Consider the following 43,766-nt stretch of genomic DNA (forward strand, 5'->3'; position numbering starts at 1 on the left):
AAACATCACCGGATCTTTTGTGAAGAAGCGTTTTACCGCAGCGAGGATTACGCTCGGTTATGGCGCGATCTGGCCCGGGGCGAACCGATCAGCGGCACGTTCCTGCGCTTGAACAAGAGCGGCAGGGAGATCTGGCTCGAAGCCAGTTACATGCCGGTGTATGGCGCCGACAAGCAAGTCAAAAGTGTGATCAAGGTGGCGGCGGACATCACCGCCCGGGTCAACAAGGAACACGAAGAAGAAAGCATGCTGGCCGCGATCAGCCGTTCCATGGCGGTGATCGAGTTCACTCCCGAAGGCAATGTCATCAGTGCCAACGACAACTTTCTACGCACCATGCAGTACTCGCTGAACGAAATCGTCGGGCATCATCACAGCCTGTTCTGCCATCGCGCCGAATCCGAATCAGCGCAATACAAGGCATTCTGGGCCTCGCTCAATCGCGGCGAATATCACTCCCATCGTTTCGAACGCAAGAACAAGTCCGGGCAGATGGTTTATCTCGAAGCCTCGTACAACCCGCTGTTCGACGCCAAGGGCCGCTTGTACAAAGTGGTCAAGTTCGCCAGCGACATCACCCATCAGATGACCACTTTGCAGAACGCTGCCGAATCCGCCCACAGCACTTCGGTGCAAAACGACGCCTGCGCGCAAAAGGGCTCGCAAGTCGTGCAACAAACCGTGCAGATCATTCAGGACATTTCCCGCGACTTAAACGAAGCCGCCGTCAGTATCGATGCGGTGAGTAAACAATCGGACATCATCGGCACCATCGTGCAGACCATTCGCGGCATTGCCGACCAGACCAACTTGCTGGCACTGAATGCGGCGATTGAAGCGGCGCGGGCCGGCGAACATGGGCGTGGTTTTGCGGTGGTCGCGGATGAGGTGCGCAGCCTGGCGGCGCGGACCAGTCAGGCGACACTTGAGATCGTCGATGTGGTGCGCAAGAACCATGATTTGTCGTTGAGTGCGGTGTCGAGCATGCAGTCGAGTTTGAGCCGTACCGGGCTTGGCGTGGAACTGGCGAACGAGGCGGGGGCGGTGATTCAGGAAATTCAGCAGGGATCGCGGCATGTGGTGGATGCGATAAGTCAGTTCAATGAAACCCTGCAACTGAACTGAAAACGCAGCCAAACCTGTAGGAGTGAGCCTGCTCGCGATAGCGGTATATCAGTGACATCTTCGGTGACTGACTAGCCGCAATCGCGAGCAGGCTCACTCCTACAAGGGATTTTTCATTTAGACCCGAGATCAGAGTGCGGCAAGAAACTTGTCCGCCTGCTTGTCGCTGTCCTTCACATCGTTGTCTTTTTCCGCCTGCGCCAACTTCATCTTGTCCTGCAAACGCTCGGCGATCTCTTTGCCGATGGCCAGTTGTTTCTCCGGCGGCATGGCTTTGATGTCGTCTTCGGTGATGCCCATGCTCTGGAGGATACTGTCGCGCAGGCGCTGTTCCGGCGACTTGCTCATGTAGTCCTTGAACTCGTCGGTGGCCGAAGTGCCGGTGGTCTTGGTGGCATCGGAGGTATCGGTAGATTGCAGGCCGACACGGGTCTTGGCGAAAGCCTCGTCGACGTTGTCGCTGATGCGCGTCGCTTCGCTGACTTGCTGCGTGGCGATCTGGGTGGCCGACGCCTGCACGGTGGAGGCGGTCTGCGCGGATTGCAGTTGGCTCTGATTCTGCAGGGTTTGCAGCATGGCGCCGTGCAGGCCGCTCTGCAGACCGGCGGCCGCGGTGGCCGTTGCGTCGTCATTGACCTGTTTGGGCAGGTGGATGATTAAAGGTTGTTTGGCATTGACCAACATGATGACTGAACCTGTGGGTAATTGCTGACGGCGGTTATGGAGCAATTACCGTGCCTCGCGGATAAGTCCTTATATTTCAATTGCTTGTTGTCTTTGCTCAGAGTTGGAGCGGTCATCTCTTGCCGTTGCGCGGCAGGCGATGACCGCTGCGTCGTCAGCGATGGGCAATGTTCTCCAGCGCCAGATTGCGCGTGCGCGGGCCGAACCAGCCGATGGTCAGCATCACGATAAACATGCTGCTGGCAATGAACGCCAACACGCCCGGCGTGCCGAAGCTGTCGAGGAAAAAGCCAATCAACAGACTGCTGAATACCGTCGACAAGCGACTGAACGAATAGCAGAAACCTACCGCGCGGGCGCGAATATTGGTCGGGAACAGTTCGCTCTGGTACGAGTGATAGCTGAAGCTCAGCCAGGCGTTGCAGAAGGTGATCATCACCCCGCAGAAGATTAGCCCGAACGCGCTGGTCTGCAGGGCGAACAAGGTACCGAAGGTCATCGCGCCGAGGGCCGAACCGACGATCTGCCATTTGTTCTCGAAGCGGTTGGCGAACTTCACGAACAGCAGCGGCCCAAGCGGGTAGGCGAGGGTGATGATGAAGGCGTACATCAAACTGTGGGTGACGCTGACGCCCTGGCCGGACAGCAACGCCGGCAACCAGTTACCGAAACCGAAGAAACCGATGGCCTGGAAGATGTGGAAGACGATCAGCATCAATGCGCGACGGCGATAGGGTGGCTGCCAGATGTCGGCGAAGCGGCCCTTGCCTTCGACGTCGACCGAAACGGCTTCAGGAGCATCCAGCGCTTTACCGTGATCCTTCGCGCATCGCGCTTCGATGCCATCGAGAATCCGGTTGGCCTCGTCGAACCGACCATGCTGAGCCAACCAGCGCGGCGACTCCGGCAGACGTTTGCGCAGCCACCAGATAAACAACGCAAACACCGCGCTGGCCAACACCACCCAACGCCAGCCGGACACGCCGAACGGCGCTTGCGGCACTAGCCACCACGACATCAACGCCACCGCCGGCACTGAGAGAAACTGCACGAAAAACGCGAAGGCAAACGCCGAACTGCGCATGCGTTTGGGCACCAGTTCCGAGAGGTAAGCGTCGATGGTCACCAGTTCGATGCCCAAGCCGATGCCGACCAGAAAGCGCATGCAGATGATGCCCAGCGCCGAACTCTGAACGCCCATCAACACGGTGGCGACCGTGTACCAGATCAGTGCGAAGGTGAAGATCGCGCGGCGGCCGAAACGGTCTGCCAACGGGCTGAGCAGACTGGCGCCGAGGAACAGCCCAAGAAAAGTCGCCGAGGCAAACGCCGCTTGATCGGAGAAGCCGAACACGCCCTGAACGCCGGTAGCAAAGATGCCGTCGCGGATCAGGCCTGGGCTGATGTAGGCGGTCTGAAACAAGTCGTAAAGTTCGAAGAAGCCGCCAATCGACAGCAGCGCCACCAAGCGCCATATCGTTGAGACCGCAGGGAGACGGTCGATGCGGGCGGACACCTGAGCGGCGCGTATCGGGTCGATGCCGTCGCTTTGCGCGGCGGCGGAGGCATGTGCAGTCATGGGCAGGTCCATTTTTTATTGATGGAAAAGCTTAGCCTGCTATCGGAGTTTACGGATTGTGAATATCGGCGGTTTATCCGGATAAACCGCTGATTTCTCGCAATATCTGCTTACCAATTAACGATTTATGCCGCAGCTGCCGAATCGGGCAGCGCCGAGGCCGGCAGCCCGAAAATCCGGTCAAACAGCCAGTTGAAGGCGAACGTGTAGCACGGGATGAAAATGATCAGCGCCAGATCCAGCAGAAACGCCTGCACCAGACTGATATTCATCCACCAGGCAATCAACGGAATCAGAAACACGATCAACGTCAGTTGAAACCCGATGGCGTGAGCGATGCGGCGTTTGACCGTGCGAGTGCGTGACACCTGACGGCTTTCCCAGCGCTCGAACAGCGAGGTGTAAATGAAGTTCCAGGTCACGGCGATGGTGGTGATGATCACCGCCAATGGCCCGGTGCTGCCTGGCGAGGTGCCGGATAACAGTGCCAGGCCCAGAGCCGAGAAGGTCATGCCGATCACTTCGTAGAGCGACACGTAGACCAGTTTGCGTTTGACGCCTTGCATGGGGAATTGCCTCTTTCTTGCCGTTTGTTGGCCAGCGGGACTGGCGAAGGCGACGAAAGATAGCTTCAATAGGGGTGACAGAAAAAGTCAGCTACTTTCAGTTTTATTGATAGGTATGTGAAGTGAATTTCAACAGCGACAGCATTGAGCTGTTTCTCGCCGTCATTGAGCGCGGTTCGTTTTCGGCGGCTGCGCGAGCCTTGGGCAAAGTCCCCTCGGCCGTGAGCATGGGTATCGGCAATCTTGAGGCTGAGCTCGGTTATCTGCTGTTCGACCGCAGCCATCGTGAGCCACAACCGACGGCAATGGCGCTGACGCTTGTACCCCATGCGCGGTTGATCGCCGAGCAGCTCAAACAGTTGCAAGTGCACGCGGTGGAGCTGTCGCTGGGGCTGGAAAGCAAGCTGTCGATCGGCGTGGTCGCGGACATCGACCGCCGTCGTTTGCTGGCGGCGATCAAGGTGATCGCCGCGCGGCATCCGCTGCTCGATATCGAAGTGCTGACGGCGCCGCAGGATGACGTGCTGGCGATGCTGCACAGTGGTCGGGTCAGTGTGTGCCTGGCGTTCGCCGGGTTGAGCATGAATGTGCTTGAGCGTTTTCAGTTCGTCGGCAGCGAACGCATGATTGCCACGCTGGCAGCGGACAGTCCGCTGTTGCAGGGGCAGGACGTGTTCCTTGAAGACCTGGTGCAGGTGCGGCAGATCATCGTCGCCAGCCGTGATCTGCCGATCAGTGAGACGCGACCGTTGGTGGCGCAATCATATTGGCGCACCGACAGCCTGGAGACGGCGATGGAAATGGTCGAGGCGGGATTGGGCTGGGGCAACTTTCCGTTGTCGGTGGTGCAGTCGCGGATCGAGTCCGGGCGGCTGAAGCGCCTGAACTTCCGCAACATCGAAAACGGTCTGGTAATGCCGGTGCATGCGGTGTGGCTTAAGAGCCAGCCGCTACAGAAAGGCGCCTTGGCCCTCGTTGACTTGCTCAGCCACTGAGCCCAACACAAGCCCCTGTGTTGATCGTTCCCACGCTCTGCGTGGGAATGCAGCCCGGGACGCTCTGCGTCCCATCAAAAGCCGAACGCGGAGCGTCCGTTGAGGCATTCCCACGCAGAGCGTGGGAACGATCGGTGAAGCCAGCTCCCACAGGGATTTCAGGGGTCAGGTACTTTCGCGGATCTTCAGTTCAAAGCCCATGTCTTCAACCGGCCGCGCCACGCTGTTACCGGCCATCAGCGTCAGCATCTGCTCTGCCGCCCGCCGGCCAATCGCTTCACGCGGGGTGTTGATGCTGCTCAGGCGCGGCACCATGTGCTCGGACATCGGCAAGTCGTTGAAGCCGAGAATCGCCACTTGCTCGGGAATCTTGATGCTGTGGCGCAACGCTTCCAGCAATGCACCCTGCGCCAGGTCATCGTTGCCAAAGAAGATCGCATCGACATCCGGATGCGCCGCAAGCAACTGCAAAAACAATTCCCCACCCAATCCTACCGACGAAGCACGCGGCGTCAGCACTTCCAGGTCCGGGTCGTAACGCCCGGCTTTCTGCAACGCTTTGCGAAAGCCTTCACCGCGCAGCAGCGTACGCTGATCAAGTTGCGCGCCGATATACGCCAGACGTTTGCGCCCACGGGACAGCAAGTGCTCAGCCGCGGTCTCTCCGGCACTCAGTTGCGAGAAGCCCACGCAGTTCACGCCAGCGGCGCTGTCCAGTTCCATCATGTACACGCAGGGAATGTTGCTGGCTTCGATCATGCGCCGTGAACTTTCCGTGCGATCAAACCCGGTCAACAGGAAACCGCGCGGCTGATAGGCCATGTAGTTGCGCAGCAGGTTTTCTTCTTCATCGCGCGAATAGTGGAAGTTGCCGATCAGCACTTCGAAGCCCTTGGGCGTGAGCACCCGATGAATGGCTTCCAGCGTATCAATGAACAACAGGTTGGACAGCGACGGCACCAGCACGACGACAGAATGGCTCTGCGCCGAGGCCAGCGCGCGGGCGGCAGGGTTCACGACATAGTTGAGTTCGAGGGCGGCTTTCTGGACTTTTTCCACCAGTTCGGTAGCCACGGTGCTGACCCCGCGCAAGGCGCGGGAGGCGGTAATCGGGCTGACACCGGCCAGGCGGGCAACTTCATTCAGGGTGGGACGGCCGGTGGTGCGGGTATTTTTATCGTTTTTAGGGGTGGTCATCGACGGCTTGCCAAACAAAAATCAAGGCACTAAGGTAGCGCTGTCCTGATGCAGCTGTAAATGCGTAAGCGAGGTCCTGCCTGATCTTCGCTTTTTGGCGTTGGGAACAAACCTGCTGCAACCCAAAAAAACGACAAGAAGGCGTCGGCAACTTCTGCCTGTGCACTAGAGTCATAGCTAGCAAAGGTAGCGCTGTCTGCGCGCTGAGGTGTTATATGAGTCATCCCATCACCGCCCTGGTCATCATGGGCGTTGCCGGTTGCGGCAAGACGTGCGTCAGCGAGGCCCTGTGCCAATTGAGCGGCGCCACTGCCATTGAAGGCGATACTTTTCATCCGGCCGCGAACATCGAAAAGATGAGCGCGGGGATCCCCCTGAACGACGACGACCGTGCCGGCTGGCTCGACAGCCTGTGCGATGAGTTGCGTCGTGTCGATGCACTGGGCAAACGCCCGGTGCTGACCTGCTCGGCCCTTAAACACAGTTATCGCGAAGTGTTGCGCAGCGCCTTGCCGGGCCTGGGCTTCGTGTTTCTCGAATTGACCCCTGAAGTTGCCGCTGAGCGTGTGTCCCATCGTCCGGGCCACTTCATGCCGGCCACGTTGATCGAAAGCCAGTTCGCCACCCTCGAATCGCCGAAGGGCGAGCCGTTGACCCTGGCGCTGAACGCTTCGATCCACAGCGTTGACGAACTGGCGTCCCAGGCTCACGTCTGGTGGCAGGCCCACGGTCTGAAACAGGCGGTATGAGTGTGTTGAAAGAGATAGCGCTGTCCACCCTACTTCTGTTTAACCCGCTTTAATAACAACAACAATCCAGGAGACACCCCCAATGTTTGGCATGTCCCACGACGCGTTTCTGCTGCTCGATGCAGTGGTCACGGTGATCGGACTGATTGTCCTGATCACTAAGTTCAAGCTGCACCCGTTTATTTCCCTGACCATCGCCGCCGCGTTCCTCGGCCTCACCTCCGGCATGCCGATCGGCACCATCATCAAAGCGTTCCAGGACGGCTTCGGTGGCGTGCTTGGTTTCGTCGGCATCATCCTCGCGCTGGGCACCATGCTCGGCAAAATGATGGCCGAGTCGGGCGGGGCGGATCAGATCGCCCAGACCCTGATCCGCGCGTTTGGCAAGGACAAAGTCCAGTGGGCGATGATGTTCGCCGCGTTCCTGGTCGGCATTCCGCTGTTCTTCGAGATCGGTTTTGTTCTGCTGATTCCGCTGGTGTTCATCGTTGCGCGCCGCACCGGCGTGTCGATCATCAAGATCGGTATCCCGTTGCTCGCCGGCCTGTCCGCCGTGCACGGTCTGGTGCCACCGCACCCGGGCCCGCTGCTGGCCATCGGCGTGTTCGGCGCTGACATCGGCAAGACCATTCTCTACGGTCTGATCGTTGCGCTGCCGACCGCGATCATTGCCGGTCCGATCTTCGGTACGTTCATCGCCAAGCACATTCCTGGCCACCCGAACCAGGAGCTGGTCGATCAACTGGCCCGTGAGAACGACGACTCGGCCAAGCTGCCGAGCTTCGGCATCACCCTGGTCACCGTGCTGCTGCCGGTGTTCCTGATGTTGCTGAAAACCTTCGCTGACGTGGCGCTGCCCGACGGTCACTTCTTCCGCACCTGGATGGACATGATCGGTCACCCGATCTCTGCACTGCTGCTGGCGTTGCTGCTGTCGCTGTACACCTTCGGTCACAAGCAGGGCATCGGTTCCCAGCAAATGCTCAAGTGGCTCGACGCGAGCCTGGCGCCAACCGCGGCGATCATCCTGATCATCGGTGCCGGCGGTGGCTTCAAGCAGATGCTGGTCACCAGCGGTGTGGGCGACGTGATCGGCCACATGGCAGTGAGCGCACAGATCTCGCCGATCCTGCTGGCGTGGCTGGTGGCGGCGGTGATTCGTATCGCGACCGGTTCGGCGACTGTGGCAACCATTACTGGCGCGGGCATTGTGGTGCCGGTGGTGGGGATGATTCCGGGCGTTAACCGTGAGTTGCTGGTGCTGGCTACGGGCGCCGGTTCGCTGATTCTGTCGCACGTGAACGACGCCGGTTTCTGGTTGGTGAAGCAATACTTCAACATGACCGTGGCCGAGACGTTCAAGACCTGGACGGCGATGGAAACCATCCTCTCGGTGGTTGCGTTGGGCTTTATCCTGCTGCTGTCGCTGTTCGTGTAAACAGCTTCTTGCAGACACAAAAAAACCGCAGCGATGCGGTTTTTTTGTGGGTGATCGTTCCCACGCTCTGCGTGGGAATGCCTCAATGGACGCTCTGCGTCCGCTTTGGGACGCGGAGCGTCCCGGGCTGCATTCCCACGCGGAGCGTGGGAACGATCAGAGGTGGGTCAGTTATTTGGTAACTAAGCCATCCGCCCGGAACATCCCGCGAATCCCGCGTACAGCCTGACGAATGCGGTCCTGGTTTTCGATCAGCGCAAAGCGCACGTGATCATCGCCATACTCACCAAACCCCACCCCCGGCGAGACGCACACCTTGGCTTCGGCCAGCAGCTTTTTGGCAAATTCCAGCGAACCCAGATGCGCGTACTGCTCGGGAATCTTCGCCCAGACGTACATCGACGCCTTCGGATTTTCGACCATCCAGCCCAGTTCATGCAGGCCTTTGACCAGCACGTTGCGACGCTGACGATACTGCTCGGCGATATCGCGCACGCATTGCTGATCGCCTTCCAGCGCGGCAATTGCCGCCACTTGCAGCGGGGTGAAGGTGCCGTAGTCGTGGTAGCTCTTGATTCGCGCCAGCGCGTTGACCAGTTCCGGGTTACCGACCATGAAACCGATGCGCCAGCCGGCCATGTTGTAGCTTTTGGACAGGGTGAAAAACTCCACCGCGATGTCCTTGGCCCCCGGCACCTGCATGATCGACGGGGCTTTCCAGCCGTCGTAGACGATGTCGGCGTAGGCCAGATCGTGAATCACCAGCACGTCGTATTGTTTGGCGAGGGCGATCACCCGTTCGAAGAAATCCAGTTCCACACACTGTGCAGTCGGGTTCGACGGGAAGCCGAGGATCATCATTTTCGGTTTCGGGATCGAACCGCGAATTGCCCGTTCCAGTTCATCGAAGAAATCCACGCCCGGCACCAGCGGTACCGAACGCACCTGGGCACCGGCAATCACTGCACCATAAATGTGAATCGGATAGCTCGGGTTCGGCACCAGTACGGTGTCGCCCTGGTCCAGGGTGGCCAGCATCAAATGCGCCAGGCCTTCCTTGGAACCGATGGTGACGATGGCTTCGCTTTCCGGGTCGATATCGACCTCGTAACGCTGCTTGTACCAGTTGGAAATCGCCCGGCGCAGGCGCGGAATGCCCTTGGATGTGGAGTAACCGTGGGTGTCGTCGCGTTGGGCGACTTGTACAAGTTTTTCGACAATGTGCGGCGGCGTGGCGCCGTCGGGGTTGCCCATGCTCAAGTCGATGATGTCTTCACCACGACGACGCGCGGCCATCTTCAGCTCGGCGGTGATGTTGAAAACGTAAGGGGGGAGTCGATCTATGCGCGCAAAGCGGCGCGGCGAACCTTGTTCAGCCATTGTTGCCTCGGATAACGTAAGCGCCCGGAACCGTCCGAGCGACGCTGGTCACTGCGGTGACCTGTGGCGGAAGATAAGGTCAGTGATGGCATACTGTCCAGCCCGTTTGTAAACAATTTTGTCCCAAGGAAATCGGTAGATGGAATTCACCAGCGGCTTCTTGCTGAGCCTTTCGCTGTGCCTGGATATCGGCGTGGCCAACATCGCGATGATCACATTGGCGATGCAGCGCGGTTACTTTCAGGGCTTCGCGCTGGGCCTCGGCACCTGTGTCGGCGACCTGATTTATGCGGTGCTGGCGCTGGCCGGGATGACGGTTCTGCTGCAATACGAAACTGTGCGTTGGGTGCTGTGGATCGGCGGCTCGGTGCTGCTGATCTACTTTGCGGCGAAGATGATTTACTCGGCGATCCATCACGAAGCGCTATTGGCCGAGACGGCAGAAGTGGTGCAGAACTCCCATCGCAAAGAGTTCTTCCGGGGCATTTTTCTCGCCATGTCATCGCCGAGCGCGATTCTCTGGTTTGCCGCTGTTGGCGGTACGTTGATCGCCCGGTCCGGCGGTGGCGGCCCGCTGAGTTCGGCGTTGTTCCTCGGCGGTTTCCTTTGCGCCGGACTGTTGTGGTCGGCGGGTTTGTGCTTCGCCGCGAGCCACGGTGGCAAACTGCTGGGCGACAAGCTGTTGCGCTATTCCTATCTGGCATCTGCAGCGATCTTCTGCTATTTCGCGGTGTACGTGATCGTATCCGGCTATAACGAGTTTGTCGGTTCGGGCGCCGTCGAGCAGTTGCATTCGCTGTAAGCGTGCGAATTGGGTTTGGCTTTCTATACTCCCAGCCGAACCCCTTTTTTGTTCCAGGAGTCGAGTCATGGATGAGCAAAAACGCGTCGAAGTGGCTGAACCTCGCTTCGAACATGGACACTTCCTGCTGATTGCAGGCTTGCGCGGTCGATTTACCCAAGACACAGCAAAAGACATCCCGGCGCTGTGGGAAAAGTTCTTGCCGCACCTGGGAAAGATCCAGGGGCAAAAGAACGAAGTGACCTACGGTGTCTGCAGCAACTTCGATGGCAAGGGCGGCTTCGATTACATCGCCGGAGTGGAAATCAGCAAGCTCGATGATCTCGACCAGAAGGTCTACCAATGGGTCGAAGTGCTGCCTCGGCAGTACGCGGTGTTTGAACATTCAGGGCCGCTCGACCAGTTGCCGCAGACCCTGCAATACATCTACAAGACCTGGTTGCCGTCCTCCCACTACGTGGAACTCAACGCCCCTGAACTGGAGCGTTACAGCGCGGACTTCAATCCGAAGCTGCACACCGGCAAACTGGAAATCTGCGTGCCGGTCGATACCAAGGCCTGAGCACACAGCCAAAAAGGCGGATCAGTGATCCGCCTTTTGTTTGCGCGATGAGCGCATCGATATGGCTCCCTGATTCCTTTATTCTTTCGGCACTTTCTTCTGCTGATTTCCGAGCCGCCATGAACACCGTCATTCGTAACGTCACCGCTGCCGATCTGGACCGCTGCTACGCCATCGAAACCGTTGCCTACGAAGGTGACGAAGCCGCCACTCGCGAGAAGATCGCCACGCGAATCGCCACTTGGCCGGAAGGTTTTATCGTCGCTGAGGTGGATGGCGTGGTCGCCGGTTTCGTCAATTCCGGTGCGGCGTTTGACGTGCAGATGTCGGACGAGGCGTTCAAAGAGTTGATCGGCCATGACCCGAAAGGCCCGAACGTGGTGATCATGTCGGTGGTGGTGCATCCGGATTATCAGGGGCAGGGTTTGGCCAAGCGCTTGATGGGCGAGTTCATCGAGCGTATGCGCGGGATGGATAAAGCGACGATTCACCTGATGTGCAAGGAAAAGCATATTCCGCTGTATGCCGGGTTTGGCTTTGCCTACATCAAGCCATCGGAGTCGGATCACGGCGGCATGGCGTGGCACGAAATGATCCTGACCCTCTGACTTTATGGATGATTACTGATCATTCCCACGCTCCGCGTGGGAATGCCTCCTGTGACGCTCTGCGTCACGACTTTGGGACGCAGAGCGTCCCCGGCTGCATTCCCACGCAGAGCGTGGGAACGATCATTTACGGGAGTATCAGTAGAGGGTGTCACTGACCCGTTTCGGCGCTTCACGGTCGTAGGTTTCGGCGTCGAACTCGCCATCATTCAGACGCTTGTGGAAGGCGCCGGCAGAGGGCAGGGCCGAGCGCGGCAGATGCGTTTGCGGATTCCATGCATCCGAACGGACGAACGCTTTCGAGCAATGAAAAAACGCCGCCTCCACCGTCACCAGCAACACGGTTTTCGCCGGTTTGCCATTCACCGCAAAACTCTCCAACAACTGCGGCTCCGCGCTGATCGTCGCCGTGCCATTGACCCGCAACGTCTCGCCAATCCCCGGAATGATGAACAGCAGCGACACCCGCGAATCCTGCAGCACGTTGCGCAGGGTATCGATGCGGTTGTTGCCCGGGCGATCCGGCAGGGCCAGGGTGTTTTGATCAATGATCCGCACAAAGCCCGGCGCATCCCCGCGCGGCGAATTATCCAGGCCATCAGCCCCCACCGAGCTGACGATCACCAGCGGCGAAACCCGCACCATCGCCTGATAATCCTCGTTGAGAAAACCGATCTGCTTGCGCACCGCCCGCTCGTGGGGCAGTCCGTAAATCGCTTCCAGCGCTTCGATTGAATCGATCATCGTGCATCCCTCGATGACTTAGAAAACCAGGCCCATGCGCCGTTCGTAACCGATCCGGCCCTTGTACGCTTCACCGCTGTCGACGTAGCCGTGCTTGGCGTACAGCGCGATCGCCGCGTCGTTATCCGCGTCCACCGACAATTCCAGCCCTTTGATCTCCGGCCAAGCCTGACGCGCAACCTCGGGCAGCGCTTGCAGACAGGCCTTGCCGTAACCCTTGCCCTGCGCGCGGCGATCGACCTGCAACGCATGCAAGGTGGCGCTGTGTTCATCGGCCCAGGCTGGCAACACCGGCGGGCGTTTGAGCAGCAAAAACGCCACCGGCACGTCATCCGCCAACAGCGCAAAGCCCTTCACGCCCGGGCCGGGTTTCGACAGTAGGGTGTGCAAAGCGCCGTGGATATCGCCAGAGAATTTGATCTGCTCGGCATGGATTTCAATCGCCTCGACTTGCTCACGCTGCAAGGCGTTAAGGCTGTCGTACGGCACGAGTTGGGCTGACACGGGAATTTCCTTTTTCCTACAAGGTAAGTCGCCGATTCTAGCGATTTTGTCCTTCGCGGATTTTTTTTGTTTCATCTGTCGATCTGCCCATTTGCCGAACGACTAAGGGTGTCTTCACAACAAAAACCACGGAGAACACCATGAGTGCACAATCTGAAATCCAGACCCTGATCAACACCTACCGCGAAGCCGTCATGACCAAGGACGTGGAGAAAGTCATGGCGTTGTATGCCGATGACATCGTCTCGTTCGATGCGATCAAGGCCCTGCAATTCAAGGGTAAAGCGGCTTACCGCGAGCACTGGGTGGCGTGCATGGAAATGTGCCCCGGACCGCACGTCTTCGAATTCGAGGAAATCGTCATCGAAAGCGCCGACAACATCGCCTTCGCCCACTGGGTTGCCAACTGCGGCGGCACCAACGACAAGGGCGAAACCCAGAGCTGCTGGATGCGCGTCACCGCCTGCTATCGGCAGGTCGGTGGGGCATGGAAAATCGCCCATGAACATTGGTCGGCGCCGTTCGATCCGATGAGCGGCGCGACCCTGTTCGATGTGACTCCCTGATCTTCAGCCATAGTTGAACCGTCCGATTCAGGAGAACGCCATGAAGTATTTATGCCTGGTCTACAGCGATGAGCACCTGCTGCATTCATCGCCCGACAGCCCGGAAGACGCCGAGTGCTGGGCCTACGCCGAGTCGATTCAGGGCAGCGGGCGGATGGTCGCCGCCGAGGCGCTGGAGTCGGTGCAGACCGCCACGACCGTCAGGATGCGCAACGGCAAACTGTCGATCACCGACGGCCCGTTTGCCGAAACCAAGGAGCAACTGGCCGGCTTCTACCTGATCGACGCCAAGGATCTCAACGAAGCGATTCAGGTCGCCGGCAACATTCCGGCGGCGCGGGTCGGCAGCGTTGAAGTGCGCCCGGTGCGGCAGTTGAATGTCTGAGGTCCGGTCGCGGGTCGAGCAGGTCTATCGCGAAGACTCGCGGCGGATTCTGGCGACGCTGATTCGTCTGCTCGGTGATTTCGACCTCGCCGAAGAAGCCTTGCACGAGGCGTTCTTCGTCGCGGTCGAGCGCTGGCAACGCGACGGCGTGCCGGACAATCCGCGCACCTGGCTGGTCTCGACCGGGCGTTTCAAAGCGATTGATGTGTTGCGCCGCCGTGCGCGGTTCAAGGCTTCGCAGCCCATGTTGGTCGCGCAACTGGAAGAACTCGAACAGGCCGATTGGAGTGGCGAAGACGTGGAAGACGATCGTCTGCGGCTGATCTTCACCTGCTGCCACCCGGCACTGGCGGCGGATGCGCAAGTGCCGCTGACCTTGCGTGAAGTCTGCGACCTGACCACCGAGGAAATCGCCCGCGCGTTTCTTTCGGCACCGGCGGCGATTGCTCAACGCATCGTGCGGGCGAAAGCCAAGATCCGTGATGCGAAAATCCCTTATCAAGTACCGAGCCTGAGCGAATTGCCCGAACGCCTCGACAGTGTGTTGCGGGTGATTTATCTGGTGTTCAACGAGGGGTATTCGGCGTCGGGCGGGGCTGAATTGACCCGCGAAGATCTGACGCGCGAGGCGATCCGGCTGGGGCGCTTGTTGATGGAGTTGCTGCCGGAGCCTGAGGTCATGGGGCTGTTGGCGATGATGCTGTTGCACGAATCGCGACGCTCGGCGCGCACTTCGCCGGGTGGTGAACTGGTGCTGCTGGATGATCAGGATCGCTCGCGTTGGGATGCCGATCTGATCGCTGAAGGTTGTGCGCTGGTCGAGCGCGCGCTGACCACGCGGCGGTTTGGGCCGTATTGTTTGCAGGCGGCGATTGCGGCGGTTCATGCTGAGGCGCCGACGGCGGGGGAGACGGATTGGGAGCAGATCATTGGCTTGTATGACGTACTGTTGCGGGCAGTGCCTTCGCCGGTAATCGAGTTGAACCGGGCGGTGGCGGTGGCCAAGCGCGACGGCGCGCTGGCAGGGTTGAATCTGATTGAAGGGATTTTGGCGCGAGGGGAGTTGCAGGATTACCACTTGGCGCATTCGGCGCGGGCGGAGTTTTGTCGGCAGCTGGGCAGGGTGGAAGAGGCGAGGGCGGCGTATTTGCGGGCGTTGGAGCTGACCCGGCAGGAGCCGGAACGGCGGTTTATTGAAGGGCGGCTTTCGGCGCTGGAATTGCCCTCACCCTAGCCCTCTCCCAGTGGGAGAGGGGACCGATTGGGGGATATTGGAGAATTTCACCGACCTGAAAGCTCAGCTGTGAATCCATAATCGAGGTGTATACCGTAGCTATACAGCCATAATCGACTCGGTCTTTCAGGTCGATGTCTGACGCAAGACACCTCGGTCGGCTCCCTCTCCCTCCGGGCGGTCCGACGTTTCGGGAGGGCTGGGGTGAGGGGATTTTGAGATCATATCCAATGAATCCATAATCGACTCGGTCTTTCAGGTCGATGTCTGACCCAAGACACCCCGGTCGGCTCCCTCTCCCTCTGGGAGAGGGCTGGGGTGAGGGGGGCTCAATCTTCAACCCTTATTCCAGCATCTTGCTCAACAACCAACTCCCCGCCGGCCCCGGCGGATACAGCCGCGACCACAACGCATCGACAAACACCGGTTTCGGCCAGCCGCGCACCTTCAACTCCACCAGCAAATCATTGCCAAAGCGCTGCGCCAGCCAACGCGGCAACGGCGCCCAGCCAAAACCTTTCTCGGCCATTTCCAGCAGCATCAAATAACTCGGCGCCGACCACACCCGACCTTTGCCGCGACTGTCATAAGGATTGACGATGGTCGCCAGACGCAATTCGCGATGCTGTTCCAGGATGTGCTGATCAATGTGATCGAGCTTGGCCAGCGCATGGTCGCGATTAACGAACAAGGCAATTTCCGTACGCTCGGCCACCGTCGAGGTGACCAGATCCGGCGGGTAGTTCTCTTGCATTTCAGCGAACGCCAGATGCGCGCGACCACGCTGCACCAACTCGACCAGGTCATCGCATTCGGCGATCAGACACTCCAGCTCCAGATCCGGATAACGCTGCTCAAACCCGACCAGCGCCGCTTCAAAACGGTACGACTGATAAGTATCGGAAATCGCCACCGTCAGCTTCGGCTCGACGCCTTGGGACAACTGCCGCGCAGTCATTTCCAAGCGACTGCTGGCCGCCAGAATCGCCTCGGCGCGTTGCAGCATCACATGCCCGGCCGGAGTCAGCGTCGGTTTGCGGCTGCTGCGATCAAACAACTGCAGATCCAGATCAATCTCCAGGCTGGCCACCGCCGCGCTGATGGTCGACTGGCTGCGCCCGAGCTTGCGCGCCGCTGCCGAAAACGAACCTTGCGTGGCAGCCTGGACAAATGCCAGCAGCACTTCCTGCGAAATCATCAACTATCGCCTTGATCGATGGTTATTGGTTATGAAGTATCGATGCGAGCATAGATCATGGCAACCATCTTCACTCAAGGACTCAGGTCATGACTGCCCACAAATCCATCACTGAACGTATTTTCCAGGCCATCGGTTTCGAGCTGCTGGCTATTCTGATCTGCACCCCGTTGCTGGCGTGGATCATGCAAAAACCGATGCTTGAAATGGGTGCGGTGACAGTATTGATCGCCATGCTGGCGCTGGGCTGGAACGTGGTGTTCAACCGCTTCTTTGACCGCATGCTTGCGCGAATGAATGTTGCACACAACGCCTGGGTACGGGTGGTACACGCGTTGCTGTTCGAGGGTGGTTTGATCGTGATGGGCGTGCCGCTGATTGCCTGGTGGCTGTCGGTCAGCCTGTGGCAGGCGTTTTTGCTCGACATTGGCGTGTTGCTGTTTTTCCTGCCGTACACCTATGTGTATCACTGGGGATATGACGTGGTGCGCGAGCGCTTCATGACTCGCAACGCCTGTCAGAACTAACACCGATCCCCGTGTAGGAGCTGCCGCAGGCTGCGATCTTTTGATTTTGTTTTTAAAGACAAGATCAAAAGATCGCAGCCTGCGGCAGCTCCTACAGGCGTTAAATGTTTTCAGTGAAGTTAGAGGAACATGCCCCCGGAGGCCTCAACCCGCTGGCCATTGATCCACTGCGCACCCGGCGACAGCAACAGCGCCAACGCCCCGCCAATGTCATCCGGCTGACCGGCACGACCCAGCGCAGTATTGTCGGCGACCATCGCATTCACTGCCGCATTGTCGCGAACGGTGCCGCCGCCAAAGTCGGTTTCAATCGCACCTGGCGCCAAGGTATTCACGGCAATCTGCCGTGCGCCCAGCTCTTTCGCCTGATAGCGGGTCAGGACTTCAATCGCGCCTTTCATTGCGGCATAAGCGCTGGCGCCGGCAATGGTGAAACGCGCTAGACCACTGGAAATGTTGATGATCCGCCCGCCGTCGTTGATCAGTGGCAAGAGTTGCTGGGTCAGGAAGAACGGCCCTTTGAGGTGCACATTCATCAGCAGGTCGAATTGCTCGACGGTGGTCTCGGCGAAACCGGCATGCAAGCCGACCCCGGCGTTGTTGATCAGGAAATCAAAGCGCTGGCGGTCGAAGGTCTGCTGTAACGCTTGCTCAACACGTGTAGCGAAATCGGCAAAGCTCTCGCTACGGCCAACGTCCAGCTGCAGCATCACGGCTTTGCCGCCGAGAGCCTGCACTTCGGCGACCAGCGCCTGGGCTTCATCGGCGCGGCTGTTGTAGGTGCCAATGATGTCGATGCCTTGCGCGGCGAGGTGCAGTGCAGCGTTTTTGCCCAGGCCACGACTGGCGCCAGTGATCAATGCGATTTTGCGATTCATGGTTTTTCCTCGATTGCCGTGAGTGATCAGGTGATGGATCAAAGTTTATTTATCCGCCCTGTGGTGATAAACAGGCTGAATCCGGAATCACTGATCGGTTAAGCCGAACAATCAATAGGTGGCCCCATGAACAAACTGGAACTGCTGCGCACCTTCGTCCGGGTCAGCGAACTGTCGAGTTTCACTCTCGCCGGGGAAAGCCTCGGACTGCCCCGCTCAACGGTGTCCGAACACGTGCAAGCGCTGGAAGCCCTGCTCGGCACGCGCCTGTTGCAACGCACCACGCGCAAGGTGCAGGCGACTCAGGACGGTCTGGTGCTGTACGAACGCAGCAAGGATCTGCTCTCGCACATGGACGAGATCGAAGGCTTGTTTCGACAGGACGAAGCGTCGCTGACCGGGCGCATTCGTGTCGACCTGCCGAACATTCTCGCGCGGCGCCTGGTCATGCCGCGCCTGCCGCAGTTCATGGATCGGCACCCGCATCTGGAACTGGAAATCAGCAGCACCGACCGCCGCGTCGACTTGCTCAGCGAAGGGTTCGATTGCGTGGTGAGGATTGGCGCGCAGCCGGATCAATCGGTGGTCGCGCGGCACCTCGGTGACTTCCCCATGGTCAATTGCGCCAGCCCCGCTTACCTCGAACGCTACGGTGTGCCGCAGTCGCTGGAAGATCTCGCGCAGCATCGACTGGTGCATTACGTCGGCGTGCTCGGTTCGCGTTCGGAAGGGTTTGTGTACGAGGAGGGCGGCCAGGTGAAACGCTTGCCGATGGCAGGCAGCATTACGGTCAACAGCACTGACGCTTACGAGTCGGCGTGCCTCGGCGGCTTCGGTCTGACTCAGGTGCCGCGCACCGGCATGCAACCGCATCTGGAAAACGGCGAATTGGTCACCGTGTTGCCGCAATTCACCGCGCCGGCGATGGGCATTTCATTGCTGTATGCGCGGCAACGGCATTTGCCGCTGCGGGTGCGGGTGTTCATGGATTGGCTGGGCGATCTGATTCGCTCCGCGCTCTAAACCTGAACACCGGTCAAAACTGTAGGAGTGAGCCTGCTCGCGATAGCGGTGTGTCAGTTTAATCAATGTTGACTGATACACCGCTATCGCGAGCAGGCTCACTCCTACAGGGGACTTTCTTCGGTCAGAAGATCTGGGTGAACAGCCAATAGAGGCTGCCCGACAGCAGGATCGCCGCCGGCAGCGTCAGCACCCACGCCATCAACAGATTACGGATGGTCCTCATCTGCAACCCGCCACCATTGGCAACCATGGTCCCGGCCACGCCCGAGGACAACACGTGCGTGGTCGACACCGGCAAACCGAACATGTCCGCCGCGCCGATGGTCAGCATCGCCACGGTTTCCGCCGACGCACCCTGCGCATACGTCAGGTGAGTCTTGCCGATCTTCTCGCCGACCGTCACCACAATCCGCTTCCAGCCGACCATGGTGCCCAGCCCCAGCGCGATGGCCACGGCGATCTTCACCCACAGCGGAATAAATCGCGTGGCGTTGTCGATCTGTTGCTTGAACAGTTGCAGTTTGCTGCTGGTATCAGCGTCGAAATTGCCGACCTTGTTCTTGTCCATCAGGCGAATGCTTTCGCTGGCCAGGTACATGTCGTTACGCACGTTGCCCATGGCTTCGGCCGGGACTTTCGCCAGCGAGCCGTAGCCTCTGACTTCTTCGCCAATGTGCCCGGTGAGAGCGGCAAGGGCCGGGATAAGTTGCGGAGTAGGCTCTTTGCTGCGCACGTAATCGGAAAGGACTGCACGCGGATCGGCCGGCGTCGGCAGCGGCGCACTTTTCACCAGTGCTTGCTGGGTGACCTGCGCCACAGCGGCGAACTGCAGCGATTGCTCTTCGGGCATGGTGCGGTTCAAGGCATAAGCCATCGGCAGCGTGCCGACCAGAATCAACATGATCAGGCCCATGCCTTTCTGGCCGTCGTTGGAGCCGTGGGCGAAGGACACACCGGTGCACGTGGCGATCAGCAAACCACGAATCCACCACGGCGGCGGAGTGTTGCCTTCCGGTGCTTTATAGAGCGAGCGATTCTTCACGAACGCACGCAGCGCCAACAGCAACAGCGCCGCACAACCGAACCCCACAAGGGGCGACAGCAGCAAGGCGTAACCAATCTTGGTCGCCTGCGCCCAGTCGACACCGCTGGTGCCGTCGCGGCCGTGCATCAAGGCATTGGCCACACCGACGCCGATTATCGAACCGATCAACGTGTGCGACGACGAGGCCGGCAACCCCAGCCACCAGGTGCCGAGGTTCCACAGGATCGCCGCGATCAGCAGAGCGAAGATCATCGCGAAACCGGCGGACGAACCGACCTGCAAAATCAGCTCTACGGGCAGCAAGGCGATGATGCCGAACGCCACCGCGCCACTCGATAACAACACGCCGAGAAAGTTGAAGAAGCCCGACCAGACCACCGCGACATTCGGTGGCAGCGAGTGGGTGTAAATCACCGTCGCGACGGCGTTGGCGGTGTCGTGGAAGCCGTTGACGAACTCGAAACCCAGCGCAATCAACAGTGCCACACCGAGCAACAGGAACGGCGTCCAGGTGGTCACCACCGTGCCGAGTTCGTGCATGTCATGCATCAGGCTATAAGCGGTGAACAGCATCCCCAGCGCCAGCACGGCGAAAAAGATCACGTAGGTGAACGGGCCGGTTTTCTTGTCGAGGGCCGGCCTGCCGCTGGCGGCGGACGCGGGGCTGGCGGTCAGGGAGGGAGTAGCCATGGCAGGACAATCCTGAGCGAGGGAAGGAATGTCGCCCATGATCGTTGCAGAATGTTACAGAGAGACTGCGCCATGTCAGTGTTTGGCGGATTAGCCCAGCCGTCGGTCTTCTGCTCGTTCCCACGCTCTGCGTGGGAATGACGCCCGGGACGCTCCGCGTCCCTGTGACGCAGAGCGTCACTTGATGCATTCCCACGCAGAGCGTGGGAACGAGCAGGAGACGTCAGTAATCCCCGCGCTTGCGAAACGCCCAACGCCCGGCGATCACGGTAAACGTCGCCACCAACGCGACCAATATCCAGAAGCCTTCCGGATCCTGCGACAACGGCACGCCGCCCACATTCATGCCGAAAAAACCGGCGATGATGTTGATTGGCAACGCCAGCACCGTCACCACCGTCAGGGTAAACAGTGTGCGGTTGCTCTGTTCGTTGAGGTTGGCGGCGATCTCTTCCTGCAACAATTTGATCCGCTCGCCGAGGGCAGTGAGGTCGTTGATGATCAGCGCAAACTCCTCGGTGGATTTGCGCAGCTCCTTGACGTCTTCCTTCTGCAACCACGGCGGCGGGCGATTGAGCAGGCGCAGCAACGAACCCGGCTCCAGCGCCAGCAGCCGTTGCAGACGCACCAGCACCCGCCGGTTGGCACCGAGTTCGGCGCGATTGGTCGACAGTCGCGAGGAGAGCAATTCGTCCTCGACCTGGTCAACGCTCATGCTCGTTTTACGGACGATCTGCGTGAGCACTTCGCCCTGATCGCGCAGCAGGTGCACGAGCAGTTCCGAGGGCGAACGAAAGCGTTCGCCGGCCTTCACCGATGAGCGCAATTTGTCCACCGAGTGCAGCGGTTGCAAGCGCGCACTGACGATCAGTTTGCTGCGCACGCAGACCCACAGCGTCGATACGTCCGAGGAGACCATGCTGCTGAGGTTGAACACCACATCGTTGACCACCGCCAACAACGCCGAATCGACATGCTCAATGCGCGTCGAACGCGAGCCTTCGTGCAGCGCCTCGAAAAACTCTTCGGGCAATTGCAGATGACTTTTCATCCAGCGCTCGCACGCCGCGTGCGCCAGATTGAGATGCAGCCAGAGAAACTCTCCGTTCTCGTTATCGTCTTGTAGGCAACGCAGGGCAGTCGCCGAATCGACTTCGCGGCCACGCTCGCCAGGCAAAAAACGAAAACCGTAGAGCAAGCCAAACAGGTCAGGATCGCGATGGCTGATGTCGAGGCTGTGGTTCATGGCGGCTCGCTGCGAGGAGGGTGCGTCGGTCGCGCAAATGGCAGGTTCACTGAGCCGCATCATCGCACTGTCACATGACGTTTGTGTGACAGCAAAATTACGTCAAATCAGCGACTTACCGGCAGTCGGATTTTCTTCAAGAAGCGCTCTGGCGCGCCGATCACAGGTGCGTTAGGTTGCGCGCCATTGGCCATGAACCAAGGCTCGCCGACATGGATGTCCGGCAAAATTTCACGCCTCACCGGGCGTGCCTCATCCTTGTCCTGAGTATCTTTCGATGCTGCAAAAATCCCTGAGAGCGCAAATTCTCGCCCTGCTGAGCGGCAGTCTGCTGGCGATGCTGTTGATCGCCCTGGCCTGTTTTCATTTCCTCTCCAACGGCGTGCAAAGCTACAGCCAGTTGATCGCCGGTCCGTTGCACACCTCGCAACTGATCGACGAAGCCAACCTGCAATTCAAGGTGCAGGTGCAGGAATGGAAAAACGTTCTGCTGCGCGGCAAGCAACCGGCGGATCTGAGCAAATACTGGGGGCAGTTCGAAGACCGCCAGCGTGATGTGCAAACCATTCTCGGTGAACTGGCCAGCCAGCAAGGCATAGAACCGAACCTGAAATCACGCATCGAACGCCTGCGCGAAGAGCACCGTCAATTGGGTAGCGCTTATCAGAAGGGCCGCGATGCCTACGTGGCTGCCGGTGGTGATCCGGCGGCGGGTGATGCAGCTGTCAAAGGTGTTGACCGTGCCGCCAGTGATCAGATGAGCGAACTGGTCGCCGAATTGCGCAAGCAAGGCACCGCGCAGTCGGCGCTGATCAGTGCCGAGGCTGATCGCACCGTGTGGCTGGGGCTGCTGGTGATGCTCGCGTCGGCCCTGTTGATTGGCCTGTTGAGCCTGTGGCTGGTCAACCGCAATCTGGTCGAGCCGATCCGCAAGCTGATCGATTACGTCACTCAGTTGAGTCGCGGCAAATTGGCTGAACGCGTGGTTAGCGACCGTCAGGATGAGTTGGGCAACCTCGCGGCTGCCGCCAACACCCTGCGCGACTTTCTCGCCGAAACCTTCACCCGTCTGCAGCGCAGCGCGGCGGATCTGGACAGCGCCAGCGGCGAGCTTAACGCCATCGCGACGACCATGGCCGGTGGTACCAACGAGCAGTTCAACCGTACCGATCAAGTGGCCACGGCGATGAACGAAATGTCCGCCACTGCCCAGGAAGTGGCGCGTCATGCCGCCGATGCCGCACGGGCGGCCGACGATGCCGACCAGTCCGCCCTACAAGGTGAGAAGGTCATGCAGAGCACCATCCACTCGATCACGCAGATGCGCGGCGAAATCGCCAACACCGCCACGGTGATTCGTCGTCTGGAAGCCGACAGCGGTCGTATCGGCAAAGTGCTGGAAGTGATTCGCGGCATTGCCGAACAGACCAACCTGCTGGCGCTCAACGCTGCGATCGAAGCGGCGCGCGCCGGCGAGGCCGGGCGTGGTTTTGCGGTGGTCGCCGATGAAGTGCGCAACCTCGCGCAGCGCACCGCCGAGTCGATCATCGAGATCAACCAGATCATTCAGAGCGTGCAGACCGGCGCGGTGGACGCGGCGCAAGCCATCGACAGCGGCCAGACGCGCAGCGATGAAAGCGTTGAGCAAGTGACTCAGGCCGGCGCGATGCTGGAGCGCATCACTCACGCGGTGGAGGCGATCCGCGACATGAACCGGCAGATCGCCACGGCTGCCGAAGAGCAGACGTCGGTTGCCGAAGACATTTCGCGCAACCTCACCGAGATCACCTCGATCGCCAGCACCAACCTCGACAATGTGCAGCGCACCGAAAGCGCCAGCCAGAACCTGCATGGCCTGTCCGGGCAACTGAACGAAGTCACTGCACGCCTGAGCGCCTGACGCTACTGACCGTGTACCGGTTCGGATACCGAGTCGGTACACAGTCGATCTCAAATTGAAGCTGCTGTGGTCGATGACCGGTTATCTATAATCGGCATTGGAGCCTTTCCATGGTCAGCATCACTTCTGTTTCGATCAATCAGACCGTCACCACACCTTCGAGCAAAACCGCGATCAGCGACGTCGGTGACGATACCTCGACCACGGCAGCCGCCAGCACTGGCGTGAAAGCGGACACCAGCAAAGTCGCTGCGGGCGGTGGTGCAGCGCCGACGGGTGACAGCGATTCCAGCAGTGAAGAATCGGATTCGGTGAAAGAACTGCGCAAGCAGATCGCCGAGCTGCAGAAGCAATTGCAGGAGGAGCAGCAAGCGTTGCAAGCGGCGCAGGCGAAGCAGGAAAATTCTGATGCGAAGGTCGCCGAAGTAGCCGCCGCACAAGCGCAGGTCACCGCTACCTCGGCGTCCCTGTCAACCGCTACCGCCTCGCTGTTGCAGGCGTTGCAGGACTCCGACTCGAGCACCTCGGGTTCGCTGGTCAGCACCTCGGCGTGATGCCCTTTCCCCTCTCCCAAGGGAGAGGGAACTGACCGTGGTGACTATTCGAGTTACGCCGACCTGAAATATCGAGGCGCATTCAGGTCTTGAGTAACCCCCGATCGGCTCCCTTTCCCCCTCGCCCCCTTGGGGGCGGTCCGACGTTTCGGGAGGGCTGGGGTGAGGGGGAGAAAATCTCACTGACAACACATCAACCAAGCCAAACACCAGACACAAAAAAGCCGCACGATCTTTCAATCGTGCGGCTTTTGGTAGTGCGTTCAATCAAGTGTCTTGCTTGTTGCTCAACACCTTGCCAGTGGTTGCATCAAAGTCCACATCGAACTCTTTGCCATCAGCCGTCTTCAGCTCAACTTCGTACTCATAACCATTGAAGTGGTTATCCAGATCCGTGTCAGTAATAGTCGCACCCGGATGCAGTTTCAGCGCTTCGGCGTTCATCGACTCCAGCGACTTGATCTTGCCCGACTTAACCAGTTCAGGAATCTGGTCAACGCGAACATCAGCCTGGGCCAGGCCAGCGGTAAGAGTCAGAGCAGCGGCGGTAAACAGGGCAGTCAAAGTTTTCATCGGTTCATTCCTTGGTTGATTCGTTTAAGTGGCCTCAGGTTAACCAGCGCAACTTAACTCACCCTTAAAACCCTGCACCCAAACAAAACGGGCAAGCCATGCACCGGCACAGAACCTGTGGGAGCGTAGCTTGCCCGCGATGAAGGCGCCTCGATTTCAGATCAGAAACCGTTGTTCTTCAACACCTGATCAACACTGGCCGATACCGGGCGTTTATAGAACTTCAACAGCTCGCTGGCGCGGTTGGTGAAGATACCGTCAACGCCTGCGGCCATGACTTTCTCGAAGTCCACTGGCTCGTCGACGGTGTAGACGTGGACCAGCATGCCCTGATCATGGGTGTATTTGTTCATCCACGGTTGCACCAGATCCGAATAGCTCTGATCGCCGTCATGGGTCAGCTTCGCCGAAGGGCCGGTGCCGATTGCACCCTGGGCCTTGGCGTAATCCACCCATTGCTTGAACTCAGCTTCGGACTTCGGCTCCTGCTTGCCGTAGAAAACGTTTTTGTCCTTCTCGCCGGACTCGGCAAAGGTCACCTTGGATTTCGGCTCGATGCTGCCGGCGCCCACCCACAGCAACAGGATCTTCGGCACTTGCGGCATTTCCTTTTGCAGCAGTTCGAGGCTGTTTTTCTCGAAGGTCTGCAGGATCACCTTGCCTTTGCCCTGACCCACGCCCAGCGCGCTTTTCGCCAGTTTCGAACCGGCCGGACTCAGCCAGCCGCGATCCTGCAGTTTTTCTTTCAGGTCATGTTCGATGCCCGGGAACAGTTGCGGCTCTTTGGTCTCGATGTACAGGCCCGGCTTGTGTTGTGGATTGGCCTGGGCGATGTCGATGATTTCATCGAGGGTGAGAATTTTCAGCCCAGCGTAGGACGGGCGGGCGCGGTCCGGGTATTTGGTGTTGAACCAACTGCCGGCGTCGAGGGTTTTCAGTTCGGCCATGGTGAAGGCCGTGGCCGGGCTGTCCTTGCGCTCAGGGAACTTGGTGGCGACGTCGGTGGTGCGTTGCAGGTTGTCGTCATGCAGGGCGAAGAGCACGCCGTCCTTGCTGCGCTGCAAATCCATTTCCAGATAATCGGCGCCCAGATCCCGGGCCAGTCGGTAGGACGCAGCGGTAGATTCCGGTGCATCGAAGGAAGCGCCACGGTGGGCGATCACCGCTGGGTGCGGAATACCGTGCGTTGCAGCGACTGCGTCGGGGTCCGTCTGAGTCGCGGCGTGCGCCTGACCGAGGCCAAGCAGCAGGCTCAGGACCAGAGCGCTTTTGGTGAAAGTGGCGGGCATGTTCGAGTTCCTTTCGCAGGGCATTTTCAAAGACGTACCTTTTAACAACTGAATCGATTGCGTGCTATCGCAGGACCGACATAAACGTATTAAAAGCGATTTTTCCTGCACTTTTGTGGCGCGGTTTGCAGTACGCTTGCCCACGGCAGACGCTCCGGCAGAGGGCGCGCCGCTCAGTTGCCCTGCGTGTAAACCATCGATCCTTTTTCGTGAGGTTTACCATGCGCATCACCTCCCAACTCATCTGCCAGGCAGCCGACGACCTCAAGGGTTTTGTCGGCCTCAATCGCAAGACCGGTCAGTACATCGTGCGTTTCAGCGAAGATTCGTTTGGCATGGACGTGGCCGATGACGGCATTATTCCTGTGAATGAATTCGTCTGGGCGCCGGCGACGGCGCAGACCATGACGCTTAAACGCGACTTGATTCAGTTGTTGCTGGATCAGCATATCGATGACCGGATCAACATCACCGAGCCGTTGCGCGTTTATATGAGCAAGGTTGAAGTGCCGGAGATTGTCGCGTTGCGCAGTCTGGTGCGTGGCTGAAGTTATGCTGTGAGGGTGAGGGCCTCTTCGCGAGCAGGCTCGCTCCCACATGGGAACCGTGGTGTTCACAAATCCCCTGTGGGAGCGAGCCTGCTCGCGAAAGCGGCCGTCAATGCGCCGCCATTTTATTGCCCGAACCGATACTCACGCTCAACCCGACACACTCGCGTATGAAACGCCGAATACCATTGCGAACGCCCACGCGCTTGAATCAGCTGATGCTCAGGATTCCGCCGCCACGCCAGAATCGCCGCTTCGCTGTCCCAATACGACACCGTAATCCCGACGCCATCGGCCCCTCGAACCGACTCCACCCCAAGAAACCCCGGCTGCTCACTGACCAACGCAGCCATGCGCTCGGCCGCCTCGGCATAGCCGTTGTCACCTTCGGTTCGGGTCGACGTAAAAATGACCGCAAAGCAATCAGCCATCAACGCGGCTCCATGCAAGCTTCGACAAACGCCCGCACCAGCGGCGGCATCTGCCCTTTGAGCGCGGCGCGTTCAGGCTGAAACAGTGTGGCGACAAAGAACCGGTGATCCTTGAGTTCAATCGCGCGTAAATCCCCTGACGAATCATGACCGACAGCATGTAGCCGATCGTTCAACAGTTGCTGTTCGAACAGCGGATTCACACCGAAGCGGCAGCGATAACCTTCACGAATTTGCGACGTTTCGTACGCCTTGGCGATCAACGAACCGGGCATCAGGTAAATGCTGTCCACCACTTCGACCAGCGAACACGTCAACGGCGTGAGTACCGCGCGTTCAGAGTCGGGCGATGTTTCACCGTGTACCGCATCCACCCAGCCCAGCACGTTGCGGGAAAATTCCAGCACCGCATGCTGAAAACCGCCGCAGGTGCCGAGGAAAGGGCGCTGCTGTTCGCGGGCAAAACGGATCGCCCACAGTGCGCCGTCTTCACTCTTGTAAGGGCTGGCGGGTACGCACCAGAAACCGTCGAACTCGCGGAGTGGCGTATCGCCGTGGATCTGCTCGGTAGGCAACCATTCGAATTGCACGGTCCGGTTGAGGTGTTCAGCGACCAGACCGAGGGCGACGGGAATGGCTTGATGTGCGGTGACCTGCGGGTCGTAATCGCCGATCAGGGCGATACGGATGGCGCTGTTTTCCATGGGGGTTCCCTGCGCTTGTTGATTGATCGCACTCACTATAGATTGGCGTTCACGCACTCAATATGGGCGTTTCCCCAAGTGATCAATGCAGCCACGCACTATCAACTCGACTACCCCGACCTGGCCCTGATTCTTGCCTTGGTGCGTGGCGGCTCTCTGGCTCGGGCTTCGCAGTTGTTGAAAGTCGATGTGTCGACGGTGTTTCGCGCCGTGCGCCGTCTCGAAGCTGCACTCGGCCAGCAACTGTTCGAAAAAAGCCGCGCCGGGTATCTGCCGACAACCCTCGCGCAGACGCTGGCCGAACAAGCCGAACGCGCTGAACAGGCATTGGAGGCGGCGCGGATCGGCGTGGAGCAGGGCGGCGAAGTGGTCAGCGGCACGGTGCGTCTGACCTGTACCGATTCGGTGCTGCAGAGTTTGCTGCTGCCGGCGCTGGCGCAGTTCATGCCCCAATACCCAGCGCTGACTATCGAACTGAGCACCTCCAACGATTTCGCCAACCTCAGTCGCCGCGATGCTGACATCGCCCTGCGCCTGACGCGGACACCGCCCGAGCATCTGGTCGGACGGCAACTGGCGAAGATTTCCTACCGGGTCTGTGCCAGTTCGCGTTATCTGCAGAACGTCGATACGGCGGATCTGGCCGCGCTGACCTGGATCGCCCCGGATGACTTTCTCCCCGATCACCCAACCATCGCCTGGCGTCGGCAACACCTGCCCGGTGTGACTCCGGGCTATCGCTGCAACAGCATGCTGTCGGTCACCGAACTGGTTCGCGCAGGCCTCGGCGTGGCGGCGTTACCGGACTTTCTGATCACCGACGGTTTGCAGGCATTAAGTGAACCGCTGCACGGTTACGACACCGCGCTGTGGCTGCTGACGCGCCCGGATTGCCGGGCGTTGCGCTCGGTGGTGACACTGTTCGATGAGTTGGGGCGGGCGCTGCGTTTATCGTGATCAGCGCTGCGGGTTCTGGCGCATGTGATCGTGCAACTCGCTGGTCAGGCTGGCGATTCGTTCAGTGAGGTTTTTGGTCATCTCGGTGAGGCGGGTGTTCTGCTCCAGCAGTTCAAGCAGTTGCGCGGTGTTCTTCGCCGCTTGGGCCTGACGCTCGGTATTGGCCTGTGCCAGCGCTTCACGGTGTTGCGCATCGGCATCGGCTTGCGCCTTGTCGCGGGCGGCCTGACGGGTTTGTGCGAGCAAAATCAGCGGCGCGGCGTAGGCCGATTGCAGGCTGAAGGCGAGGTTCAACAGGATGAACGGGTAGACGTCGAAGGTGGTCACGCCAAACACGTTCAGACTGACCCACAACAACACGATCAACGTCTGCGCGCCGAGAAACATCGGCGTGCCGAAGAACCGCGCAAACGCCTCGGCGCGCAGGGCGAAGGTGTCGTTGCCGAAGGTGGTGTTGAGGTGGGCGTGGGGGCGGTGGAAGCGCAGGTGATCGACGGGAGCGGATTCCGGTGTTGCGGGTTTTTCAGTGGTCATGGTGCACTCGGCAGGGCGTGGGACGTGTAGTCACTATAGCCCTGCGTTATGGCGACCGGCCCCTTCGCGAGCAAGCTCGCTCCCACAGGTATTCGGGGCGTTCACAAACATTGTGATCAACCTAACCCCTGTGGGAGCGAGCCTGCTCGCGAAGGCGACGACGCGGTCTAACTGCTTTGCACAAGGCTTAACCCGGCGCCCGCTCATTGGCAAACATGCTCACCGCATCCACCGCCTCACTGGCGCCATCGCGAATCTGCAGAATCACCGTCCCCGCCTGATTCGCCAACTCGACCCCTTCAGCCGCGCGACCCCGGGTGCCCTCCATGCTCTTGATGGCCTGCCGGGTCTCGTTCTGGATCAGGCTGATCATGCTGGAAATTTCTGCCGTCGAGCCGCTGGTACGCCCCGCGAGCAATCGCACCTCGTCGGCAACCACGGCAAATCCGCGCCCCTGTTCGCCGGCACGCGCGGCTTCAATCGCGGCATTGAGCGCCAACAAATTAGTCTGGTCGGCAATCGCGCGGATCGTGTTGACGATGGCGGTGATCTGCTCGGAGCGCTCACCCAATTGCGCAATCAACGTCGACGATTCGGCAATGTCCTCGGCGATTTCGCGCATTTCACTGGCGGCTTGCTGGATCACCTGCGTACCTTGCTCGGCGACTTTTCGCGTCGCCACCGAGATGTGATACGCCGCGCTGGCACTGCGTGCGTCCTGCTCGTGTTGCTCGACGCGGGCGGTCACGTCGGAGGCGAATTTCACCACTTTGCACAAGCGTCCGGCAGCGTCGTATACCGGGTTGTAGTTGGCTTCGAGCCACACCGTTTGCCCGCGTTTATCCACGCGTTCGAACTGACCCTGGAAAAGCTCTCCCTGGTTCAAGCGCCGCCAGAAATCCTCATAAGCATTGCTGTTGACCAGTGCCGGGGTGCAGAACAAACGGTGATGTTTGCCTTTCAGCTCGGCGAGGGTGTAACCCATGCGCGTCAGAAAATTCTGATTGGCCGTGAGAATACTGCCGTCGAGGTTGAATTCGATGACCGCCATTGCCCGGTCAATCGCCTGCAACTTGGCGTTGGCCTCACTTTCCTGCTGCACCTTGGCGGTCACGTCCATGGCGTACTTGACCACTTTCACCACACGGCCCGAGGCATCCTTGATCGGGTTGTAACTGGCTTCCAGCCAGATCGGCTGACCCTTGCCGTCGACCCGTTCAAACGTACCGGACTGAAACTGGCCGTTTTTCAGGCGAGACCACAAATCGGTGTACTGAGCACTACGGCCGAACTCTGGTGTGCAAAAGCGCCGATGCGGTTGGCCGATCGCTTGTTCGGCGGTGTAACCCATGGTCTTGAGAAAGTTGTCATTGGCGCGCAGCACCACGCCATCAAGGTCGAACTCGATCACCGCCATCGAGCGATTGATCGCGTCGAGCAGGCCGGCTTGTTCGGTGAGGGTGCGCTGAAGGTCGTCGACGACGGCTTTGTGGCGATTGAAGAACATGCTCGCAGTACTCTGGAAGAAGGGGAAGATCGAGGATTCAGTCCCTATTTCCGCGCTGGCAGACCGAATGCGCGGACGGCATTCGGCGGTGACTGCTCAATGCCAGCATTCCTTAACTGGCAGATGGCTACTTATACAAAACTTCATAAAGTTGTACAAGAAAGTAATTATTTGTAATTTTGTATAACTTTTTAGGCGCCGGCGTTGTCCGTCTCGGTACGGCTCAAGGCTACGTTGATAGTGTTGCGGCCCTTATGTTTGGCGGTGTACAGCGCTTTGTCGGCATCGTCCAGCCAGTCGAGGGCATCCTTGTACAAGAGCTGATACCGCGCCAGACCGATACTCAGACCCACTCGCAAGTCTGGCAACTGCGGATGACGATATTGCTGCAATGCCTGGCGCAATTGCTCCATCAGCGCTTCAGCCTTGTTCAGCGGCAGTGTCGGCAGGATCACACAGAACTCGTCACCGCCGTAGCGCCCGGCCAACTGGTGCTGATCGAGCAGGCGTTTGAGGTCGTGACTCAATTGCCACAGCACTGCATCGCCGACGATGTGCCCGAAGCTGTCGTTGATTGCCTTGAAGTGATCAATGTCGATCAACGCCAGGGTGGCTTGGCTGTTGTGTTGGCGGCACTGCTGAAATTTCAGGTGCAGCAGGTCTTTCCAGGCGCCGTGGTTGAGCAGGCCGGTGAGGCTGTCGGTACGGCTGAGGGCGCTCAGTGCGCGTTTGTGTTGGGAGAGTTTGATCGCCAGGCGATAACAGACCATGCCCAGCGCCAGCGGATACAAGGTGAGCATCGGCAGGCAGGCCCAGACTTGCTCCTGTGTCATCGTCAGGCTGAATTGGACACCAAAGATCATCCAGCCCAGCAATACGCCGGCGAGTTGGGCGAGGGCGCCGAACACGAACAACCGATAGCCACCGGCGGCGACATTGTTCATGGTCATCATCGACAGGATGGTCACGGTGGTCAGCGGACTGAACTGAAAACATGCCGCCCAGAATCCACCGCACAGCGAGTCATACACCAGGTTGCGGCGTTCAGCCTGATACGGGAACGCCGAGCGAGTAGAAATCTGATAAGCCAGATGTGGCCAGGCGAACCCGTTGAACAACAACAGCGCCCAAACCCAGCCGGGCATGTTCAGCGGATACAACGCAGCCCCGACGCTGAAAAAACCGATCCCCAGACCGATGGCCCGGGGAAGGTAAATGCGCCGGGCGAATGACAAGCCTTTGCCGCGTTGGTTTTCCATGATGCCCTGCGCGAAATTCATCCTGAAATACTTTGCAGTATTTTTTCAGGCAGACCGTCCGTCGGTCGATTGTCGGACATTGTCATTTATTCCAACGCGAATAATCAGTGTCCTTGCGAGCCATTTAATCGAGGACGTGTGCAGGAGAAAGGCGAGTTAGAGCTGATAACGCGCCAAAAACATCTCCAGCGCCGATTCGGCGACGGTGTGCTGCATATCGGCATCGAGCGCGGCGCGGCCCATCGACATTTGCGGCCAGAAGCCAAAAGTCTTCAGCAGCCCTTGCAACTGGTGCGCGGCAAACTCCGGATCGACCGGTTTCAAGCGGCCATCGGCCTGTGCGGCACGAATCCATACGGTCAGACCTTCCTCGCGCTCGCCCATGCGCTCGACCATGTTCTGCGCGCGCTCCGGCGAATGGATGGTGGCGGCAATCGCCACTCGTGCCAGGGTTAGAAAGTTCTCGTCGGCCATCAGTTGCACTTTGGCCTGGAGCATTTGCCGTAACTGCTCGCTCAGTGGCTGATCGCGGTTATAGGCGACCGTTTGCTCGGCGCTGATCCGTGTCCATAACTGGTTGAGAATTTCGGCGAACAGCTCTTCTTTGCTGGGGAAATGGTTATACACCGTGCGCTTGGATACACCGGCGGTAGCGGCAATTTTGTCCATGCTGGTGATCTCGAATCCGTGGGCACGGAATTCGACAATCGCCGCCTGGATAATGGCTTCGCGTTTACGGTCGGTGAGGCGCTGTGGAGCTGTCATAAGTACGCTTCGGCAGAGAAAAGATGAAATTACACTTGGCAGTTTACTTGTCATCCGCTTTGATGCAACCTAGAAACTACACCGGTCAGTGTAATGTTGCGTTAATCCTCGCAATCTAAAAACCAGACAGTTCGGCCTATGCGTGCAGCTTTGGCCATTTATCGTCCCACCGTGGAAAAACCGTGAATAGCGCGGTTTTTCTGGAGTCATTCAGTCATGGCCAATCCAGTTTCGATCCCGGATAACACATCCACGCCTGAAGCCTCGCGGCAGAATCAGGGGCTGTTTCGCAACCACGCACCTGTGCAACGCGAAGGCCTGCGCAAGATGCTGCGGATCATGTGGAACATGATTTTCCACAAACCGCGCAACACCCGGCCCGCAGCGCCGATCCCGGTGCAAGCATTGACCCGCGAAGAGCTGCTGGCAGCGCCCAACCACAGCGTCTATCGCCTCGGTCACTCGACCTTGTTGCTGAAACTGCGCGACAAATTCTTCATCACCGACCCGGTCTTCGCTGAGCGTGCTTCGCCAGTGCAATGGGCCGGGCCGAAACGTTTCCACCAGCCACCGATCAGCATCGATCAGTTGCCGCCGATCGAAGCGGTGATTCTGTCGCACAACCACTACGACCACCTCGATTACGCGGCGGTGCTCAAACTCGCGGCTAAGACCACTTACTTCCTGACCCCGCTGGGCGTTGGCGACACCCTGGTCAAATGGGGCATCGATGCCAGCAAGGTCCGCCAGTACGATTGGTGGCAGGGCGCCGAGATTGCCGGCATCCGTTTCGTCGCCACACCGTCTCAGCACTTTTCCGGCCGTGGACTGTTCGACGGCAACAGCTCCCTGTGGGCGTCCTGGGTGATGATCGACGGCGACACCCGAATCTTCTTCAGCGGTGACAGCGGCTACTTCGACGGCTTCAAACGCATCGGCGAACAGTACGGCCCGTTCGACCTGACCCTGATGGAAACCGGCGCCTACAACGTCGAATGGCCGCACGTACACATGCAGCCCGAAGAAACCCTGCAAGCGCACATCGACCTCAAAGGCCGCTGGCTCTTCCCGATCCACAACGGCACCTTCGACCTGGCGATGCACGCCTGGCACGAACCATTTGACCGGATTCTGGCACTGGCGTGGGAACGCAGTATTTCCATTACCACGCCGCAAATGGGTGAGGCGTTTAACATCGCTCAACCGCAACGCAGGGAGGCGTGGTGGTTGGCGGTTGAAGGGGAGAGTGAGGGTTTGGTGCAGAACGCCTGATCAGATGAAGACGGTTCGCGCCTAAGGGGGCGAACCGGTTGCTCCAGAAACAATCCCTGAAATCTTACGGCTGTAATCAGCCATAGTAGTAACCGACACTTCTCGAAATTTTCCACGAAGTAATTGCTGCAGGTTCTCCAGAGGTATTCCCAGTCTTTGTGCGGCTTCAGATTCGCTTATGTCGGTGGACTCGATGAGCGAGATCAATTTGGTCGCGTACTCGGACTTGAGCAGCATCTAGCCTGCATGCTCAAGCTCTAAATCTTGATAAACATTGCCTGTGCTTTCTTCGATCTCGCTCATGTTTTTATCCTTACTCAGCCATCGCAAAATCCCCACGCCCCATAGCATCCGCCGACACGCCCTGAACACTCGCACTACGCCCCGGCGCAAACCCGGGAAAAAACACCAGCCCCTGCGCCTCAAACCGGTAAGCCAGCGCCAGTCGCGCCGCATCCGCGACATCCTGCTGCGCTTCAAACCGATGAATGTCTTCAACCGAAACCTCAGCCTCCCGCGATAGCTGTTCCACGCTCCAGCCCAGCATCGCTCGGGCCTGGACGCAGTGCGTCGGGGTGAACTGGAAAAGGGCAATGCGTTCGAGGATGTGGTTCATCGCAAGAGAGGCCATGGTGTGCTCCGGGCTCAAGAGTGCTGATTGAAAATGTACTGTGTTTTTGTACAGTTGTTTTCGGCCGGGATCAAACGCAATTTTCGATTTGCCCTAGTTCGACGCCTGCAACCAGACGGACGGTGCCTGCCCGAGGATCCGCCGGAACATCGTCGAGAACGCCGCCGGGCTCTCATAACCGAAGTCCAGCGCGATGCGTGTCACGGCTTGACCCGAGGCCAAGCGTGGCAGCGCCAGAACCACGCAAGCCTGCTGACGCCATTGGCTGAAACTCAACCCGGTTTGTTGGCGAAACAGTCTGTTGAAGGTGCGCAAGCTTATGTGTAATTGGTCAGCCCACTGCTGTGGCGCTTGGTGGGCGTACGGTTGATGCAGAAAGTTCTGACACAGAGACAGGAGCTTTCCGTCGGTTGGTAGCGGGATGTGCAACGGCAGCGGCGCACTGCGCGTCAGTTCATGCAGCAACAGATCGATCAACACGCCGTCGCGTCCGCCCAAGTCATAGGTCAGCGGTAACTCCACCGCCTCCATCAGCAAATGCCGCATCAGCGGCGACACACTGATCACCTGGCAGCGCTCCCCCAAATCCACTGCACCGGGTTCGATGTACAAGCTGCGCGTGCTGACCCCAAGCATCAACACCTCGTGCGCCACCCCCGGCGGAATCCATACCGCGCGCTGCGGCGGCACCACCCAATTGCCGTCATGGGTGCTGACCTGCATCACCCCGGTCGCGCCGTACAACAACTGCGCCCGCCGATGCGTGTGAAAAGGCAGCAAGTGACCGTGGGAATAATCCGTACCGATCGCTACCACCGCACGCGGGGTGTCATCCAGCAGATTGATCGAAACATTGCGCATCAGGCGTTTCCCAGTGGTTGGCGTAAACGCAAACATTATTGGCTGACTTGCTGAAGCAGGCCAAGCGCTGCCGCTCTATCGTCGAGCGCTCTCCCTACACGGACGCCTCGACATGTTCTATTTACTGCTGACCCTCTTCGGTTGCCTGACCGGCATTACCGCCGTGCTGTTCGGCTTCGGCGGCGGTTTTGTCGTAGTGCCGCTGCTGTATCGCCTGCTCACCGCCAGCCACGGCGCCGATGACCCGATCGGCCAATCGGCAATGCATATCGCCGTCGCCACTTCGACCTGCGTGATGATCGTCAACGCCCTGATCGCCACCGACAAACACCGCCGCGCCGGCAATCTCATCCGCCATTACCTGTGGCCATTGGGTGGATTTATTGCAGTCGGCTCAGTGATCGGTGCGATAGCGGCGGTGTGGGTCAGCGGCGACGTGATTCGCTATGCGTTCATCGGCTACCTCGGCGTGACCATCGTCGACTGCCTGCTGCGACGCGGCTTTCTCACGCAAAACTCAGACGTCATCCCACGCCGACTTGGCGCTACGGAAATTTCCGCAGGCGGTGTAGGCATCGGCGCCATCGCGACGTTTCTCGGTGTAGGAGGCAGCGTCATGACCGTGCCGTTATTGCGCCGTTGTGGATTGAGCATGTCGCAAGCGACGTCCATGGCCAATCCGTTGAGTGTGCCGGTGGCAGTGGCTGGGACGCTGACGTACATGGCGCTGGCCGGGTTCAGTCAGGCTGACTTGGGCGCGTGGTTTGTCGGGTATGTGGATCTGCTGGCGTTTGCGGTGCTGACGGTTGGCTCGCTCATCGGGATTCGATTGGCCGCGCCATGGATTGGACGAATCCCGGATCGGGTGCATGCCTGGGTCTATATCGGGTTGCTGATTACTGTGCTGCTGTGCATTTCGCTCAAATGAACCATTGCCAGGCTACAGCGGAAGAAATCAAAATCGGTAACTGAGCGCCGTCCTCCAGCAACTACCAGAGAACCCGGATGTTGATCTTCAATTGCACCGAAGCCGCCAGCAAATTCTTCAGCCGTGTTCACAAGGGCAAAAAGATCACGCCGGTGGATGCTAAACCGCCGTCCGCAATCATTGAAGATGATGAGCTGAGCGGCGCTGACGAGCAGTGGCTGGTGCACGCGATAACGGTACAACGCAAGCACGTGCTGCTGGCCATTCACATAAAAACCCGCTATTGCCTGATTTTCGCTGATGCGAAAAAGGCTGACACAGAAGACTTTGTTGATCGATTCGTGGATCGTTGGGTCAAGGGGATAGTGATCAACGCCCATCATCATGGCCTCGGGCAGTGGCTTAACCCTGAGTTGATGTTGGCGCGGCTGAAACAAACTTGTGAGCATCAACGGTTCTATCGACGTAGCCATCGCAGCGCGCAAAAACACATTGATGAGATTGCATGGAACTTCCAGGACAAGGTCGCCCATACGGGGACTTTGCCACCGGATGAAGTTACTGCGATGGTATTCGACGAGCAAATGAATGACACGCCCAGGAACAGCAAGGGCGCCAAGTCTTACTACTTTCCGGATGAGGAAATGGCGCTTCACTGGCTGCGTCATTACTGCTTTCTTGATGACGTCCAGCTTCATGCTGCCAAGGAACGTCGCCAACAAATGGCTCGGGAAATTGCGGCACTTGAGCACGAAGCCTGGCTTAAAAAGTACGAGCAAGAAAACTCGAATAGTTAAGCGGCGCCGGCCATAATCCGCAGCGTATTTTTAGCGCCGGCGCCTATGTGCCGACGCGTTCTCCGACTCCTTCAAGGATTGATTCATGCTCAAGGGACTGATGCGCCTGGCGCCATATGCCGCGGCGCTGTTCACACTGATTTCCACTGCCCATGCCGAAGATGGGCGTCGCGTATTCACCGGCACATTGGGCAAGACGGCGATTGTTGTCGAACTCAACACCACACAGCAGGACGAGGTCACCGGCCGCTATTTCTACGAGAAATATCATCGTGACCTGCCTCTCAGCGGCGCATTGCAGGACAGCACACTGACACTGACCGAGGGCAACAATCGTTACGGTGATGAGAAGCCTCTGCCGACGCTGAAACTGAAACCCACTGCTGATGGCTGGCAGGGCGAGTGGCAAAGTCCGCAGGGCAAGAAGTTGTCGGTGAACTTGGCCGAAGCCAAACTTCCAGCGCCGACATCAACGACTTTGCCTTTCATTGCCACACTGCCGAAGAGCGAACCCTACGAGTATTTGCGTTTACAGGGACTCAAGCTCAAGCCCGCGAAAACAGAAAACTTCATGGGTTATAACCTGCAGTGGTGGGTCGAACCGGAATCGAAAATTTCGTTGTTCAGCGTCGCGTCCGGCTACCCGGCGCAAGATCAACTACGCATCAATCAGCTATTGCTTGAGCGACTTTGGCGAGAGGTCATCAGCTACCACGCCTGCATGCTGCAAGGTGGCGAAAATGCCGAGCAGTATCAGAGTGTCGCGCCCACGTTCCTGTCGCCGGACGTGGTCAGTCTGAACATCAATACCGGGTATGACTGTGGTGGCGCGCACCCCGATGTCAGTAACTCCCCCGTCAACCTCAATGTTCACACTGGCCAAGACATGAAGCTGCAAGACGTGTTGTTGGTTGGCGAGCGCGAGAATACTTCGACTGGAGTAAGCGCCAGCAATCAGAGCGATGTGTTGGCGCCGTGGCTGATCAAACAATTCACAACGCTGTATCCCAACGAAATGAAAAAACCAGCCGATGGTGATGAGGACAGCTGCGATTACACCGATGAAAATGTCTGGAGCGTTTTGAATTGGCACTTCACTGCCAAGGGCATTTACCTGGGACCGTACTTCCCGCGCGTACAACGTGGTTGCGATGAACCAGAGTGGTCGATCCTGCCGTACTCCCTCGTCAAACAACACCCCGGCGCCGTCAAACTGCAACTGCCCCAGGGCTAACCGTTACTCCAAACCCGGCGCTTCACGAATAATGAAGTGATCCAGGTTCTCGATATTGGCATTGAAGACCTCGAAAGGCTTTTCGGGGTTCTTCTTGCCGGGCACCTGCTTCAACTCCGGCGTCACCCCATAGAAGAAACAGAACAACGCCTTGTCGCTATCCACCGCGTGCTTGATCTCTTCCAGAAACGCCTTGCGCTTGCGGTAGTTGTCGATCAGCTTCTTGTTCAGATAAACACTGACCGGATACGGCTTCTTCTTACTGTCCTCGGGCTTCTTGAACCAGACCTTGTCCTCGAAATCAATACGAAAACTGGCACTGTGGAAGTCCTCGATCTTCTTGATCCGCCCCCAGTAAATCAGCCCCTTGTTGTCCGTCAGATACTCGATCTTCTTGAAGAACGAACTGTACGGCGCCGTATGCTCACCAACCTTCAACGGCATCCGCTTGAGCAACTCCTTGTCCGCGAAGTTGGAAACAAAACACTCCACCGGATGCGCAAACACACTGGTCTTGTCCGGCGCCGACTCACGATTCGCCGACTCTTTCCCACCGTCCGCCGCCACCCGCACCGGATCATCGCGCAACACATCCGCTTCTACCGCTGGCGCGACAGGCTTGCGCACATACTCACGGCGGGTCAGCAACAACTCCGACGGGAAATGCTCCTCACGACCGTCATCCGCCTCACCATCCGCCGTCTCAACGCCAGACGCTGAAGCCTTTAGACTCACATACGGACAACCCGCCACATGCTGCGTAGTGGGCAGATTCTTGAAGTGCGGCGTGCGCACGTAATTCACGTTCTTGGCGTTGAACGTGCCCAACTCATTGGAAGCCTCGAACGCCGAACGACAAGCATCGTTGGGGCACTGGAAGTGTTCCTTCGCAGAGTCGAAGGCAACCGTCTCATCGAAATTGAGATCGCGAACATCATAGATCGACAACTTGTCGTCGAGGCTGAGGCAGTAGGCGAGATCGAATTTCATGGTGGGGCTCGGGTCCTTGAGTGGGGGAGGGGTATTAATAGCGGGAGGCGGGGCGGGTTGCACTGATTGTTTTCAGGATGATGCTGGATCTGTGGGAGCTAGCCTGCTGGGGATTCTTGGCATCAATCAGATTTCAATACTCACACCGCAATTGCAGGACACGCATCACCCTGTGGAGAAGGAGCTTGCTCCCGCTTGGCTGCAGAGTAGTCCCAAGAACAGCAAATACGGTTAGTCAGATAAACCGCGATTATTCCTTTTCGAGTCTTCCAACGTTGTCATACAGCCATGCAGTGAAAGTCTCTCTGTCGTCCGAATGGTGGCAACGTTGGTGACAGTTAGGACACAACGCCACAACATTCGTCTCAAGGTCCGAACCCTTTTGCGACATGTGCTTGACGTGATGCACTTCTAAAAACGGTTTCCCATCCTTTTCAAATGGCGCTGCTTTGCCACAACCTTCGCACTTTCCATTGGCTTGCTGACGAACCCAACCCCTCAATTCAGGATCGCGAAAGTAAACCTTTCTAGTGGAAGTCGTTTGGATTGGTGTTTTTATCCCTTTGGGGACGTAATCAAATTGCTTTCGCTCAAATTTAGCCGCGCGTTGCTCGAGCAATGCTTCGTCCGCCGTTGGATCAGAATCTTCAAGTGTCAGAACAGTAGAAGCATCAAGTGCCTTACGGATGCTGCGCGCTACATTCGCGCCAACATTCTTGGCAGGTTTGTAGCCTTCAATACGCGTTCGACCCATTTCTACCAGCACGGTAGAGATGTTCTGCATCCGAAACTCGACCGAGCCTTTAGTCCGACCGGCTAAAGGGCCTTCACGCAAGATTCGATTTTCCTCAGTCTTGACGAATTTCTGGCCGCTCTGCTCGCGTGCCAGCATTTTGAGATAGGCGTCGACCGCCGCCTGAATCTCTACGTCACTCCAATCGCTATTACTTTTTTCCGTGTCCATACAATCGCCGAGGGTTGAAAACCCTCGGACGATACTGAGTGGCCATCACTGGTGTCTACGAAAATTCCTACAGAAAATTGCGATTGGTCAGACGCTAGCTCGGGAAATTACGATACTTGAATCCAGTGCAGGGGTGGTTTCGTTAAACCGGTCAGAATAAACGGTGATCTCAATGAGCCATTGTGCGGACGATTTGTATTGCTTATTGTATCTGGGGTCCTTACGTGAAAAATCCCTTTAAAAAGGGTTCTTAAAGGCACTGGTAACTGTATGACGTAAAACAGGGAGAGTATTGTGTCCATTCTGAAAACGCTGCGCTTGCCGCAGTCCGAGACGGTGTCGATCGATTTGAATTGGAGTGGTGGTGATGAGAATGTTCTAACTTTCCTGCTTGGGGCAAATGGCACAGGGAAAAGTAGAGTTCTTAGATCTGTTTTGAATACATCAATTGAACTAGTGAGTGGTGAGCCAGAAACTAAAAATGTGGAAAGAGTTAATTTTAGGTGCGTTCCATCAAAAGTCTTAGCTATATCTGCTACAACGAACGACCGATTTCCAGCAAAGAGCGGTTTCAATGAAAAAAATATCGGAAAATTTGGAGCGGATGCTTACGAATATATAGGGCCTAGAACTTCTCGGAATTTGATTAGCAGGCGTAGTGGTTTTGAAGTGTTTGTGCGTTCGGTACTTCGGAAAAAAGAACTAAGTAAGGTTCAGGCTGATTTCATAAATAGGTTGTCAAATAAGACTTCGGTTTCAACACGTATAAAAGTTTCAATTGGCTTGCCTCCAACTTCGCCAGGAAGTAGATCTAAAGCCCCACTTGAGTTGCGGGCTGATTCTTACGTTCAGAGCTTGCTTAGTAGTGAATTCAATGGCGATTTTGTTGGAGTCAGTGATTATCAAAAGGCATTAAGGCTTAGATCTTTTGTTAATGAGCTTTCGTTGCGGGTGGGGAATTCTACACGCAAGCGGGACCTGTATACAATATTCATTGATTTGCGCGAGGGATTAAGTGTAGACGCGTCCGAGGGGGTTGATGTAGATGTTGTAGAGTTAGGGCTTCGATTAGGTTTTTTAAGGATTGTAGATATCACATTTCAAGGCAGTGGACGGCAGCGAGATAGAATGGCGCCTGATGATTTCAGCGCAGGCCAGTGGGGATTGTTTTCTTCACTGGCTACATTGTCATTAAGTGCAGAGGATGGATCGTTAATTTTAATTGATGAGCCGGAAACTGGGCTGCATCCCGCTTGGCAAAGAGAGTTCATTGATGACTTAATTGAAGCGTTAGGAGGGCGGAGGCGATGCCATGTTTTGCTGGCAACGCATTCGTCGATGATTGTAGGGGGAAGCAGGTTTGGCAGTGAAGTAGTTGTTCTTCGAGCCGATAATGAAAAAGGCAATTCGATGGAGTTTGCACAATCTCCACTAGGATGGTCCGCGAATGACCTTTTGGAAGATGTTTTCGAACTAGACTCATCTAGATCGCCTGAAATTGAGTTGTTAGTAAGTGAAGCTTTAGATTTGATCTCTTTAGGTTTGGATGATGGTGGTGAACGACTAAAGAGAGTGTCGGATAAGTTGGATGTTTTTTTGCGTACGTTACCACTTGAAGATGAACTTAGAACGGTTATTAGTACAGTTGGAAGGCTGGCTCGCCAGAATGTGGAGGGATAAGGCATGTATGGTTTTAGTCAATTGCCTGTAAGCTTCTGGGCCGATGAACATCTAAGTTTAATAAAGCGCTATTTCAAAGGGCAGCATTCTGATTGGAGTAAAGCTAGCCTTAAATCTGTTCGTGATTCGGTTCGAGCAGAGTTGCTTGAGAAACAACTATTGTTGTGTGCTTATTGTCGGAGGGAAATGTCTCCTGAAATTGGCCGAAATGAAATTGATCATGTTCTGCCCAAGGCGACGGCTGGTTTTGAACGGTTTACTTACGAAAAAGCAAATCTGGTGGTCGCTTGTAAGTCCTGTAATTGGCATAAGCGAGAACATAATTCGTTGGTTGCGAGTTTTTCAGTTGGAGTGTCCTATCCGTTAGCGGTAGATGATTATGTTTGGGTTCACCCTTATGTTCATAAATATGAGGACCATATTAGAATTGAGGATGGGGTTGCATTTGTAGCTATTGGCAATGATGCAGCTAAAAAGCGCGCTCTTGCTGTGATCGGTGTTTGTAAGTTAACAAGAATTGCCGTTGTAGAGCGGCGAGTTAGGCTTGCGAGGTTGCGTAGAGGTAGCACTGTTTGTGATGTGGTATTTTTCGCGGTCGCTGTGAATCCAACGGCGACTAATGCAGAAGTTGCTAGGTTAATTAAACGTCATAATTATAGTTTTTCGAAGTATTCACACGATCAGTTGTCTGATGTCGTGAGGCAGTTTCGCGATACTACACAAGGGATGGAGGCTCGTCTTAGTAGCTTGTTGAATTTGAAATAAAAAACCGCTCTGTTTGAGCAGAGCGGTTTTTCGGGTTTAGGAGGTTTACATCTCAAACTGAGATTTAGCTTTGTTGGGTTTTTTTAGGCTCCGACTCAATCCCAGCTCAACGCACCACCAGTTTGGTATTCGATCACACGAGTCTCAAAGAAATTCTTCTCTTTCTTCAAGTCCATAATCTCGCTCATCCAAGGGAACGGGTTAGTCGTCCCTGGATACTCTTCTTTCAAACCAATCTGCGACAAACGACGGTTAGCGATGAACTTCAGGTAGTCCTCCATCATCGCCGCATTCATACCCAACACCCCACGAGGCATGGTGTCACGTGCGTATTCGATCTCCAGCTGCGTACCCTGCAGAATCATCTGGGTCGCTTCTTCCTTCATTTCGGCATCCCACAGGTGTGGGTTTTCGATTTTGATCTGGTTGATCACGTCGATGCCGAAGTTCAGGTGCATGGATTCGTCGCGCAGGATGTATTGGAACTGCTCGGCGACGCCGGTCATTTTGTTGCGGCGGCCCATGGAGAGGATTTGGGTGAAGCCGCAGTAGAAGAAGATGCCTTCCAGAACGCAGTAGTAGGCGATCAGGTTGCGCAGCAGTTCTTTGTCGGTGTCCGGGGTGCCGGTTTCGAACTTCGGATCGGAGATCGAACGGGTGTACTTCAGGCCCCAGGCTGCTTTTTTAGCGACCGATGGGATCTCGTGGTACATGTTGAAGATTTCGCCTTCATCCATGGCCAGCGATTCGATGCAGTACTGGTAGGCGTGGGTGTGGATCGCTTCTTCGAAAGCCTGGCGCAGGATGTACTGGCGGCATTCCGGGTTGGTGATCAGGCGGTACACGGCCAGTCGCAGGTTGTTGGAAACCTGGGAGTCGGCGGTGGAGAAGAAGC

Annotated in this window: 47 protein-coding genes and 4 pseudogenes (1 of these 51 cut by a window edge); 24 read left to right on the top strand and 27 right to left on the bottom strand. The window is 57.6% G+C overall.

Annotated features, from left to right (window positions below; translation table 11 throughout):
• Together ACIPIZ_RS16000 and ACIPIZ_RS16005 are read left to right on the top strand one after the other, a co-directional pair.
• A pseudogene (locus ACIPIZ_RS16000) lies at positions 1-582 on the top strand (PAS domain-containing protein); its annotated part reaches 195 nt to the left of the window's first position; the annotation flags it as partial.
• 114 nt (positions 583-696) lie between these two features.
• Positions 697-1,125: pseudogene (locus tag ACIPIZ_RS16005) on the top strand (methyl-accepting chemotaxis protein); the annotation flags it as partial.
• Between the two features lie 129 nt (positions 1,126-1,254).
• Here the strand turns inward: ACIPIZ_RS16005 and ACIPIZ_RS16010 are convergent.
• The 3 genes from ACIPIZ_RS16010 to ACIPIZ_RS16020 all read right to left on the bottom strand — a co-directional run bounded on the left by ACIPIZ_RS16010 (position 1,255) and on the right by ACIPIZ_RS16020 (position 3,954).
• Positions 1,255-1,809, bottom strand: a complete 555-nt coding sequence (locus ACIPIZ_RS16010; protein ID WP_105706956.1) for a hypothetical protein — start codon at positions 1,807-1,809, stop codon at positions 1,255-1,257.
• A gap of 154 nt (positions 1,810-1,963) precedes the next feature.
• Positions 1,964-3,388: an MFS transporter gene (locus tag ACIPIZ_RS16015; protein WP_253482162.1), complete on the bottom strand. Its 1,425-nt coding sequence runs from the start codon at positions 3,386-3,388 to the stop codon at positions 1,964-1,966.
• A 125-nt stretch (positions 3,389-3,513) separates the two neighbouring features.
• Positions 3,514-3,954 (bottom strand): PACE efflux transporter, encoded by a 441-nt coding sequence (locus tag ACIPIZ_RS16020; protein WP_053122973.1) that lies wholly within the window; start codon positions 3,952-3,954, stop codon positions 3,514-3,516.
• A 122-nt stretch (positions 3,955-4,076) separates the two neighbouring features.
• Between ACIPIZ_RS16020 and ACIPIZ_RS16025 the strand changes: the two genes are divergently transcribed.
• Positions 4,077-4,949, top strand: coding sequence for a LysR family transcriptional regulator (locus ACIPIZ_RS16025; RefSeq protein WP_401166034.1), 873 nt, complete (start codon positions 4,077-4,079; stop codon positions 4,947-4,949).
• A 165-nt stretch (positions 4,950-5,114) separates the two neighbouring features.
• On the opposite strand, the gene ACIPIZ_RS16030 is transcribed toward ACIPIZ_RS16025, so the two are convergent.
• Positions 5,115-6,146 carry a LacI family DNA-binding transcriptional regulator gene (locus tag ACIPIZ_RS16030; protein ID WP_105707250.1) on the bottom strand — a complete coding sequence of 344 codons (1,032 nt, stop codon included), beginning with the start codon at positions 6,144-6,146 and terminating at the stop codon, positions 5,115-5,117.
• 215 nt (positions 6,147-6,361) lie between these two features.
• On the opposite strand from ACIPIZ_RS16030, the gene ACIPIZ_RS16035 reads away from it, so the two are divergent.
• Positions 6,362-6,895: a gluconokinase gene (locus ACIPIZ_RS16035; protein WP_105706948.1), complete on the top strand. Its 534-nt coding sequence runs from the start codon at positions 6,362-6,364 to the stop codon at positions 6,893-6,895.
• An 82-nt stretch (positions 6,896-6,977) separates the two neighbouring features.
• On the top strand, positions 6,978-8,333 hold the full coding sequence (locus ACIPIZ_RS16040) for a GntP family permease (RefSeq protein ID WP_064389183.1): 1,356 nt from the start codon (positions 6,978-6,980) through the stop codon (positions 8,331-8,333).
• 171 nt (positions 8,334-8,504) lie between these two features.
• Here the strand turns inward: ACIPIZ_RS16040 and alaC are convergent, their stop codons facing one another.
• The gene (gene alaC / locus ACIPIZ_RS16045; RefSeq protein WP_008082017.1) at positions 8,505-9,713 is read right to left on the bottom strand and encodes an alanine transaminase; all 1,209 of its coding nucleotides are present in this window, start codon (positions 9,711-9,713) and stop codon (positions 8,505-8,507) included.
• Between the two features lie 139 nt (positions 9,714-9,852).
• Between alaC and ACIPIZ_RS16050 the strand changes: the two genes are divergently transcribed.
• From ACIPIZ_RS16050 to ACIPIZ_RS16060, 3 genes are all read left to right on the top strand, one after another.
• The gene (locus ACIPIZ_RS16050) at positions 9,853-10,515 is read left to right on the top strand and encodes a LysE family translocator (RefSeq protein ID WP_150647884.1); all 663 of its coding nucleotides are present in this window, start codon (positions 9,853-9,855) and stop codon (positions 10,513-10,515) included.
• A 67-nt stretch (positions 10,516-10,582) separates the two neighbouring features.
• Positions 10,583-11,077, top strand: a complete 495-nt coding sequence (locus ACIPIZ_RS16055; protein WP_150647883.1) for a GyrI-like domain-containing protein — start codon at positions 10,583-10,585, stop codon at positions 11,075-11,077.
• 119 nt (positions 11,078-11,196) lie between these two features.
• The gene (locus tag ACIPIZ_RS16060) at positions 11,197-11,685 is read left to right on the top strand and encodes a GNAT family N-acetyltransferase (RefSeq protein ID WP_064389186.1); all 489 of its coding nucleotides are present in this window, start codon (positions 11,197-11,199) and stop codon (positions 11,683-11,685) included.
• A gap of 138 nt (positions 11,686-11,823) precedes the next feature.
• On the opposite strand, the gene ACIPIZ_RS16065 is transcribed toward ACIPIZ_RS16060, so the two are convergent.
• Together ACIPIZ_RS16065 and ACIPIZ_RS16070 are read right to left on the bottom strand one after the other, a co-directional pair.
• Positions 11,824-12,429 carry a pyridoxamine 5'-phosphate oxidase family protein gene (locus ACIPIZ_RS16065; RefSeq protein ID WP_401166038.1) on the bottom strand — a complete coding sequence of 202 codons (606 nt, stop codon included), beginning with the start codon at positions 12,427-12,429 and terminating at the stop codon, positions 11,824-11,826.
• 18 nt (positions 12,430-12,447) lie between these two features.
• Positions 12,448-12,933 (bottom strand): GNAT family N-acetyltransferase, encoded by a 486-nt coding sequence (locus ACIPIZ_RS16070; RefSeq protein ID WP_122853978.1) that lies wholly within the window; start codon positions 12,931-12,933, stop codon positions 12,448-12,450.
• A 140-nt stretch (positions 12,934-13,073) separates the two neighbouring features.
• Between ACIPIZ_RS16070 and ACIPIZ_RS16075 the strand changes: the two genes are divergently transcribed.
• From ACIPIZ_RS16075 to ACIPIZ_RS16085, 3 genes are read left to right on the top strand one after another with little or no spacing between them, the layout of a single operon-like run.
• Positions 13,074-13,499 carry a nuclear transport factor 2 family protein gene (locus tag ACIPIZ_RS16075; RefSeq protein ID WP_064389189.1) on the top strand — a complete coding sequence of 142 codons (426 nt, stop codon included), beginning with the start codon at positions 13,074-13,076 and terminating at the stop codon, positions 13,497-13,499.
• Positions 13,500-13,539: 40 nt separating this feature from the next.
• Positions 13,540-13,884 carry a YciI family protein gene (locus ACIPIZ_RS16080; protein WP_034153360.1) on the top strand — a complete coding sequence of 115 codons (345 nt, stop codon included), beginning with the start codon at positions 13,540-13,542 and terminating at the stop codon, positions 13,882-13,884.
• Positions 13,877-15,118, top strand: coding sequence for an RNA polymerase sigma factor (locus tag ACIPIZ_RS16085; RefSeq protein ID WP_401166040.1), 1,242 nt, complete (start codon positions 13,877-13,879; stop codon positions 15,116-15,118). Before ACIPIZ_RS16080 ends, ACIPIZ_RS16085 begins: the two co-directional genes overlap by 8 nt.
• A gap of 343 nt (positions 15,119-15,461) precedes the next feature.
• Here the strand turns inward: ACIPIZ_RS16085 and ACIPIZ_RS16090 are convergent, their stop codons facing one another.
• Positions 15,462-16,316, bottom strand: a complete 855-nt coding sequence (locus ACIPIZ_RS16090) for a LysR family transcriptional regulator (RefSeq protein WP_105706931.1) — start codon at positions 16,314-16,316, stop codon at positions 15,462-15,464.
• Positions 16,317-16,405: 89 nt separating this feature from the next.
• On the opposite strand from ACIPIZ_RS16090, the gene ACIPIZ_RS16095 reads away from it, so the two are divergent.
• The gene (locus tag ACIPIZ_RS16095) at positions 16,406-16,843 is read left to right on the top strand and encodes a multidrug/biocide efflux PACE transporter (protein WP_064387617.1); all 438 of its coding nucleotides are present in this window, start codon (positions 16,406-16,408) and stop codon (positions 16,841-16,843) included.
• A 119-nt stretch (positions 16,844-16,962) separates the two neighbouring features.
• Here ACIPIZ_RS16095 and ACIPIZ_RS16100 read toward each other — a convergent pair whose 3' ends face one another.
• Positions 16,963-17,721 carry an SDR family NAD(P)-dependent oxidoreductase gene (locus ACIPIZ_RS16100; protein WP_064387616.1) on the bottom strand — a complete coding sequence of 253 codons (759 nt, stop codon included), beginning with the start codon at positions 17,719-17,721 and terminating at the stop codon, positions 16,963-16,965.
• A gap of 126 nt (positions 17,722-17,847) precedes the next feature.
• On the opposite strand from ACIPIZ_RS16100, the gene ACIPIZ_RS16105 reads away from it, so the two are divergent.
• Positions 17,848-18,744 (top strand): LysR family transcriptional regulator, encoded by an 897-nt coding sequence (locus ACIPIZ_RS16105; RefSeq protein WP_064387615.1) that lies wholly within the window; start codon positions 17,848-17,850, stop codon positions 18,742-18,744.
• A gap of 124 nt (positions 18,745-18,868) precedes the next feature.
• Here the strand turns inward: ACIPIZ_RS16105 and ACIPIZ_RS16110 are convergent, their stop codons facing one another.
• The 3 genes from ACIPIZ_RS16110 to ACIPIZ_RS16120 all read right to left on the bottom strand — a co-directional run bounded on the left by ACIPIZ_RS16110 (position 18,869) and on the right by ACIPIZ_RS16120 (position 21,970).
• Positions 18,869-20,482: an inorganic phosphate transporter gene (locus ACIPIZ_RS16110; RefSeq protein WP_253482186.1), complete on the bottom strand. Its 1,614-nt coding sequence runs from the start codon at positions 20,480-20,482 to the stop codon at positions 18,869-18,871.
• Between the two features lie 223 nt (positions 20,483-20,705).
• Entirely contained in the window at positions 20,706-21,728 is a 1,023-nt protein-coding gene (locus tag ACIPIZ_RS16115) for a transporter (protein WP_105706924.1), read from the bottom strand.
• A 107-nt stretch (positions 21,729-21,835) separates the two neighbouring features.
• The gene (locus ACIPIZ_RS16120; protein ID WP_256585424.1) at positions 21,836-21,970 is read right to left on the bottom strand and encodes a hypothetical protein; all 135 of its coding nucleotides are present in this window, start codon (positions 21,968-21,970) and stop codon (positions 21,836-21,838) included.
• A gap of 614 nt (positions 21,971-22,584) precedes the next feature.
• Here ACIPIZ_RS16120 and ACIPIZ_RS16125 point away from each other — a divergent pair.
• The 3 genes and pseudogenes from ACIPIZ_RS16125 to ACIPIZ_RS16135 form a co-directional block, all read left to right on the top strand.
• Positions 22,585-22,695 (top strand): annotated as a pseudogene (locus ACIPIZ_RS16125) (hypothetical protein); the annotation flags it as partial.
• 228 nt (positions 22,696-22,923) lie between these two features.
• Positions 22,924-23,628 carry a methyl-accepting chemotaxis protein gene (locus ACIPIZ_RS16130; protein ID WP_401166069.1) on the top strand — a complete coding sequence of 235 codons (705 nt, stop codon included), beginning with the start codon at positions 22,924-22,926 and terminating at the stop codon, positions 23,626-23,628.
• A gap of 110 nt (positions 23,629-23,738) precedes the next feature.
• Positions 23,739-24,182 carry a hypothetical protein gene (locus ACIPIZ_RS16135; protein ID WP_122853975.1) on the top strand — a complete coding sequence of 148 codons (444 nt, stop codon included), beginning with the start codon at positions 23,739-23,741 and terminating at the stop codon, positions 24,180-24,182.
• A 267-nt stretch (positions 24,183-24,449) separates the two neighbouring features.
• Here the strand turns inward: ACIPIZ_RS16135 and ACIPIZ_RS16140 are convergent, their stop codons facing one another.
• Complete coding sequence (locus ACIPIZ_RS16140) at positions 24,450-24,755, bottom strand: PepSY domain-containing protein (RefSeq protein ID WP_007917758.1); 306 nt, start codon at positions 24,753-24,755, stop codon at positions 24,450-24,452.
• A 161-nt stretch (positions 24,756-24,916) separates the two neighbouring features.
• Positions 24,917-26,044, bottom strand: a complete 1,128-nt coding sequence (locus ACIPIZ_RS16145; protein WP_401166045.1) for a glycerophosphodiester phosphodiesterase — start codon at positions 26,042-26,044, stop codon at positions 24,917-24,919.
• 221 nt (positions 26,045-26,265) lie between these two features.
• Between ACIPIZ_RS16145 and ACIPIZ_RS16150 the strand changes: the two genes are divergently transcribed.
• The gene (locus tag ACIPIZ_RS16150; RefSeq protein WP_122853973.1) at positions 26,266-26,592 is read left to right on the top strand and encodes a DUF2025 family protein; all 327 of its coding nucleotides are present in this window, start codon (positions 26,266-26,268) and stop codon (positions 26,590-26,592) included.
• A gap of 125 nt (positions 26,593-26,717) precedes the next feature.
• On the opposite strand, the gene ACIPIZ_RS16155 is transcribed toward ACIPIZ_RS16150, so the two are convergent.
• A complete protein-coding gene (locus ACIPIZ_RS16155) occupies positions 26,718-27,023 on the bottom strand; it encodes an antibiotic biosynthesis monooxygenase (protein WP_122853972.1) in 306 nt (101 codons plus the stop codon).
• Positions 27,023-27,727: a CTP synthase gene (locus tag ACIPIZ_RS16160; RefSeq protein ID WP_401166047.1), complete on the bottom strand. Its 705-nt coding sequence runs from the start codon at positions 27,725-27,727 to the stop codon at positions 27,023-27,025. The genes ACIPIZ_RS16155 and ACIPIZ_RS16160 overlap by 1 nt, the downstream gene beginning before the upstream one ends.
• 15 nt (positions 27,728-27,742) lie before the next feature.
• Here ACIPIZ_RS16160 and ACIPIZ_RS16165 point away from each other — a divergent pair, with 15 nt between their 5' ends.
• Positions 27,743-28,684, top strand: coding sequence for a LysR family transcriptional regulator (locus ACIPIZ_RS16165; protein WP_122854104.1), 942 nt, complete (start codon positions 27,743-27,745; stop codon positions 28,682-28,684).
• Here the strand turns inward: ACIPIZ_RS16165 and ACIPIZ_RS16170 are convergent, their stop codons facing one another.
• The 5 genes and pseudogenes from ACIPIZ_RS16170 to ACIPIZ_RS16190 all read right to left on the bottom strand — a co-directional run bounded on the left by ACIPIZ_RS16170 (position 28,685) and on the right by ACIPIZ_RS16190 (position 32,749).
• Positions 28,685-29,218, bottom strand: a complete 534-nt coding sequence (locus tag ACIPIZ_RS16170) for a DUF1003 domain-containing protein (RefSeq protein WP_122662793.1) — start codon at positions 29,216-29,218, stop codon at positions 28,685-28,687.
• Between the two features lie 187 nt (positions 29,219-29,405).
• Complete coding sequence (locus ACIPIZ_RS16175; RefSeq protein ID WP_371920157.1) at positions 29,406-29,966, bottom strand: methyl-accepting chemotaxis protein; 561 nt, start codon at positions 29,964-29,966, stop codon at positions 29,406-29,408.
• Positions 29,952-30,725: pseudogene (locus ACIPIZ_RS16180) on the bottom strand (PAS domain-containing protein); the annotation flags it as partial. The gene ACIPIZ_RS16175 and the pseudogene ACIPIZ_RS16180, both read right to left, overlap by 15 nt.
• Before the next feature lie 191 nt (positions 30,726-30,916).
• On the bottom strand, positions 30,917-31,984 hold the full coding sequence (locus ACIPIZ_RS16185; protein ID WP_401166072.1) for a diguanylate cyclase: 1,068 nt from the start codon (positions 31,982-31,984) through the stop codon (positions 30,917-30,919).
• A gap of 156 nt (positions 31,985-32,140) precedes the next feature.
• Positions 32,141-32,749 carry a TetR/AcrR family transcriptional regulator gene (locus ACIPIZ_RS16190; protein ID WP_105706902.1) on the bottom strand — a complete coding sequence of 203 codons (609 nt, stop codon included), beginning with the start codon at positions 32,747-32,749 and terminating at the stop codon, positions 32,141-32,143.
• Between the two features lie 216 nt (positions 32,750-32,965).
• On the opposite strand from ACIPIZ_RS16190, the gene ACIPIZ_RS16195 reads away from it, so the two are divergent.
• Entirely contained in the window at positions 32,966-34,021 is a 1,056-nt protein-coding gene (locus tag ACIPIZ_RS16195) for an MBL fold metallo-hydrolase (RefSeq protein WP_401166049.1), read from the top strand.
• Positions 34,022-34,042: 21 nt separating this feature from the next.
• On the opposite strand, the gene ACIPIZ_RS16200 is transcribed toward ACIPIZ_RS16195, so the two are convergent.
• The 3 genes from ACIPIZ_RS16200 to ACIPIZ_RS16210 form a co-directional block, all read right to left on the bottom strand.
• The gene (locus tag ACIPIZ_RS16200) at positions 34,043-34,258 is read right to left on the bottom strand and encodes an XRE family transcriptional regulator (protein WP_401166051.1); all 216 of its coding nucleotides are present in this window, start codon (positions 34,256-34,258) and stop codon (positions 34,043-34,045) included.
• 76 nt (positions 34,259-34,334) lie between these two features.
• A complete protein-coding gene (locus tag ACIPIZ_RS16205) occupies positions 34,335-34,652 on the bottom strand; it encodes an XRE family transcriptional regulator (RefSeq protein WP_401166053.1) in 318 nt (105 codons plus the stop codon).
• Between the two features lie 93 nt (positions 34,653-34,745).
• The gene (locus ACIPIZ_RS16210) at positions 34,746-35,513 is read right to left on the bottom strand and encodes a helix-turn-helix domain-containing protein (RefSeq protein WP_064387599.1); all 768 of its coding nucleotides are present in this window, start codon (positions 35,511-35,513) and stop codon (positions 34,746-34,748) included.
• A gap of 112 nt (positions 35,514-35,625) precedes the next feature.
• Between ACIPIZ_RS16210 and ACIPIZ_RS16215 the strand changes: the two genes are divergently transcribed.
• The 3 genes from ACIPIZ_RS16215 (at position 35,626) to ACIPIZ_RS16225 (ending at position 38,472) form a co-directional block, all read left to right on the top strand.
• The gene (locus ACIPIZ_RS16215) at positions 35,626-36,441 is read left to right on the top strand and encodes a sulfite exporter TauE/SafE family protein (RefSeq protein ID WP_401166055.1); all 816 of its coding nucleotides are present in this window, start codon (positions 35,626-35,628) and stop codon (positions 36,439-36,441) included.
• Between the two features lie 77 nt (positions 36,442-36,518).
• A complete protein-coding gene (locus tag ACIPIZ_RS16220) occupies positions 36,519-37,238 on the top strand; it encodes a DUF6933 domain-containing protein (RefSeq protein WP_064387597.1) in 720 nt (239 codons plus the stop codon).
• Between the two features lie 85 nt (positions 37,239-37,323).
• The gene (locus ACIPIZ_RS16225) at positions 37,324-38,472 is read left to right on the top strand and encodes a hypothetical protein (RefSeq protein WP_401166057.1); all 1,149 of its coding nucleotides are present in this window, start codon (positions 37,324-37,326) and stop codon (positions 38,470-38,472) included.
• Positions 38,473-38,475: 3 nt separating this feature from the next.
• Here the strand turns inward: ACIPIZ_RS16225 and ACIPIZ_RS16230 are convergent, their stop codons facing one another.
• Positions 38,476-39,462: a hypothetical protein gene (locus ACIPIZ_RS16230; protein ID WP_401166059.1), complete on the bottom strand. Its 987-nt coding sequence runs from the start codon at positions 39,460-39,462 to the stop codon at positions 38,476-38,478.
• A gap of 250 nt (positions 39,463-39,712) precedes the next feature.
• Positions 39,713-40,426 carry an HNH endonuclease gene (locus tag ACIPIZ_RS16235; RefSeq protein ID WP_401166061.1) on the bottom strand — a complete coding sequence of 238 codons (714 nt, stop codon included), beginning with the start codon at positions 40,424-40,426 and terminating at the stop codon, positions 39,713-39,715.
• Between the two features lie 294 nt (positions 40,427-40,720).
• Between ACIPIZ_RS16235 and ACIPIZ_RS16240 the strand changes: the two genes are divergently transcribed.
• Together ACIPIZ_RS16240 and ACIPIZ_RS16245 are read left to right on the top strand one after the other, a co-directional pair.
• Positions 40,721-42,106 carry an ATP-binding protein gene (locus tag ACIPIZ_RS16240; protein WP_401166063.1) on the top strand — a complete coding sequence of 462 codons (1,386 nt, stop codon included), beginning with the start codon at positions 40,721-40,723 and terminating at the stop codon, positions 42,104-42,106.
• Positions 42,107-42,109: 3 nt separating this feature from the next.
• The gene (locus ACIPIZ_RS16245; RefSeq protein WP_401166065.1) at positions 42,110-42,871 is read left to right on the top strand and encodes an HNH endonuclease; all 762 of its coding nucleotides are present in this window, start codon (positions 42,110-42,112) and stop codon (positions 42,869-42,871) included.
• A gap of 95 nt (positions 42,872-42,966) precedes the next feature.
• Here ACIPIZ_RS16245 and ACIPIZ_RS16250 read toward each other — a convergent pair.
• The coding region (locus ACIPIZ_RS16250) for a ribonucleotide-diphosphate reductase subunit beta (RefSeq protein WP_401166067.1) at positions 42,967-43,766 on the bottom strand (800 nt) is incomplete at its 5' end.

Origin of the sequence: Pseudomonas sp. NPDC087690 (genome assembly GCF_044743175.1) — a bacterium.
GTDB lineage: Bacteria > Pseudomonadota > Gammaproteobacteria > Pseudomonadales > Pseudomonadaceae > Aquipseudomonas.

What these genes read in the sequence shown, in the direction of transcription:
- ACIPIZ_RS16010 (WP_105706956.1), bottom strand. Translation starts at nt 1,809, where the DNA reads ATGTTGGTCAATGCCAAACAACCTTTAATCATCCACCTGCCCAAACAG.
- ACIPIZ_RS16015 (WP_253482162.1), bottom strand. Translation starts at nt 3,388, where the DNA reads ATGACTGCACATGCCTCCGCCGCCGCGCAAAGCGACGGCATCGACCCG.
- ACIPIZ_RS16020 (WP_053122973.1), bottom strand. Translation starts at nt 3,954, where the DNA reads ATGCAAGGCGTCAAACGCAAACTGGTCTACGTGTCGCTCTACGAAGTG.
- ACIPIZ_RS16030 (WP_105707250.1), bottom strand. Translation starts at nt 6,146, where the DNA reads ATGACCACCCCTAAAAACGATAAAAATACCCGCACCACCGGCCGTCCC.
- ACIPIZ_RS16035 (WP_105706948.1), top strand. Translation starts at nt 6,362, where the DNA reads ATGAGTCATCCCATCACCGCCCTGGTCATCATGGGCGTTGCCGGTTGC.
- ACIPIZ_RS16040 (WP_064389183.1), top strand. Translation starts at nt 6,978, where the DNA reads ATGTTTGGCATGTCCCACGACGCGTTTCTGCTGCTCGATGCAGTGGTC.
- alaC (WP_008082017.1), bottom strand. Translation starts at nt 9,713, where the DNA reads ATGGCTGAACAAGGTTCGCCGCGCCGCTTTGCGCGCATAGATCGACTC.
- ACIPIZ_RS16050 (WP_150647884.1), top strand. Translation starts at nt 9,853, where the DNA reads ATGGAATTCACCAGCGGCTTCTTGCTGAGCCTTTCGCTGTGCCTGGAT.
- ACIPIZ_RS16055 (WP_150647883.1), top strand. Translation starts at nt 10,583, where the DNA reads ATGGATGAGCAAAAACGCGTCGAAGTGGCTGAACCTCGCTTCGAACAT.
- ACIPIZ_RS16060 (WP_064389186.1), top strand. Translation starts at nt 11,197, where the DNA reads ATGAACACCGTCATTCGTAACGTCACCGCTGCCGATCTGGACCGCTGC.
- ACIPIZ_RS16065 (WP_401166038.1), bottom strand. Translation starts at nt 12,429, where the DNA reads ATGATCGATTCAATCGAAGCGCTGGAAGCGATTTACGGACTGCCCCAC.
- ACIPIZ_RS16075 (WP_064389189.1), top strand. Translation starts at nt 13,074, where the DNA reads ATGAGTGCACAATCTGAAATCCAGACCCTGATCAACACCTACCGCGAA.
- ACIPIZ_RS16080 (WP_034153360.1), top strand. Translation starts at nt 13,540, where the DNA reads ATGAAGTATTTATGCCTGGTCTACAGCGATGAGCACCTGCTGCATTCA.
- ACIPIZ_RS16085 (WP_401166040.1), top strand. Translation starts at nt 13,877, where the DNA reads ATGTCTGAGGTCCGGTCGCGGGTCGAGCAGGTCTATCGCGAAGACTCG.
- ACIPIZ_RS16090 (WP_105706931.1), bottom strand. Translation starts at nt 16,316, where the DNA reads ATGATTTCGCAGGAAGTGCTGCTGGCATTTGTCCAGGCTGCCACGCAA.
- ACIPIZ_RS16095 (WP_064387617.1), top strand. Translation starts at nt 16,406, where the DNA reads ATGACTGCCCACAAATCCATCACTGAACGTATTTTCCAGGCCATCGGT.
- ACIPIZ_RS16100 (WP_064387616.1), bottom strand. Translation starts at nt 17,721, where the DNA reads ATGAATCGCAAAATCGCATTGATCACTGGCGCCAGTCGTGGCCTGGGC.
- ACIPIZ_RS16105 (WP_064387615.1), top strand. Translation starts at nt 17,848, where the DNA reads ATGAACAAACTGGAACTGCTGCGCACCTTCGTCCGGGTCAGCGAACTG.
- ACIPIZ_RS16110 (WP_253482186.1), bottom strand. Translation starts at nt 20,482, where the DNA reads ATGGCTACTCCCTCCCTGACCGCCAGCCCCGCGTCCGCCGCCAGCGGC.
- ACIPIZ_RS16115 (WP_105706924.1), bottom strand. Translation starts at nt 21,728, where the DNA reads ATGAACCACAGCCTCGACATCAGCCATCGCGATCCTGACCTGTTTGGC.
- ACIPIZ_RS16130 (WP_401166069.1), top strand. Translation starts at nt 22,924, where the DNA reads ATGTCCGCCACTGCCCAGGAAGTGGCGCGTCATGCCGCCGATGCCGCA.
- ACIPIZ_RS16135 (WP_122853975.1), top strand. Translation starts at nt 23,739, where the DNA reads ATGGTCAGCATCACTTCTGTTTCGATCAATCAGACCGTCACCACACCT.
- ACIPIZ_RS16140 (WP_007917758.1), bottom strand. Translation starts at nt 24,755, where the DNA reads ATGAAAACTTTGACTGCCCTGTTTACCGCCGCTGCTCTGACTCTTACC.
- ACIPIZ_RS16145 (WP_401166045.1), bottom strand. Translation starts at nt 26,044, where the DNA reads ATGCCCGCCACTTTCACCAAAAGCGCTCTGGTCCTGAGCCTGCTGCTT.
- ACIPIZ_RS16150 (WP_122853973.1), top strand. Translation starts at nt 26,266, where the DNA reads ATGCGCATCACCTCCCAACTCATCTGCCAGGCAGCCGACGACCTCAAG.
- ACIPIZ_RS16155 (WP_122853972.1), bottom strand. Translation starts at nt 27,023, where the DNA reads ATGGCTGATTGCTTTGCGGTCATTTTTACGTCGACCCGAACCGAAGGT.
- ACIPIZ_RS16160 (WP_401166047.1), bottom strand. Translation starts at nt 27,727, where the DNA reads ATGGAAAACAGCGCCATCCGTATCGCCCTGATCGGCGATTACGACCCG.
- ACIPIZ_RS16170 (WP_122662793.1), bottom strand. Translation starts at nt 29,218, where the DNA reads ATGACCACTGAAAAACCCGCAACACCGGAATCCGCTCCCGTCGATCAC.
- ACIPIZ_RS16185 (WP_401166072.1), bottom strand. Translation starts at nt 31,984, where the DNA reads ATGGAAAACCAACGCGGCAAAGGCTTGTCATTCGCCCGGCGCATTTAC.
- ACIPIZ_RS16190 (WP_105706902.1), bottom strand. Translation starts at nt 32,749, where the DNA reads ATGACAGCTCCACAGCGCCTCACCGACCGTAAACGCGAAGCCATTATC.
- ACIPIZ_RS16195 (WP_401166049.1), top strand. Translation starts at nt 32,966, where the DNA reads ATGGCCAATCCAGTTTCGATCCCGGATAACACATCCACGCCTGAAGCC.
- ACIPIZ_RS16200 (WP_401166051.1), bottom strand. Translation starts at nt 34,258, where the DNA reads ATGCTGCTCAAGTCCGAGTACGCGACCAAATTGATCTCGCTCATCGAG.
- ACIPIZ_RS16205 (WP_401166053.1), bottom strand. Translation starts at nt 34,652, where the DNA reads ATGGCCTCTCTTGCGATGAACCACATCCTCGAACGCATTGCCCTTTTC.
- ACIPIZ_RS16210 (WP_064387599.1), bottom strand. Translation starts at nt 35,513, where the DNA reads ATGCGCAATGTTTCGATCAATCTGCTGGATGACACCCCGCGTGCGGTG.
- ACIPIZ_RS16215 (WP_401166055.1), top strand. Translation starts at nt 35,626, where the DNA reads ATGTTCTATTTACTGCTGACCCTCTTCGGTTGCCTGACCGGCATTACC.
- ACIPIZ_RS16220 (WP_064387597.1), top strand. Translation starts at nt 36,519, where the DNA reads ATGTTGATCTTCAATTGCACCGAAGCCGCCAGCAAATTCTTCAGCCGT.
- ACIPIZ_RS16225 (WP_401166057.1), top strand. Translation starts at nt 37,324, where the DNA reads ATGCTCAAGGGACTGATGCGCCTGGCGCCATATGCCGCGGCGCTGTTC.
- ACIPIZ_RS16230 (WP_401166059.1), bottom strand. Translation starts at nt 39,462, where the DNA reads ATGAAATTCGATCTCGCCTACTGCCTCAGCCTCGACGACAAGTTGTCG.
- ACIPIZ_RS16235 (WP_401166061.1), bottom strand. Translation starts at nt 40,426, where the DNA reads ATGGACACGGAAAAAAGTAATAGCGATTGGAGTGACGTAGAGATTCAG.
- ACIPIZ_RS16245 (WP_401166065.1), top strand. Translation starts at nt 42,110, where the DNA reads ATGTATGGTTTTAGTCAATTGCCTGTAAGCTTCTGGGCCGATGAACAT.